Source organism: Streptomyces sp. NPDC088246, from assembly GCF_044741025.1.
In the GTDB taxonomy this organism is placed as follows: Bacteria; Actinomycetota; Actinomycetes; order Streptomycetales; family Streptomycetaceae; genus Streptomyces.
In genome coordinates this window covers 1-55,568 of the sequence record NZ_JBIURV010000010.1, presented here as the reverse complement: position 1 = coordinate 55,568, position 55,568 = coordinate 1, and the positions used below count along the sequence as shown (strand labels likewise).

50 protein-coding genes and 11 pseudogenes are annotated in these 55,568 nt (G+C 68.3%); 22 read left to right on the top strand and 39 right to left on the bottom strand.

The window, feature by feature from the left end:
- Window positions 1–151: 151 nt before the first annotated feature.
- The 3 genes and pseudogenes from ACIPEK_RS16055 to ACIPEK_RS16045 form a co-directional block, all read right to left on the bottom strand.
- Window positions 152–1,173: pseudogene (locus tag ACIPEK_RS16055) on the bottom strand (flavoprotein); the annotation flags it as partial.
- Window positions 1,174–1,499: 326 nt separating this feature from the next.
- Entirely contained in the window at window positions 1,500–2,618 is a 1,119-nt protein-coding gene (arsB, locus tag ACIPEK_RS16050) for an ACR3 family arsenite efflux transporter (protein WP_401995990.1), read from the bottom strand.
- Window positions 2,615–2,929: an ArsR/SmtB family transcription factor gene (locus ACIPEK_RS16045; protein WP_401995987.1), complete on the bottom strand. Its 315-nt coding sequence runs from the start codon at window positions 2,927–2,929 to the stop codon at window positions 2,615–2,617. Before ACIPEK_RS16045 ends, arsB begins: the two co-directional genes overlap by 4 nt.
- 91 nt (window positions 2,930–3,020) lie before the next feature.
- Between ACIPEK_RS16045 and ACIPEK_RS16040 the strand changes: the two genes are divergently transcribed.
- Both ACIPEK_RS16040 and ACIPEK_RS16035 read left to right on the top strand, forming a co-directional pair.
- Window positions 3,021–3,434: an arsenate reductase ArsC gene (locus tag ACIPEK_RS16040; RefSeq protein WP_401995985.1), complete on the top strand. Its 414-nt coding sequence runs from the start codon at window positions 3,021–3,023 to the stop codon at window positions 3,432–3,434.
- Between the two features lie 1,030 nt (window positions 3,435–4,464).
- The gene (locus tag ACIPEK_RS16035; RefSeq protein WP_401995983.1) at window positions 4,465–5,265 is read left to right on the top strand and encodes an SAM-dependent methyltransferase; all 801 of its coding nucleotides are present in this window, start codon (window positions 4,465–4,467) and stop codon (window positions 5,263–5,265) included.
- Between the two features lie 483 nt (window positions 5,266–5,748).
- Here ACIPEK_RS16035 and ACIPEK_RS16030 read toward each other — a convergent pair whose 3' ends face one another.
- Entirely contained in the window at window positions 5,749–6,114 is a 366-nt protein-coding gene (locus ACIPEK_RS16030; RefSeq protein WP_401995981.1) for a hypothetical protein, read from the bottom strand.
- 716 nt (window positions 6,115–6,830) lie between these two features.
- Between ACIPEK_RS16030 and ACIPEK_RS16025 the strand changes: the two genes are divergently transcribed.
- On the top strand, window positions 6,831–7,235 hold the full coding sequence (locus ACIPEK_RS16025) for a nuclear transport factor 2 family protein (RefSeq protein WP_401995980.1): 405 nt from the start codon (window positions 6,831–6,833) through the stop codon (window positions 7,233–7,235).
- A gap of 19 nt (window positions 7,236–7,254) precedes the next feature.
- On the opposite strand, the pseudogene ACIPEK_RS16020 reads toward ACIPEK_RS16025, so the two are convergent.
- Window positions 7,255–7,619, bottom strand: a pseudogene (locus ACIPEK_RS16020) (transposase); the annotation flags it as partial.
- Between ACIPEK_RS16020 and ACIPEK_RS16015 the strand changes: the two are divergent.
- Window positions 7,609–8,127: a TetR/AcrR family transcriptional regulator gene (locus ACIPEK_RS16015; protein WP_401995977.1), complete on the top strand. Its 519-nt coding sequence runs from the start codon at window positions 7,609–7,611 to the stop codon at window positions 8,125–8,127. The pseudogene ACIPEK_RS16020 and the gene ACIPEK_RS16015 sit on opposite strands and share 11 nt — an antisense overlap.
- Window positions 8,128–8,322: 195 nt before the next feature.
- Here ACIPEK_RS16015 and ACIPEK_RS16010 read toward each other — a convergent pair whose 3' ends face one another.
- Complete coding sequence (locus ACIPEK_RS16010) at window positions 8,323–8,589, bottom strand: GlsB/YeaQ/YmgE family stress response membrane protein (protein ID WP_383079862.1); 267 nt, start codon at window positions 8,587–8,589, stop codon at window positions 8,323–8,325.
- Window positions 8,590–8,918: 329 nt separating this feature from the next.
- On the opposite strand from ACIPEK_RS16010, the gene ACIPEK_RS16005 reads away from it, so the two are divergent.
- Window positions 8,919–9,281 (top strand): ArsR/SmtB family transcription factor, encoded by a 363-nt coding sequence (locus tag ACIPEK_RS16005; protein ID WP_401995974.1) that lies wholly within the window; start codon window positions 8,919–8,921, stop codon window positions 9,279–9,281.
- Between the two features lie 521 nt (window positions 9,282–9,802).
- Here ACIPEK_RS16005 and ACIPEK_RS16000 read toward each other — a convergent pair.
- Window positions 9,803–10,675, bottom strand: a complete 873-nt coding sequence (locus ACIPEK_RS16000; RefSeq protein ID WP_401995971.1) for a LytR C-terminal domain-containing protein — start codon at window positions 10,673–10,675, stop codon at window positions 9,803–9,805.
- Between the two features lie 125 nt (window positions 10,676–10,800).
- On the opposite strand from ACIPEK_RS16000, the gene tatA reads away from it, so the two are divergent.
- A complete protein-coding gene (tatA, locus tag ACIPEK_RS15995; protein ID WP_401995968.1) occupies window positions 10,801–11,100 on the top strand; it encodes a Sec-independent protein translocase subunit TatA in 300 nt (99 codons plus the stop codon).
- 19 nt (window positions 11,101–11,119) lie between these two features.
- Here tatA and ACIPEK_RS15990 read toward each other — a convergent pair whose 3' ends face one another.
- Window positions 11,120–11,350: a hypothetical protein gene (locus ACIPEK_RS15990; protein ID WP_401995965.1), complete on the bottom strand. Its 231-nt coding sequence runs from the start codon at window positions 11,348–11,350 to the stop codon at window positions 11,120–11,122.
- Between the two features lie 108 nt (window positions 11,351–11,458).
- Here ACIPEK_RS15990 and ACIPEK_RS15985 point away from each other — a divergent pair, with 108 nt between their 5' ends.
- Window positions 11,459–12,037, top strand: coding sequence for a TerD family protein (locus ACIPEK_RS15985; protein WP_401995962.1), 579 nt, complete (start codon window positions 11,459–11,461; stop codon window positions 12,035–12,037).
- Window positions 12,038–12,685: 648 nt separating this feature from the next.
- Here the strand turns inward: ACIPEK_RS15985 and ACIPEK_RS15980 are convergent.
- Entirely contained in the window at window positions 12,686–13,213 is a 528-nt protein-coding gene (locus ACIPEK_RS15980; RefSeq protein WP_401995959.1) for a sec-independent translocase, read from the bottom strand.
- 94 nt (window positions 13,214–13,307) lie between these two features.
- On the opposite strand from ACIPEK_RS15980, the pseudogene ACIPEK_RS15975 reads away from it, so the two are divergent.
- A pseudogene (locus ACIPEK_RS15975) lies at window positions 13,308–13,427 on the top strand (TerD family protein); the annotation flags it as partial.
- 105 nt (window positions 13,428–13,532) lie between these two features.
- On the opposite strand, the gene ACIPEK_RS15970 reads toward ACIPEK_RS15975, so the two are convergent.
- Window positions 13,533–14,879 carry a hypothetical protein gene (locus tag ACIPEK_RS15970; protein WP_401995956.1) on the bottom strand — a complete coding sequence of 449 codons (1,347 nt, stop codon included), beginning with the start codon at window positions 14,877–14,879 and terminating at the stop codon, window positions 13,533–13,535.
- A 183-nt stretch (window positions 14,880–15,062) separates the two neighbouring features.
- On the opposite strand from ACIPEK_RS15970, the gene ACIPEK_RS15965 reads away from it, so the two are divergent.
- On the top strand, window positions 15,063–15,842 hold the full coding sequence (locus tag ACIPEK_RS15965; protein WP_401995953.1) for a hypothetical protein: 780 nt from the start codon (window positions 15,063–15,065) through the stop codon (window positions 15,840–15,842).
- Window positions 15,843–16,019: 177 nt separating this feature from the next.
- Here the strand turns inward: ACIPEK_RS15965 and ACIPEK_RS15960 are convergent, their stop codons facing one another.
- Both ACIPEK_RS15960 and ACIPEK_RS15955 read right to left on the bottom strand, forming a co-directional pair.
- On the bottom strand, window positions 16,020–16,754 hold the full coding sequence (locus tag ACIPEK_RS15960) for an SRPBCC family protein (protein WP_401995950.1): 735 nt from the start codon (window positions 16,752–16,754) through the stop codon (window positions 16,020–16,022).
- 87 nt (window positions 16,755–16,841) lie between these two features.
- On the bottom strand, window positions 16,842–16,988 hold the full coding sequence (locus ACIPEK_RS15955) for a hypothetical protein (protein ID WP_401995947.1): 147 nt from the start codon (window positions 16,986–16,988) through the stop codon (window positions 16,842–16,844).
- A gap of 3 nt (window positions 16,989–16,991) precedes the next feature.
- Here ACIPEK_RS15955 and ACIPEK_RS15950 point away from each other — a divergent pair, with 3 nt between their 5' ends.
- Window positions 16,992–17,276, top strand: a complete 285-nt coding sequence (locus ACIPEK_RS15950) for a hypothetical protein (protein WP_401995944.1) — start codon at window positions 16,992–16,994, stop codon at window positions 17,274–17,276.
- On the opposite strand, the gene ACIPEK_RS15945 is transcribed toward ACIPEK_RS15950, so the two are convergent.
- The 6 genes and pseudogenes from ACIPEK_RS15945 to ACIPEK_RS15920 all read right to left on the bottom strand — a co-directional run bounded on the left by ACIPEK_RS15945 (window position 17,249) and on the right by ACIPEK_RS15920 (window position 22,414).
- Window positions 17,249–17,554, bottom strand: coding sequence for a hypothetical protein (locus tag ACIPEK_RS15945; RefSeq protein ID WP_401995941.1), 306 nt, complete (start codon window positions 17,552–17,554; stop codon window positions 17,249–17,251). The genes ACIPEK_RS15950 and ACIPEK_RS15945 overlap by 28 nt on opposite strands.
- A 189-nt stretch (window positions 17,555–17,743) precedes the next feature.
- Complete coding sequence (locus tag ACIPEK_RS15940; RefSeq protein ID WP_401995938.1) at window positions 17,744–18,541, bottom strand: SAM-dependent methyltransferase; 798 nt, start codon at window positions 18,539–18,541, stop codon at window positions 17,744–17,746.
- Between the two features lie 57 nt (window positions 18,542–18,598).
- The gene (locus ACIPEK_RS15935) at window positions 18,599–18,832 is read right to left on the bottom strand and encodes a DUF397 domain-containing protein (protein WP_383079851.1); all 234 of its coding nucleotides are present in this window, start codon (window positions 18,830–18,832) and stop codon (window positions 18,599–18,601) included.
- Window positions 18,829–19,698: a DUF5753 domain-containing protein gene (locus ACIPEK_RS15930; RefSeq protein ID WP_401995934.1), complete on the bottom strand. Its 870-nt coding sequence runs from the start codon at window positions 19,696–19,698 to the stop codon at window positions 18,829–18,831. The genes ACIPEK_RS15935 and ACIPEK_RS15930 overlap by 4 nt, the downstream gene beginning before the upstream one ends.
- 541 nt (window positions 19,699–20,239) lie before the next feature.
- A pseudogene (locus ACIPEK_RS15925) lies at window positions 20,240–20,405 on the bottom strand (IS5/IS1182 family transposase); the annotation flags it as partial.
- An 80-nt stretch (window positions 20,406–20,485) separates the two neighbouring features.
- The gene (locus ACIPEK_RS15920) at window positions 20,486–22,414 is read right to left on the bottom strand and encodes an ABC transporter permease (protein WP_401995931.1); all 1,929 of its coding nucleotides are present in this window, start codon (window positions 22,412–22,414) and stop codon (window positions 20,486–20,488) included.
- A 12-nt stretch (window positions 22,415–22,426) separates the two neighbouring features.
- On the opposite strand from ACIPEK_RS15920, the gene ACIPEK_RS15915 reads away from it, so the two are divergent.
- Both ACIPEK_RS15915 and ACIPEK_RS15910 read left to right on the top strand, forming a co-directional pair.
- Entirely contained in the window at window positions 22,427–23,023 is a 597-nt protein-coding gene (locus ACIPEK_RS15915) for a sensor histidine kinase (RefSeq protein ID WP_401995928.1), read from the top strand.
- An 11-nt stretch (window positions 23,024–23,034) separates the two neighbouring features.
- On the top strand, window positions 23,035–23,730 hold the full coding sequence (locus ACIPEK_RS15910; protein ID WP_401996377.1) for a response regulator: 696 nt from the start codon (window positions 23,035–23,037) through the stop codon (window positions 23,728–23,730).
- A gap of 273 nt (window positions 23,731–24,003) precedes the next feature.
- Here ACIPEK_RS15910 and ACIPEK_RS15905 read toward each other — a convergent pair whose 3' ends face one another.
- From ACIPEK_RS15905 to ACIPEK_RS15890, 4 genes are all read right to left on the bottom strand, one after another.
- Window positions 24,004–25,791 carry an ABC transporter ATP-binding protein gene (locus ACIPEK_RS15905; RefSeq protein WP_401995925.1) on the bottom strand — a complete coding sequence of 596 codons (1,788 nt, stop codon included), beginning with the start codon at window positions 25,789–25,791 and terminating at the stop codon, window positions 24,004–24,006.
- Window positions 25,788–27,572 (bottom strand): ABC transporter transmembrane domain-containing protein, encoded by a 1,785-nt coding sequence (locus ACIPEK_RS15900; protein ID WP_401995922.1) that lies wholly within the window; start codon window positions 27,570–27,572, stop codon window positions 25,788–25,790. Before ACIPEK_RS15900 ends, ACIPEK_RS15905 begins: the two co-directional genes overlap by 4 nt.
- Window positions 27,573–27,923: 351 nt before the next feature.
- Complete coding sequence (locus ACIPEK_RS15895) at window positions 27,924–28,277, bottom strand: winged helix-turn-helix domain-containing protein (protein ID WP_401996374.1); 354 nt, start codon at window positions 28,275–28,277, stop codon at window positions 27,924–27,926.
- A gap of 160 nt (window positions 28,278–28,437) precedes the next feature.
- Window positions 28,438–28,800 carry a hypothetical protein gene (locus tag ACIPEK_RS15890; protein ID WP_401995919.1) on the bottom strand — a complete coding sequence of 121 codons (363 nt, stop codon included), beginning with the start codon at window positions 28,798–28,800 and terminating at the stop codon, window positions 28,438–28,440.
- Window positions 28,801–28,901: 101 nt separating this feature from the next.
- Between ACIPEK_RS15890 and sigJ the strand changes: the two genes are divergently transcribed.
- A complete protein-coding gene (sigJ, locus tag ACIPEK_RS15885; protein ID WP_401995916.1) occupies window positions 28,902–29,837 on the top strand; it encodes an RNA polymerase sigma factor SigJ in 936 nt (311 codons plus the stop codon).
- Here sigJ and ACIPEK_RS15880 read toward each other — a convergent pair.
- The gene (locus ACIPEK_RS15880) at window positions 29,817–30,437 is read right to left on the bottom strand and encodes a hypothetical protein (protein WP_401995913.1); all 621 of its coding nucleotides are present in this window, start codon (window positions 30,435–30,437) and stop codon (window positions 29,817–29,819) included. The genes sigJ and ACIPEK_RS15880 overlap by 21 nt on opposite strands.
- Window positions 30,438–30,970: 533 nt before the next feature.
- Between ACIPEK_RS15880 and ACIPEK_RS15875 the strand changes: the two genes are divergently transcribed.
- The 3 genes and pseudogenes from ACIPEK_RS15875 to ACIPEK_RS15865 form a co-directional block, all read left to right on the top strand.
- Window positions 30,971–31,255: a hypothetical protein gene (locus tag ACIPEK_RS15875; RefSeq protein ID WP_401995910.1), complete on the top strand. Its 285-nt coding sequence runs from the start codon at window positions 30,971–30,973 to the stop codon at window positions 31,253–31,255.
- Window positions 31,256–31,466: 211 nt separating this feature from the next.
- Window positions 31,467–32,958, top strand: a pseudogene (locus tag ACIPEK_RS15870) (IMP dehydrogenase).
- Between the two features lie 250 nt (window positions 32,959–33,208).
- A pseudogene (locus ACIPEK_RS15865) lies at window positions 33,209–33,535 on the top strand (transposase); the annotation flags it as partial.
- Between the two features lie 668 nt (window positions 33,536–34,203).
- Here the strand turns inward: ACIPEK_RS15865 and ACIPEK_RS15860 are convergent.
- Window positions 34,204–35,307 carry a sulfite oxidase gene (locus ACIPEK_RS15860; protein WP_401995907.1) on the bottom strand — a complete coding sequence of 368 codons (1,104 nt, stop codon included), beginning with the start codon at window positions 35,305–35,307 and terminating at the stop codon, window positions 34,204–34,206.
- Window positions 35,308–35,491: 184 nt separating this feature from the next.
- Between ACIPEK_RS15860 and ACIPEK_RS15855 the strand changes: the two are divergent.
- Window positions 35,492–36,187, top strand: a pseudogene (locus ACIPEK_RS15855) (leucine zipper domain-containing protein); the annotation flags it as partial.
- Window positions 36,188–36,488: 301 nt separating this feature from the next.
- Window positions 36,489–37,037, top strand: coding sequence for a DUF1062 domain-containing protein (locus ACIPEK_RS15850; protein ID WP_401995904.1), 549 nt, complete (start codon window positions 36,489–36,491; stop codon window positions 37,035–37,037).
- Between the two features lie 143 nt (window positions 37,038–37,180).
- Here the strand turns inward: ACIPEK_RS15850 and ACIPEK_RS15845 are convergent.
- The 7 genes and pseudogenes from ACIPEK_RS15845 to ACIPEK_RS15815 all read right to left on the bottom strand — a co-directional run.
- Window positions 37,181–37,651, bottom strand: a pseudogene (locus tag ACIPEK_RS15845) (GNAT family N-acetyltransferase); the annotation flags it as partial.
- Window positions 37,652–38,179: 528 nt separating this feature from the next.
- Window positions 38,180–38,344 (bottom strand): hypothetical protein, encoded by a 165-nt coding sequence (locus ACIPEK_RS15840; protein WP_401995902.1) that lies wholly within the window; start codon window positions 38,342–38,344, stop codon window positions 38,180–38,182.
- Between the two features lie 222 nt (window positions 38,345–38,566).
- The gene (locus ACIPEK_RS15835; RefSeq protein WP_401995899.1) at window positions 38,567–39,403 is read right to left on the bottom strand and encodes a cytochrome c oxidase assembly protein; all 837 of its coding nucleotides are present in this window, start codon (window positions 39,401–39,403) and stop codon (window positions 38,567–38,569) included.
- Between the two features lie 11 nt (window positions 39,404–39,414).
- The gene (locus ACIPEK_RS15830; RefSeq protein WP_327277517.1) at window positions 39,415–39,969 is read right to left on the bottom strand and encodes a DUF2243 domain-containing protein; all 555 of its coding nucleotides are present in this window, start codon (window positions 39,967–39,969) and stop codon (window positions 39,415–39,417) included.
- Window positions 39,970–41,177: 1,208 nt separating this feature from the next.
- A complete protein-coding gene (locus ACIPEK_RS15825; protein ID WP_401995896.1) occupies window positions 41,178–41,555 on the bottom strand; it encodes a hypothetical protein in 378 nt (125 codons plus the stop codon).
- Between the two features lie 64 nt (window positions 41,556–41,619).
- A complete protein-coding gene (locus ACIPEK_RS15820) occupies window positions 41,620–42,876 on the bottom strand; it encodes a M20 family metallopeptidase (RefSeq protein WP_401995893.1) in 1,257 nt (418 codons plus the stop codon).
- Window positions 42,873–43,628 (bottom strand): trimeric intracellular cation channel family protein, encoded by a 756-nt coding sequence (locus ACIPEK_RS15815; RefSeq protein WP_401995890.1) that lies wholly within the window; start codon window positions 43,626–43,628, stop codon window positions 42,873–42,875. Before ACIPEK_RS15815 ends, ACIPEK_RS15820 begins: the two co-directional genes overlap by 4 nt.
- 233 nt (window positions 43,629–43,861) lie before the next feature.
- Here ACIPEK_RS15815 and ACIPEK_RS15810 point away from each other — a divergent pair, with 233 nt between their 5' ends.
- Window positions 43,862–44,269: a DUF3224 domain-containing protein gene (locus tag ACIPEK_RS15810; RefSeq protein ID WP_401995887.1), complete on the top strand. Its 408-nt coding sequence runs from the start codon at window positions 43,862–43,864 to the stop codon at window positions 44,267–44,269.
- A 9-nt stretch (window positions 44,270–44,278) separates the two neighbouring features.
- Here ACIPEK_RS15810 and ACIPEK_RS15805 read toward each other — a convergent pair.
- Window positions 44,279–44,693, bottom strand: a pseudogene (locus ACIPEK_RS15805) (IS5/IS1182 family transposase); the annotation flags it as partial.
- A 239-nt stretch (window positions 44,694–44,932) separates the two neighbouring features.
- Here ACIPEK_RS15805 and ACIPEK_RS15800 point away from each other — a divergent pair.
- From ACIPEK_RS15800 to ACIPEK_RS15790, 3 genes and pseudogenes are all read left to right on the top strand, one after another.
- Window positions 44,933–45,997, top strand: a complete 1,065-nt coding sequence (locus tag ACIPEK_RS15800) for an AMP-binding protein (RefSeq protein ID WP_401995884.1) — start codon at window positions 44,933–44,935, stop codon at window positions 45,995–45,997.
- Window positions 45,998–46,010: 13 nt separating this feature from the next.
- The gene (locus tag ACIPEK_RS15795; protein ID WP_401995881.1) at window positions 46,011–47,465 is read left to right on the top strand and encodes an AMP-binding protein; all 1,455 of its coding nucleotides are present in this window, start codon (window positions 46,011–46,013) and stop codon (window positions 47,463–47,465) included.
- Window positions 47,420–48,229 (top strand): annotated as a pseudogene (locus ACIPEK_RS15790) (type III PLP-dependent enzyme); the annotation flags it as partial. The gene ACIPEK_RS15795 and the pseudogene ACIPEK_RS15790, both read left to right, overlap by 46 nt.
- A gap of 153 nt (window positions 48,230–48,382) precedes the next feature.
- On the opposite strand, the gene ACIPEK_RS15785 reads toward ACIPEK_RS15790, so the two are convergent.
- From ACIPEK_RS15785 to ACIPEK_RS15755, 7 genes and pseudogenes are all read right to left on the bottom strand, one after another.
- Window positions 48,383–49,669 carry a vanadium-dependent haloperoxidase gene (locus ACIPEK_RS15785; protein WP_401995877.1) on the bottom strand — a complete coding sequence of 429 codons (1,287 nt, stop codon included), beginning with the start codon at window positions 49,667–49,669 and terminating at the stop codon, window positions 48,383–48,385.
- 497 nt (window positions 49,670–50,166) lie between these two features.
- Window positions 50,167–50,412, bottom strand: coding sequence for a hypothetical protein (locus ACIPEK_RS15780; protein ID WP_401995874.1), 246 nt, complete (start codon window positions 50,410–50,412; stop codon window positions 50,167–50,169).
- 218 nt (window positions 50,413–50,630) lie between these two features.
- Window positions 50,631–51,041: pseudogene (locus ACIPEK_RS15775) on the bottom strand (integrase); the annotation flags it as partial.
- A 178-nt stretch (window positions 51,042–51,219) separates the two neighbouring features.
- Entirely contained in the window at window positions 51,220–52,554 is a 1,335-nt protein-coding gene (gene dpgC, locus ACIPEK_RS15770; RefSeq protein WP_401995871.1) for a (3,5-dihydroxyphenyl)acetyl-CoA 1,2-dioxygenase DpgC, read from the bottom strand.
- A gap of 59 nt (window positions 52,555–52,613) precedes the next feature.
- A complete protein-coding gene (dpgB, locus tag ACIPEK_RS15765; RefSeq protein ID WP_401995868.1) occupies window positions 52,614–53,303 on the bottom strand; it encodes an enoyl-CoA-hydratase DpgB in 690 nt (229 codons plus the stop codon).
- Window positions 53,304–53,331: 28 nt separating this feature from the next.
- Window positions 53,332–54,453, bottom strand: coding sequence for a 3,5-dihydroxyphenylacetyl-CoA synthase DpgA (dpgA, locus tag ACIPEK_RS15760; protein ID WP_401995865.1), 1,122 nt, complete (start codon window positions 54,451–54,453; stop codon window positions 53,332–53,334).
- A 54-nt stretch (window positions 54,454–54,507) separates the two neighbouring features.
- The coding region (locus ACIPEK_RS15755) for an alpha/beta fold hydrolase (protein ID WP_401995862.1) at window positions 54,508–55,568 on the bottom strand (1,061 nt) is incomplete at its 5' end.

The following is a 55,568-nucleotide window of genomic DNA, read 5'->3' as shown; positions in this document are numbered from 1 at the left end:
TCGGTGGTAACCAGCACGGTTCAACGACCCACCGGTACCAGGAGTCGGCGATCTACCGGCGCACGATGGCCACGAGTGCGGTACGCGGCCGTGCCCGGAGTGCTTCCCCGGTCGCGGCCACGTCGTTCGGGGCGCAGTTCACGGTTGGCGGTCAGCAGCCGCCGGAGATGGCTGCAGGGGCGCCGATGCTGATCCGGAGTGTGCTCGGGGTGGCGCAGCAGCCTCCGCCATCACCCTCGGACCGGGCGGCGTTCGGGTCGTCGAAGAGTCCCGCGCCGCCGCGGACACCGGTCTCGGGAAGGGACAGTTCGACACGCTCGGCCGCCTCCTTGTCTCCTGCAAGGGCGGCGGCGACGGAGCGGACCTGCTCGTAGCCGGTCATGGCGAGGAAGGTCGGGGCGCGGCCGTAGGACTTCATGCCCACGACGTACACGTCCTGCTCAGGATGGGCCAGTTCCTTGGCGCCGTGGGGGTAGACCATGCCGCAGGAGTGCTGGTTGGGGTCGATGAGCGGGGCCGGTTCCACCGGGGCCTGGAGGCGTTCGTCGAGGCCGAGACGCGGTTCGGACAGGACCTCGGTGTCGGGGCGGAAGCCGGTCAGGACGATGATCTCGTCGACCGGGTCGAGACGGCGGCCGTCCTCGCAACGAGTACGAGGCGGTCGCCGCTCCTCTCGACGGCGGTGGTGCGGAAGCCGGTGACGGCGTCGGCGTGTCCGTCCTCGGTGGCGGCCTTCGCCGCGAGGCCGAGGGCGCCGCGGGCGGGAAGCTGGTCGGCGGTGCCGCCGCCGAAGGTGGAACCGCTGATGCCACGTCGCAGGATCCAGACGGCGTGGGTGCCGGGGGCCACCTTGGCAAGGTCGGCCAAGTGGGCGAGGGCGGTGAAGGCAGAGGCGCCGGAGCCGATGACGGCGGTGCGCCGGCCGGCGTAACGGGCTCGGACGGCGGGGTCCTTGAGGTCGGGCACGTGGTAGGAGATGCGCTCGGCCGCGGCCCGCTCCCCGAGGGCGGGCAGGCCGTCGCCGCCGATCGGGCCGGGGGTGGTCCACGTACCGGAGGCGTCGACGATGGCGCGGGCAGTGATCCGCTCCTCCGTACCGTCGGCGAGTGCGAGATGGACGGTGAAGGGCTGGTCGCCACGGTCGGCATCGACAACACGGTCGCGGCCGAGTCGTCGAGACGCCGGTGACGCGAACCCGTAGCGGATCCTCGATGCCGCTGCCCGCGGGCCCCACCGAGCCTCAATGTGCTCGCAATCCCCCACGGACGGTGCACCGTTGAAGTGCCGTCATCCCTCCCCCGGCCGGGGCCTCGACTGCGGCGCAGACCGGGCACAGCACCGTACGCGCCCCTCCGTCGTCGGGGGTTCCGATCAGAGCGCCCCGCCGCATCGTGCGGGTGGCGATGCGGGCGTGCGTCGCACAGATTCCGGCGCCGCAGCTCCGACAGACACCGACGGTGGGGTTTCGGTTCCGGTTGCACGGCAGTCGAGCCAGTGCGTCAGTCTTCCCTTCCAGAGGTTGCGAGGGCCGTGGCCGAGAATTTCTTGCGCCAGGCCAGCGATACGTAGACGAGTGCGACCAGGACAGGGACTTCGATGAGCGGGCCGACGACCCCGGAGAGGGCCTGGCCGCTGGTGACGCCGAAGGTGGCGATGGCGACCGCGATGGCCAGCTCGAAGTTGTTGCCCGCAGCCGTGAAGGCGAGGGTCGCCGTGCGGCCGTAGTTCAGTCCGATGGCCTTGCCGAGCAGGAACGTTCCGAACCACATGACGGCGAAGTAGGCGAGCAGCGGCAGCGCGATGCGGGCGACATCCAGCGGCTGCGAGGTGATCGTCTTCCCCTGAAGGGCGAAGAGGATGACGATGGTGAAGAGCAGGCCGTAGAGGGCCCAAGGGCCTATTCTGGGCAGGAAGTTGTTTTCGTACTTCTCCAGACCCATCTTCTTCTCACCCATGCGACGAGTGAGGAATCCGGCGAGCAGCGGGACGCCGAGGAAGATGACGACGTTGAGGGCGATCTTCCACATGGAGATGTCGAGGTGCCGGCCGTCGCCGAGGCCGAGCCGGCCGGGCAGCAGGTCGAGGTAGAACCAGCCGAGCACGCCGAACGCAACGACCTGGAAGACCGAGTTGAGCGCGACGAGTACGGCGGCGGCTTCGCGGTCACCGCAGGCGAGATCGTTCCAGATGACGACCATGGCGATGCAGCGGGCCAGGCCGACAATGATCAAGCCGGTGCGGTACTCGGCCAGGTCGGGCAGGAAGATCCAGGCCAGCACGAACATGACTGCCGGGCCAACGATCCAGTTGATGACCAGAGAGGACACCATGAGCCTGCGGTCGCCGGAGACGGCGTCGAGCCTGTCGTAGCGGACCTTGGCCAGGACCGGATACATCATGACCAGCAGGCCGAGCGCGATCGGCAGAGAGATGCCGCCGACCTCGGCCTCGGCGAGCGCGTCGTCGAGGCCGGGGATCAGCCGGCCCAGCCCCAGGCCGAGGGCCATCGCCATGAGTATCCACACGGCGAGAAAGCGGTCGAGTGTGGAGAGCTTTGCGACGACCGAGTCTTCCCCGGGCTCCGTGCGTGGGGTGGTGGCCGGTTCGGTGCTGGTCACGGGCAGGCCCTCTTCGTGTCGGCGGCCCGGGTGGCACGGGCGGCAGTGGCGAGGTCGGCGAACGAGCCCGCCACGGCTTCGATGACGTCGGGGCGGAGCTTGTAGTACGTGAAGCGTCCACAGGGCTCCGTCTCCACCACCCCGGCCTCGCGCAGGACGCGCAGGTGGTTGGAGAGGTTCGTCTGCTTGGCACCGGTCTCCTCGACCAGGTGTGTGGTGCAGAGCGTCTCATGGGCGAGCAGGGTCACGATCCGAAGCCTGAGCGGGTCGGCCAGAACCCGAATCAGGTCAGTGTCGACTGACGTCATCATGTACTGATACTTTCACATCAGCGACGGCTGACGCCACCGCGCGCTGATATCACCAGTGCCTGCTTCCGCTGTGAGACAAGAGAGATCTCTGATGCCCGACAAGCCCTCTGTGCTGTTCGTCTGTGTCCACAACGCCGGCCGTTCCCAGATGGCCGCCGCCTGGTTGACCCACCTGGCCGGGGACCGCGTCGAGGTCCGCTCGGCGGGATCGAACCCCGGCGACGCCGTGAACCCGGCCGCCGTCGAGGCGATGGCCGAGATCGGCATCGACATCTCCGCCGAGACCCCGAGGATCCTCACCGTCGGCACGGTCAAGGAGTCGGACGTCTGCATCACCATGGGCTGCGGCGACGCCTGCCCTGTCTTCCCCGGCAAGCGCTACCTGGACTGGAAGCTCGACGACCCGGCAGGTCAGGCCGTCGCAGCAGTCCGCCCCATCCGCGACGAGATCAAGACGCTCGTCGAGGGCCTGATCAAGGAGATCGCCCCGAAGACGACGGCATGAGTGCGGAGGTCCGCAATGTGCGCGTCCCAGGCTCCGGTCCGGCGGGGCAAACAGCCGCGCTCTGCGCGGCCCGCGCGGACCTCGAGCCGCTGGTGTTCGGTGGTGCGATCTTCGTCGGGGGTTCCCTGATCGCGACGACCGACGCCGAGAGCCTCCCCGGCTTCCCCGGCTTCCCCGAGGGCGAACACCCCCGGCCCAAGAAACGAAATCTTCCCTGTCGAGAGCGACCCGTTCGATCGCCCGGCAGGCGGGGCGGGCGGCTTCGCGGGGAATGAACGTCAGCGCGTTGAGCGCCTGTAGGCGTACCCGTGCGTCATCCACCGCGCTGTCGGCGCCCTTGGTCAACTTGGTCCGCAGCCGGACGGTCGCTGACGTCGACTGGCCTTCGACGACACCCGAGTTCCAGGGGAGGGCCAGGCCGGCGACGACGGCGTCGCGGTCGAATGCCTTCGGCGAGGGTGTGGCGGCTGGCCCTGTCTGTCGGCGTCGAGCCGGTCCGGCAGGCGCTCGCCCTGACGCTCGGTGAGTATGGCTGCGAAGGCCCGAACGTGCTTGGCCGGGGCGTCGAGTTCGGGGCAGTTGACCCTGACGCATTTCAGGTGGAGTTGTTGGGTACCGGAGAGGGTTTCCGGACGGCCGGAGGATCCATCCGGCGACAGCCCGGGCGAGGGAGGCCGGGCAGTCGGGCCGCGGCGAGCGAACAAAGATGTTGCCGGCTGCGCGCGGTGCGGCCGGCGGCCTCGGCGAAGCACAGGACGGCTGTGGGACTGGCGCAGGCGGCGTGCTGCTGGGACCAGTACGCCGAGGACGTCGGCCGCGGAGCGGGACCAACGCTCTGAACCCGGCGTGTCGGCGTCCCCTGTACTGCGTGTGTACTGCGTGCCGCACCGCCCGGCCCACCATGGAACGCGCTAGTGCAGAACGCTCGCCGAGCGATTTCCGCTGATCGGCAGTAAGGGGCGGATCACGGCGGTACCGTGGCCGAACCCGAGTCCGACCTGGCCGTTTCGGCTGCACGAGGTGACAAACGATGAACGATTACGCACTGTCCCCACCACATCCCACGAGCGCACACCCCGCTCGCGTTTACAACGTCTGGCTGGGCGGCAGGGATCACTATCCGGTGGATCAGGAGGCAGCCGAGCTCGCTGCCCTGGCGAACCCGACAATTGTGCCGTCGGTCCGGGCGAACCGGGCCTTCCTGGGCCGCGCCGTACGTCACCTCGCGGCGGCCGGAGTTCGCCAGTTCCTCGACATCGGTACGGGCATTCCCGCCGCAGAGAACACCCACGAGGTGGCCCAGCGGGCCACTCCCGAATCGCGTGTCGTCTACGTCGACAACGACCCGATCGTCCTCTCCCACGCTCGGGCGCTGCTGATCAGCGGCCCCGAGGGGCAGACCGACTATGTGCAGGCCGATGCGCGGGACGTGGACACGATTCTCGACGCCGCCTCCCGCACCCTGGATCTGGATCAGCCGGTCGGCCTCATGCTGGTGGCGATACTGCAGTACATCAAGGACGCCGAGGACCCGTGGGACGTCACCCGTCGGCTGCTGGACCGCCTTGCCCCGGGCAGTCACCTCGTCCTGTCCCATCCGGCCGTCGACGTCACCGCCCCCGAGGTCGCCGAATCCATGCGGATCTACAACGAGCGCGCAGCCAGCCACGCCTCCGCCACCCCCCGCACCCACCAAGAGGTTCAACGATTCTGCGATGGCCTGGCAATCCTGGAACCGGGCGTTGTCACCCTGACCCGTTGGCGTCCCGGACCGTCCGACACTCCGGATGACACCCTGCCCATGTGGTGTGCCGTCGCCCGCAAGGCTTAAGTGAGCGTTTTCTCCCGGTGTTTCATCCCGTGGATGGCGTTTCGTCCTAGGTGTCGGGTCGCGCCAGGGCACCACTGTCTCGTGTGAGTTGGTGGTGATCCGCCGGCGGTCGGGCAGGGCCGGTCACCCCGTGTCGGGCTGCTTGTTCGCGGGGTTTCGCAGCCTGGAGCAGCAGGGCCCGGGCAGCATCGTGAAGAAAGGTTCGGGAGACCCCGTGCACGGTGTGCGGCTTGTGGGACCGACGCCCGATCAGCGCCTTGATCCGCGACAACGTCCAGGTCGATCCGGCCACCCGTGGGCGATTGCACCCTTGTCCAGCTCGGCCTCAAGGACCGCGAACAACTCGTCCCTCAGCAGCGGCAGCGAGATAGGGCCCTTCGAGGCCAATGCCTGCACCGGTGATCGCCAGACCCCGGGCCACTTCGCAGCCTGAAGGGGGCGACGCCCGCGCCGGCGCGGTGCAGTTGCCCAGCCTCTCAGTACTCAGGGGCCTTGTATCCCGACGTAAGAGACCCTGCCGTCAAGGCCGTTGACGTGGTGATATCGCACCTGTAGTTGGTCGGTTTGCCATGACTTTTCGAACGCAGTGATCGCGACCGGCTCTTGGACATATTCCAAAGCCGTGATGACGGTGCAGTCATCATTCGTGCCGCCGTTCGGGTCGTCGGCAACGGTGATCTGAGTACCCTCAGGAACATCCATGAGAAGGCGGCTCCGCGCCTCATCATTGTTCACAGGGCTCCCAGACTTCTTGAGGTTATATGCCTGCGAGTATGACGTCGGCACGGCACCGCATATATCCGCTGGAGTATTTCCTGTCGCGTTGTTGCCGTGAAGAACGATGGCCATTTTCACCCCCTCGCGTCTGGTTGCGAATTACCCGCCCCATTGGCGAATGCAGGCCATTCGATTGCTCGACGCTGCGAGCCGAGTTGACCCAGCCCGCCGGCATCAAATTACGGAATCATTGAATGGCATCTGTTCCTCGACGCCTTTTAGTCCGTGGCCTTCCATGAAGTTTCAGTCTGCCTCCTCGGCGACTGACTGCAACTCGTTGGCCAGATCGCCGGAAGAGCCTGGTGATGTTAAAATTCTGATTGTTGACAGGCCGGTGGCGCTCGCATGCACCGTCCCCAGCCATACCCCTTCCTCGTACGCCGCCGAGGTCGGTTGATCGGCATCGGGTCACGCCGGTATTCCTGCTGAGCTGAACACTGAGGGCGTGCAGATCTTCAACCTCGACCTTTCGTGACGGGCCGTCAGGCGAACCGACGGCCGTCACGAAAGATCGAGGCTAAGCAGCGCAGAAGGTACCGCTCGGCCCCATGCCGGGGAAGCTTTCTCACCCCACCTGAACGTGTCGCCGGACTGGGCACTAAGCATTTCCACTCATCACGAGTTGTCCGATCTTGATCCGCAGATGCCCTAAAGCCGAGTCGCTACGTTGGGCGGTCTACGCTGTCACCGTTGCCCATTACATTCAACGGCCCAGCTTTCTGGGAGGAAGCCTCGAAGCGTTGCCAGCTCCCCGGATCGCTCCGGCCGCCTGCAGAAGGGACAATGCGATGGATTCTGATATCCGGACCAGGGCCGCACTCGAGGAGCACTGGCGGGCATCGGAGCGTGGGGATACCGAAGCCGAGCACGCCGTCTACGCTGCGGACGCGATCCTCGACTACCCCCAGTCAGGTGAACGATTCCGGGGCCGCGAGACGATTTCGGCGCAACGCGGCGGGCACCCTGCCAGTCGGCACTTCACCGTCCACCGGATCGTTGGCAGCGGGGATCTGTGGGTGAGCGAGTGTGTCATCACGTACGACGGAGCGCCCACCCACTCAGTGAGCATTATGGAATTCGCCCACGGACATGTGGTGCACGAGACGCAGTACTTCGCGGACGCCTTCGGTGCACCCGAATGGCGGACAGCACTCGCGGAGCCGATGCCGGGCAGGAATATCGCCAGGGCCTGACCCGGGGCTAACTTGATCTCTAACCTGTGCAGCGCAGACGCGGGGTCGTCGACTTCTTCGTTCGTCGCTTTGCAGGATCCGGTTTGCCGACTGTGTGCAGCACGTCGTGGCGTGGGGTTAGCCGGGTGTTCCTGCGACCCGGCGGGCGTCCTGGGCCGGGGCGGAAGGACTTCGGTGCCCCGGCAGGACAGGCGGTCTTCGGCGCAGGTGCCGAAAGTCGCGGCGGACTCGGGCGGGAGTGAGCCGGTCGGGCGGGCTCGGTCTCTCCCACGGCCGGCACAGATCAGCCGCCATTGGTCGGGACAGCCGGAGTTGGGTGAAGGCGGCGAGGATCAGCCGGGTCCACCGGTCGGCTGCTTCGGGGGTACGGATCTTGCGCGAGGTCGCCCAGGAGGCGGGCATCTCCCTCGGGCAGCTGCAGCACTACTTCGCCTCCCGCGAGGCGATGCTCTCCTTCGCCATGGACTTCGCGTCCGAGCAGACCACGCTGCGCGTCGGCCGGCGTGTCCAGGAGCTCGGCGACCGGCCGCACCCCCGCGACGTGTTCCGAGTGATGCTCACGGAGATGCTCCCCTTGCACGCCGACGCCCGCGCGACGAGCCGGATGAGCGCCGCCTACGTCCTGGAGGCGCTGCACGACGAGAACATCCACGCGCGGGCACGCGGCGGCATGGTCCAAGGACGCGCTCTCGTCGAGCAGTTGGTCCGCCAGGCGATCACCGATGGGTACATCCACCCCGACCGTGACCCGGTGACCGAGACCAATCTCCTCCTCGCTCTCACCGGCTTCGCCGCCCTCATCGAACTGGATGCGATCGAGCCCCGGGACGTGCTCACCGCTATCGATCAGTACCTGGACAGGCTGTTCGCCGGAGGCAATCGGAGCGCGTGACACGAGAGCGGGAATGCAGCCGATCCCATGCAAATCAACTCACGCTCGTCCTCGGTCAGCAGCAACTCGGCCTTCGGCCGTCCCGCCCTCGCCATCCGCCCAAAATGCCGAACCGCCCACTGCTTTCGCAGCGAAATCCCGACTCAGGGCACTAGCCAGGAATGGGAGAAGTTCCGACAGCGTTCCGAGCCTCCGTCAGTCCCGTGAGTTACCGAAGAGGAGGCGGTAGCCGATGAGCAGGACGAGGGAGCCGCCGATCGCCGCTCCCCACGTGGTCAGGTCGAAGAAGTGATTCTCCACGGGACGGTCGAGAAAACGGGCCGAGAGCCAGCCGCCGACGAAGGCGCCCGCAATGCCTATGAGGGTGGTACCGATCAGGCCTCCGGGATCGCGCCCGGGGAGCAGGACCTTGGCGATGACTCCGGCGACAAGCCCGAGGATGATCCAGCCGATGATGCCCACGTTCGTTGTTCCCTTCGTCGGGCCGTGCCGGGGCGGAGGCAGTCCCCCAGTCGGCAGTAGTGCGTTGCTTGGTTGCGCAACTGTACAGATGATGGTGAAGACGCGGCGCGGGCGGCGCTGGTTGCGCCGGGAACGCCTTGCGTCTGGGGTGCGGTAGGCAGACAGGCCGAGGTTTCCAGGGTTGTTCGGGCCCGTGGCGTCGGCGATGCCGGCGGAGCGAGCCGGGTCCTCGGTGGCGGCGGCCGGCGTCGCTCGGGAGCTTCGCAGGGCGGCCTGGACTGGGGAGGTTCGCAAGCGGCCCCGCGGAAATGGGAGGGACGACGACTACAGTGGCGACAGGCGTCGACAGCTTCGAGGACCCGCCTGCCGAGGTACTCGCGGAGGCGGCCGCAGCCTTCGGGCTGCTGGCGTCCTCGGCACGGCTGCACATCATGTGGACATTGGCCCGGGGCGAGAGTGATGTGACTGGACTCGCGGAGCGGGTGGGAGGCGCGCTGCCCGCTGTCAGTCAGCACCTGGCGAAGCTGAAGCTCGCGGGGCTTGTGCGGTCCCACCGCGAGGGCCGGCGGATGGTCTACTTCGTGGACGACCCCGGTATCGTGACCGTGGTTCGGCTCATGGTCGGCCAGATGACCGCGCGCGCCGACGCCGCGTCCGCGTCGGTACAAGCGCTCCGCAGGACCGGCGCCTGACACCTCCGCGGTTGAGGGGCCGGACCTTGTGGTGCACGGCCGACCGACGGCTCCATCGTCGGGCAGAACCCCTGCAGTCGGCGGGGCGTCGCAAGAACTGACCTCGTTTCAGGTGCTGCGCGCGCTGGACAGCGGCCCGCACGGGCTGACGGACGTGGAAGTTCGGCTTCATCGCTCCGCGCGAGGAACTCGCCCCTTCCACCGCCGCTGCCCTGCGCGTCCTCGCCGCCTTCGACGAGACCAAGCGACGGCATGATTTCGCGAACCGCCGGTGGGAGAAACTGCCCGACGACCGGGACCTGACGATTGAGGCGGCCGCCTGGCATCTGCACGACCTGGCCGCGCAGTTACCCACCCGCCGGCCGGGGATGCACACGAAGAGCGAACTGCTGGCGCTGGGCTACAACACCGGTTCGGGCAACATGCTGGCATTCGCCCGCGGCGCACCCAGGCAGTCAGGCGCAGTCCTACCTGGACCGGCTGCATGCCAACTGGGCCAAGGCCGGGAAGGCGATTTCCGCTCAGCCGTAGGAGAGGTTGGTGCACAGGTCGTCGTCGGCGGAGCGGGCACCGTGGGCCACTTCGGAGGGTACGGTGGCCGGCCCATCGGAGGCGGTGGCCGCGGGGCTGTCCGCGTAGTCCCGGCCGAGGATCACGTTGATGCCCGCCGTGGTCGTCGCCCGGAGATCCGCGGCGGGGAAGAGGCGGGCGACGGTCTTCGCCCGGTCCTTCTGCCCGGGACCGTACTCGATCACCGTGGTGCTGTGGTCCTGGTTGGCGGCGGTGGCTGTACTGGTGACGGTGAAGTCGTGGCCCTTGAGGGTCCGCGCCGCATCGGCGGCGAGCCCGGTGACGGTGGTGCCGTTGTGGACGGCGACGTCGATACCGCCCCCGGAGACCGCTTCGTCGGCACTCGCCGAGGGAGAGGCCGAGGCCGTCTCGTCGCCGTTCTTGCCGCTGGCGTCCTTGCCGTCGATGGTCCGGTCGGCCTTCAGCGCCGCCCACAGGGCGTCGACGTCCGGCTCTACGATCGTGACCCGCGCTCCCTGGTACTGCCAGGGAGCGGTCACGAACTTGGCGTTGTGCAGCTCGATGTTCTTCATCGACATCACGAAGGACAGCGTGCGCGCGTCCGAGCCGATGACCAGGACGTTCGTGCCCTTCGAAGAGGAGGCATCCGGTCGGTCGCCGGAGATACCGTCCGAGCTGAAGGTTTCGATGTTGCCGCTCAGCCGGAGGTAGACCCACCCCGCTCCCGCCGTCACCAGTAGGAGCAACGACACAGCTGTCACGAGCACCCTCCGCACCCGGTTGCGCTTGCGCCGCCGGGTGCGTACGGCGGATCGAGCGCCGCTGTGACGCGGGGGTGCCATCTGCTGGCGGGTGCCTGCCATGTGTCGTGCGCCCTCATCCGTCCGACCGATGCAGAGGGGACGACTCGCCTCACCTCAAAGTTGTACAGTTGCGCAATGTAGCAAGCCTTCCAGTGGGAGCCACCCCAAGGTGCGCACCCCGGCTGATGAGACGAAAGGCGGAGCTGGAAATGTTGCGTAACGGTCTGGAGCCTTGGCATCTGCTGATTGTGGCGATCGTCGTCATCGTGCTGTTCGGCTCGAAGAGACTGCCGGACACCGCCCGGGCGGTGGGCAAGTCGCTGCGCATCCTCAAGAGCGAGACCAAGGCCATGAAGGAGGACGGAGCGACGCGCGCCGCCTCCGACCCCGACCCAGCAGCACACGTCACACCTTCGGCGATCCAGACCGCGGCCGAGCCGAATCCGGCCCGGCCGGCCACGGAAAGCACCAACACCGCCCGCTGAACCGCACGGGGCGGCGCCGTCAGGGGCTGGCGCCGTCGAAGCCGTACCTCAGCGGCTCACTCCGCACCCCGGGATCCCGACGGTAGACATAAAGCGCCTCCACCTGCACGCCGCCCGGCGGGGCCTCCAACTGGCAGGGGTACGTCACCTGCAGCACCGAGGGCCGGCCGGTGACCCGCATGCACAGCCCGTCCGCGGGGCCGCCGTTGAGTATCGCGCTCTCCGAGCCCGTCAAGTCATTCGCATCCATGCGCATAGTTTAATTATTGCGCAAGTTTTGAACTATTGTGAAACTCGCCACTCCGGGGCTCTGCCACGCAACCCCGACGCGGCTCGATTTCGGGGAGAAACAGCACACATGGGCGTCAGCCTCACCAAGGGTCAGAACGTCGTCCTCAACCGGGACGGCACCCCACTTGCGGACGTCACCGTCGGGCTGGGCTGGGACGCCCGGCCGGTCGGCGCCACGGACTTCGACCTCGACGCGTCCGCGATCATCTGCGGCCCTGAGATGAAGGCCATCTCCGACGAGCACTTCGTCTTCTACAACAACCTCACCAGCCCCGACGGCGCCGTTCGGCACACGGGCGACAACACGACCGGTGAAGGCGACGGGGACGACGAACAGATCCTCATCGACCTCGACAGGCTGGACGAGAAGGTGGGGCAGGTCGTCTTCACGGTCTCCATCCACGACGCGGAGCGGCGCGGCCAAAGCTTCGGGCAGGTCAGCGAAGCCTTCATCCGCGTTGTGGACAACCTCACCGGCCGCGAGATGTGCCGCTACGAACTCTCCTACGACGCCGCCGGCGAGACCGCGATGGTCTTCGGGGCCCTGTACCGCAGAGGCGGGGAGTGGAAGTTCCGCGCCATCGGCCAAGGCGACGCACAGGGACTGGCAGGTATCGCCACCGACTACGGCGTAGGGATCGCCTGAGCGGCGCGATGCCGAGAAAAGGCGCGCAGGTGAGGGCTGGGCAGTCACGCGGCCCGGGGCCGGAACGACCGGAGGTCCTCACGAACCGCGCCGGTCAGGGACACCGACCCAGAGGACCCGGGACCACCAAACTATCGGCCGCCGACTGAATTGCGGTCACGGACACTTCAGCCCAGCACCGCCACAGGCCACAGGCCACAGGCCACCCAATAGGGGTGGTTCCCATTCCCGTTGCCGATCACTGGCTTGTGCCATGTTCCTTCGCATCACGGATGGAGCAGCATGGCTCCCGTTCCCGTTGGCCGAGTGGCTCCCGTTCGCCCTGCCTAAAACAGTATGGGACCTGTTTGCCGCCGACAGCTCCTCCTCGTACCTGACGGCGAGGATGTGCCAACGGGTCGGCACCTGGGCAGTGGCGGACAACTTGAGATCGCCTACACGCGAATTCCTCCTGGCTGAACCGAACCGTGGCCCGGTTCACCGCCTTGCGCTGCTTCACCCTCGACGGCACCGACCACAGGGAGCAGGGAGCAGGGAGCAGGGAGCAGGGAAGCGTGATCCGTCTCTGCGCCATCCGGTGAAACCGCCACGCCGACGACCGGCGCCGACGCGCGGTCGTCGACCGGACATTCGTTGCTTGATCTGGCGCTATGTCGCATCGGCGTCGAACGGCGTGTGCGCGGGCGCCGTCGTCTTGCCGTCCTTCTTGAAGGACACGGGGCCCGGCGTTTCGGCCTGCAGGACGGGCCCCGTCGAAGAGCTCTCCGGCACTTCGCCATCAGCTGTGTCGCGAATGGCGTCAGCGACCTCCGTCAACTCCTGCCCAGGGTCGAGAGCGTTGCGGATCTCGTCAAGTCCGAGGCCGTCGCCGTTCAGGACGTGCTTGCGCACCAGCGTCTTGGGGTGGAGATCCTCGAACTCGAAGTCCTGGAACTCCGGACCGAGTTCGGACCGGACTTCCTGCTTCGCATTCTCGGTGAACTCCCGAAACTTACGGATGAAGCCCGTCACGTTCTGGATGAGATCCGGCAGCTTGTCCGGGCCGAAGAGAAGAGCAGCAAGAAAGGCGAGTGTGATCAGTTCGAGCGGGCCCACATCAGAGAACACTGTGCCACTCCTTGAGCTGTCGCCGCTCGGACGCTCTGCGCGCCGATCGACCGCCTGGTCAGTTTTCATTGATCTAGATATTGCGCAATGGATGAACCATTGGAGTCGGTCCGGCATCGAGCCGGCGACGGCACAGACGCGACCAGGAAAATGGAGGACGACCGTGGGCGTCGGCCTGTCCAAGGGTGACAACGTATCGTTGAGCAAGGAAGCGCCCGGCCTGACCGCCGTGACGGTCGGTCTCGGCTGGGACGTGCGCACCACCACCGGCGCGGACTATGACCAAGCTTCACGCCCACGAACGCGTTCCGGACGAACCCGATCGAGGCAACGATGCCCACTCCGCCGATGGCCGCTGCGTCATCCTCTCCTACGGCCGGCTGGCGGATCACCAGTCTCCACCGCCGAAGTCGCCTCCGCCCTCGAAGCCGCCACCTTCGAAACCCCCTCCGAAGTCGCCAGGGTTGAAGTCGGCGCCGGTGAACTCACCGCCTTCGGGGGTGCTGTCGACGGGCGCGGTGTCGGCGAAGGCGGAGGGCGCGCTGAGGACCGAGCCCAGCATCGTGCCCACGAGCAGGCCGCCGAGCATGCTGCCCGTGCCGCCGAAGTAGCCGCCCGCCCAAGGTGCGTATGCGGGTCCGGCATTCCAGTAGGGCTGGGAACCGTGGGCGGTCTGCACCTGACGGGCCATCGGCTCCTGCCCGGCTGCCAGGAGGGCGGCATCAGCCTCACACGCCGGTACGCTGCGCGGCATGCCGCCGGGCGGGGCCCACATCGCATCAATGGCCGACGGGCCGTGGCGAGGATCGAAGAAGCAGGGAGCACGGCGCTCCGGCACCGGGGCGCCGGCCCGGCGTGCGGCCAGGGTGGCGAGCGCGAACCGGCCCTCTTCGAGGGCTGTGGTCACCGGCTGGACGTCCTGCGGCCTGTCGGCCATGGCCATCAGCTCTTTGGCTTTGTCGTACGTGTCCAGTGCGTGGGTGTAGTCCTGCCGCATCGCGTCGTCGACCCCGGGCTCCGACGGGTGGAAGTCGAGTCGGTCCAGTTCCTCGCCGAAGGCGGTGATGTCCTCGTCGACGACGACGCGCAGGGCGTCCAGCTCGGCGCCCTCGCGCTTCTTCTTCGAGCGGCGGTACAAGGCGTACCCACCGCCGCCGGCCGCCGCGACCGCACCGACAGTGAGCAGCACTGCCGCGCCGCCGCCCCCTTCATCGTCCTCGGAGCCGCTCCAGGTGGCCGGGGCCTGCCCCTTGGCCTGCTCGGTGGCCTGGTCGACGAAAGCGGTCAGGAGTCCTTCGGTGTCCCGGGAGTGGGAGCGCTTGACAGCGCCGGTGAGGTTGCCGACCGCGTTGCGGGACATCACCGAAGAGTCCGCGTTCGCGTTGAAACCGTCGCCGAGGCGGACGGCGTACACGCCTGCGATGCCGACCTGGGTGCGCAGGTCCCGCATCAGGGTCCCGGGAGGGAACTCGGCGGCCTCTGGCAGCACCGCGACGAAGACCGGCTTGCCCGCGTCCTCGATCTTCTTCGCGAGGTCTTCGGCGTCGGCCTCGGAGAGCTGGTCCCGGGCGCGCGGATCAACATACACGGCACTCTTCGTCAGGGCCTCGGCCACGCTGTCGAGGCCCGCCGCCGCAGCATGCGCGGGGACGGCCGCGAACATCGCGCAGACCGTCAGAGCCAGGACGGCCAGAACCGGGCCGAGCCGTGGCAGCGCCCGACGGACGACAGGCATGACGGTTCCTCCTCCTGTGATGGATTGCAACCCTCTTGGTTGCTCAGTTGCGTAATATAGCAAGTCTCGTGGAGGGGGTGCCCGTTCGATCCCAGCGGCCGTACTGGCATGCTTTAGGGATTGCGCAATCCGGGAACCATCGCGAGGGCGCACTGAGCGCATTCCACCGACCAAGGAAGACTCGTGGACCGTCCGGATCACCTACGGGCAGAAGACCTGCCCGCATTCGAGCGCATCCTGGATCACGCACTGAAATCCCCCGCGATCCAGGAGGAGAGGCACCGCACTCCCCGAGCTCTCAACAACGAACAACTGCGGACCCGTGCACTCGGCGCGCGCACCGCCATCGCCGCCTCGGCCGCTTCCGAATACCGCACATACCGTCAGCTGCTCGCCGCCTCGGCCTCGTCGGGCGCGGCGCGTCGTCGTGCACGGCGGGAGTCCGACGGCGCTGCGGCCAACACGAGCAACACGCTGCATGCGGTGGCCGTTCTGGTACCGGGGCTGTCCGCCACGGCTGCCGTGGTCTTCGGCTTGATCGGCTTCGCCTTCCGGGCTGTTGACATGCACTCGCATCTCGCTGACGTCATGCTCCTCGCCGGTCTGGCTGCGGCAGGGGTCGCGGCAGTGACTGTGCTGGCCGGTCTCGTCTGGATGCTGGTGGCAGCGGCACGCAATCGCTCGACGACGGCTGGTACGGATCCCGAGGTGGACCACGCGCGCGGCGCGTGGCAGGAGGCACTGCTCGAACGCGGGATCCTGCCCTTCCTGTCCAACTCGCTCCAGGCCGCGAGCCCTGCGGACTCCGGCCGTCCGGATGCGACGGCCACGTCACGTGCGACAGGCGGCTCAAAGGTGGTTCCGGAGCCGCGCAGAGGGCCGGGTTTCAGCGCTCCCGACTTTTCGAGTCCAGACTTCTCAGGTCCGGACTTCACTGGCCCTGAGCTGCCCGGAGCGGACTGATTACACCGGGACGAAGCCGGGCCCGCCGCTCATCGTGCGGCGCTCCTCCCGGGAGGATCCCGGCCGCCTTCACGGGCCGCGCGGGAAGATCCCGGCCGCCCCTCGCGTCTTCTGCACGCCTGGCGAAGCATAGGGATGGGGCTCCCCTTGCCGGGGCCGCACCCCGTCGGGGACGTGTCAGCCCTTCCTCGAGCGGCGGGCTTCGGCCGTGGCCTTCAGCTCCTTCAGCCACTCCTCAAGACCTCCTCCGAGGTGCTTGATGGAGGTGGGCACGTCCGCTTCGACCTGGGCACCGGTCCAGGTCTCCTCGGTCTGCACGAGGACACCGCCCCAGGCCTTGGTGAAGGTCCAGACGTGGACGCCCCTGTCGATGCGCAGCCCCTTGCCGATCGCGGGCCCCGTCCAGCGGATGCACGTGCCGTACTTGAGCTGCTGGACGGTCGAGGTGATGGTCAGGGTGGTGGCGGGCGTCGTGGAGGTGGGAGGCACCGGGGTGGTCCACCGGAACCGCGAACCCTCCCTCAGCGGACCCGCGTCCAGGCGTTTCATGCTGGTGACGGGCGGCTGCCACGACGGCCAGCGCTCCACGTCGGTCTGCAGATTCCAGATGGTGCGCAGCGGCGCGTGGATGACGGCCGCGGTCCGGTACCGGATCTTGGCAGCGGGATCGACGCCATTCCCTCGGCAGGTCAGCGAAGCACCCGCGCGGTCGATGTGGTCGGCTCTGCCGGCCTGACCGGGCGCGGCGGTTTGGCTGGGCGCTGCGGTTTGGCTGGGCGCGGCAGCCTGGCTGGGTGCGGCAGCGCCGAGGATGAGTGCGGCGGCCAGCGGGATCGCCGGCAGGGCGGCACACATGCGGCGGGCGGTTCGTGAGGTGGCGGGTCGGACCTGCTGGTTCAGCGTGTCGAGCATGGTTCTCCTCCTTGTTCAGTGACTGGTCTGGCGGCCGTGGCATTACTACGCACCCCGGCGGGCAAATTCGGCGCAAGAGCTGGGAATTCACTCCCTGCCGGCCTTGAGGCGTTCGTTCCGGGCGTTGATCTCCTCCCACGTATCCGGGAGGAGGATGGCCCTGCCCGCGGTGACGCTGTGCTGGGCGAAGCCGACGTAAGGGCGTTGGCGGGCTTCGTAACGAGCGAACGCCATGGCGTGATCGTCGCCCGAGCGTTCCAGTTCCTCTGCCAGGTAGTAGGCGCCGGTGAGGGCCGGCGAGGTGCTCGGCCGGAGAGCAGGGCCGCGCAGTGGGCGGCGTCGCCGACCAGCGCGGTCCGGCCGGTGTGCCAGGCGGGCATGTGGATCTGGCTGACCGAGTCGAAGCAGCAGTCCTCGGCCGCCTGGACCGCGTCGAGCAGCTGCGGCACCTGCCAGCCGGTGACTCCGGCGAAGGCGTCCTCGAGGATCTTCTTCTACGCGGCCAGGTCGTGGTGGTCGTAGTCGAGTGGATCGGACCGGAACATGAGAACGCCGATCACCTCGTCGTTGAACGTCCAGGTGGCCGCCATGCGGCCAGGGGTGTTGCAGGTCGGGTTGATTCCGTCCTGTCCGAGCTCGCGGGGGAGGTCGACCAGCGCCACGTAGCAGCCGAGATGGCGGATGTAGCCGGATTCGGGGCCGAAGGCCAGCCTGCGTACCGCCGAATCGATCGCGATGGCGTCGCCCCGGATGTCGATGGGCGATCCGGTGACGCGCAGGAACGCCGCGCGTTCGACCAACCGGGCTCCTGCTGAACAGTGATCTTGGTCGACACGGTTCCAGCAGGAGCCCCATCTCTGCTTCAGCCTGCTTGACACATCAGGCCCAGCCCTAAAACCACACGGCATTGGTACGAGCAGGGGGCGGTCTGAGCGCCTACGAGGGTAGATTCGCCGACAGCGCGTGACTCGTCCTCACTCCACGTCCAATTACTTCTGCGCGACTGCCACGTACAGGGGTACGGGTTCGGGCCGCTCCAGCTGGTCCGGTGCCGGGCACCACTTCGTGGCCAGTTCAACACCGGGCTCGATAAGTCTCAGGCCGGTGAAGAAAGCGGCGAACTCTTCACGCGAGCGCACCTGCGCCGGGGTACCACTCCTGCGGTAGATATCGACGATTCCTTCCCATGCCTCGGGTTCAAAATCCCCAGTCACATGAGAGAGCACGAGATAGCTACCAGCGGGAAGAGGGTCGAGCAGTTGGCGGACCAGATCGTAGGGCTTGTACTCGTCCGAGACGAAGTGCAGCAGGGCGACCATGGAAAGCGCGACCGGCTCCTTGAAGGAGAAGGTCTCTCGCGCGCTGTCTATGATTCTCTGCGGCTCCCTGACGTCGGCCTGGATGTAAGAGGTGTGTCCATCAGGAGTGCTATGCAAGAGCGCCTCCGCATGGCGAAGGACTATCGGGTCATTGTCCGCATACACAACCCGTGTGTCCGGTGCGACTGCTTGGACGACTTGGTGCAGGTTCGGTTCGGTAGGAATTCCGGTTCCAACATCGAGGAACTGACGGATTCCCCTCTCCGCCAGCATTCGTGAGGCCCGGTGCATGAACTTCCGGTTGACCCGGGCAAGTTCGGCCACCCCGGGGAAGAAGGCCTTGACCTTCTCACCCGCTTCCCAGTCGACGGGGTAGCTGTCCTTGCCACCCAGATACCAGTCGTACATGCGGGCCGGGTGCGGCCTGCTGGTGTCGATGGGAGCTAACCCCTGCTTCACTTCAGCCACTAGCTGGTCTCCTTCAGCATGATGGTGTGCGGATATCCCGATGCTTGGTGTGGATCGTCATGACAAGAGAAAGTCCGCCTGGCCAGACTTTGCGCCGGCGACGAAGGCCTTCATCTCTTCGGCCGAATAGATCAGCGCGGGCCCGTCCGGCTCCCTGGACTGGCGCAGGGCTACGCGGCCGCCAAGGAGTTGCTTGGTTTCTACGCATTGCCCGCCGTTGCTCCCGCTCCAGGGCTTCTGCCACTGTTCCGTGCCGAGTTCAGTGGCTGCGTGCGTGACGTGGTGATTCATGAAGTCAGCTCCTTGCGGACGTCACCGATGAAGCTCTTGGTGTCGCCTACTGGCAGTGCGTACGCGCTCATTTGATCGAGGGCCTCGCGATAAAGGGCCGCCTCATCTGGGTCCTCCGTGTAGTGAGCGCGACTCAGACTGTCCGTGCAGACAATGTCGGGTAGTTCTGGAATCTGAAAGCGGAAGACAGTGAACGGTCCGAAGCCGCCAGGATGAAGGCCGGCGTTGAATGTGCACACCTGAAGAGTCACGTTCTGGAGTTCTGCCATCTTCAACAGGTGGTCCAGTTGGTTGGCCATGACCTCGGCGTCGCCGACGTGCCGGCGTAGGCACGTCTCGTCAATGACGGCCCACAATTGAGGAGGAGCAGGCTTCGGGCGGTTGAGCAGGTCTTGGCGCGCGGTGCGGAGGCTGACCCGGCGCTCGAGAACATCAGTCGTCGGGCGGGGCAGGCCAACCTTCAACACTGCGCGTGCGTAGTCCTCGGTCTGCAACAGGCCGGGGACGACCTGGGGCTCATAGAGGCGGATTTGCGTAGCCGAGTCTTCGAGAGAGACGTAGACGCCGAACCAGTTCGGCAACGCGTCTCGAAAACCCTGCCACCAGCCGGGGTCGCTCGCCTTGTCAAGGAGGCCGAGAAATTCGTCGATCTCCGCCTGTCCTGCCCCGTAGACCTCCAGGAGGGTCTTGGCGTTGGCGAACTTCAGCGATGTCTCGGCCTTTTCCATCCTTGTGACCGTCGTCTGAGCGATACGCAGACAGTTGGCCGCCTGAGCCGCTGTCAGGCCTGCGGCGTCCCGTAGCGCGGCCAGTCGTCGGCCCAAGACGATCTGCAGCACGGTCGGGGCGGACTTCGGTTCGGTCACGTCAGATCCCTCTCCCGTCGGATGGCTGGCAGTTCGGTGCAGTGTGCCACGGCCCCCGGTATGGCAACAGACTGCAGGTCCAACTATGCAGGTTGCAGAGTGGGGCTTGCCAACGGCTTGTCGGGTAAGCGCAGTTGGGTGACCAAGCTCATTCCGTCTGGATGCACGCCCCCTCAGGAAGGTCCGAGATGCCCGCCCCGTCGGTGCCGATGCCGCCCCGCTCCCCGACGGGTAGGTCCTGTCCCAACTCACTCGCACAGGCGGGCAGCTCGTCCTCTCCGCCGAGGGCCGCCGACTCGACACCCCGGTGGCGGGTCTACTGGAAGCGCAGCCACCGCTCCGTCGACGCCACCGGCCGGTTCATCCAGTCCCGCGGAGCGAGCCGAGCGCGATATGACGTCTTCGGCGGGCTGGTCGCGGCGTGGACGATGCATGTGAGCCCGGTGGGAAGCCGCCTGCCACGAAGCTGATCAACTGACCCAGTCCTCTGCCGACGCGGAGGTATGCATGGCGTCAACCAGCCCCATGGCTGAGAAGGCAAGTGCGTTCGTTCCACCACCCCACCGCTTGCCGGCCTGGATCGGGGCGGGCACGCCCTTGCGGGCGAGCTCACCGGTGAAGCCCAACTCCCGGAGCAGAGCGCGGGACGCGTTGCTGTCATAGCTTCGGTCGAGGTTGACGTTCACGTCGTCTGGCAGTGACCCGACCTGGTAAGCGGCCTGACGGCTGGCGCGTCGTCGGCCTCCCCGGAGACTTGATCAGGCCTTGCTTCGGGTCGGAGCGGAGATCACTCGTTGTGCAGCACCTCGGCGATGGTGAGCCGTGCCGCCGAGCGAGCCGGGATCAGCGCGCCAAGGACGGCGATCACGACGCCCGCCAGGGTCAGGGCGGCCAGTTGCGGCGCATGCCAGACGTCCTTCATGGACTCCGGGAAGCTGAGCACTCCGGCATGGTCCACGAGCAGCCGGTGTGCGACTGTCCCGAGGGGGATGCCGATCAGGCCGCCGACCGCGCCCAGCCCCGCCACGGACGTCACTGTCATCACCACGACCTGGCGCGGCGTCATCCCGATCGATTTGAGCATGGCCAGGTCGCGGCGCCGCTCCCTGGTGTTCAGCAGGACGGTGTTGAAGACGCCGAGCGCCGCGACGACGGTCAGCAGCAGCGTAAACACCGACGAGAAGCCGACGACGGTAGTGGTGGCGGCATCCGGCGAGTCGCTCCTCAGCGACGGATAGAGGCCCGGGTCAGCCTCCTCGATCCCCCTGACGTAGGCCTGGGCGTCGGCATGGGGGGCGAGCTGGATCGTGTAGTCAACGGCGCTCGTGTCCGGGGCGAGTTCGGCCGCGGTCTGCCAGTTGGAGTCCATGGCCTGGGCGTTGCCCGACATGACTTCGCCGACGACGGTGACGTCGGCCTGCCTGCCGTTCAGATACATGGTCGTCCGGTCACCGACCGCGAGCCCGTGCTGTTTCAGGAACGACGGCCCGACGGCGACCTCACCCGCTCCGCTCGGCCAGTGCCCCTCGACGATCTGCTCAGCCTCGGCCGGAGCGTCCCCGCGGTAGAAGTTGACGAATACGGTGTTCGTGGTCCCCGCGAGGTGCACCTTGGTGAGGGCGCGAGCGGTCACCCGCTCCGCTCCGGGAAGGGATCGCAGCCGTGCTTCGATCTCGCTGTCATCCAGCTTCGGCACGTGTCGGCCTTGTGCGGGCCTCCCCACCTGTACGTCGACCAGCGCGACCCCGCTGTTCTTGCCCGCCTTCCCTGCCGCCACCATGCTGCTGGCCAGGCCGGTCGTCAGAGTCACGGTGGTGACCCCGATGATGACGGCCGACATCGTCATCATGGCGCGGCCCGGGCGGGTGAACGGCTGGCCCAGGCCCAGGCTTACGGAGCGCGGCAGCCGGGTGCCGCTGAGCTTGCGTTGGACGCGCAGCCCGCGCCCGGTCCGCGGCGCGCTGCCCGCGCTGATCGCCTCTGCCGCGGAAAGCCGGTGTGCGCGCAGCGCGGGGATCAGCGCGGCGGCGGCGACGAGGGTGGGCATGGCCAGCAGGCAGGCGACGGGCACCCAGGGGCTGGTGGCAATGGTGGCGGTGCCGGTTTCGATTCCGGAAAACGCAACGTTGAGGATGGGTTGCTCCAGCAGGGTGCCGAGCGCCGTGCCTAGGACGCAGCCCACGACCGCGGGAGCGGAGATCATCGCGAGGTAGACCGCGACCACCTGGTTCGGCGTGAAGCCAAGGGCCTTGAGCACGCCGATGTGCCGGTATCCGGAGACGACCGCCCCGCTGACCACGTTGCCGACGATCAAAGCCGAGACCAGGAGGCCGAGCACGCCGAACATCGTCATAAAAGGGATGTAGGAATCGGCCGATGCGGAGAAGGCCTGCTTGAGGGTGAGGTAGGACTGGGCATCGGTCAGCGAGTCCGCTGGTTGTCCGGCGGTGACCGTTGCCAGGTCGGCGCGAATCTGCCCGTCCGTCGAGGCCGACGTGAAGCGGTAGAGCATCTGGAAGCCTGGCGGGTGCAGGGCGGTCATCTGCTCGGGTGATACCCAGGCGCCGGCGGACTTGCTCATGCTGGTGGCGAGCACAGGAAGGCGATCGAGGACCGGGGCTGGCTTCTCGAGCGGGAGCGGGAGAACGCGGCCCGGACCGCCGTCGACGCCGAGCGCGCCCGGATCGCCCAGGAACTGCACGACATCGTCAGTCACAACGTGAGTCTGATGGTGGTCCAGGCGGGTGCCGCGCGCGAGGTGCTGACCACCATGCCTGACGCGGCTGCCGAGGCCCTGGTGGCGGTCGAGGGCGCCGGCCGGGACGCGATGACCGAGCTGCGGCATCTGCTCGGCCTGCTCGCTCCGTCGCAGAGCGGCGAGGACGAGGCCGACCTGACCCCGCAGCCGAGCCTCGGCCGACTCAGTTCGCTGATCGACCGGATCGCGTTCGCCGGATTGCCCGTGGAGGTTCGGATCTCCGGGAAGCCGCACTCGCTCCCGGCCGGGATCGACACGACCGCGTATCGGATCGTGCAAGAGGCGCTGACCAATGCGCTCAAGTATGGCGACGGGGGGAAGGCTGAGGTGACCGTACGGTACGCGGACAACCATCTGCGAGTGGAGGTGCTGAACAGTGGGCCCAGTGTGCTGTCCGGTGGAGGATCCGCGTCCAGGCCGTCGGGAATGGACCGAAGGGACGGAGCCGGGCGCGGGCTGCTGGGGCTCAGGGAGCGGGTCGCCGTGTACGGCGGCGATCTGGACGCCCGACGGCGACTCGGCGGCGGGTACCGGGTACGAGCGCGTATCCCGCTGGACCGGGCGTGACGGCCCCCACGGTGGAGCCACCCCCGCGCGTGCTCATTGCCGACGACCAGGAGCTGATCCGTACCGGGTTCCGCCTGATCCTCACCTCACGAGGGATCGATGTGGTGGGCGCCGCGGCCGACGGGGCCGAGGCCGTGGCGTTGGCCCGCAGCCTGCGGCCCGACGTCGTGCTGATGGACATCAGGATGCCGAACCTGGACGGCCTGGAGGCGGCCCGGCTCATCCTCGCGGAGAACCCGGACTGCCGGGTGATCATGCTGACCACCTTCGACCTCGACCAGTACGTGTACTCCGCGCTGGCCCTTGGAGCGAGCGGTTTCCTTCTCAAGGACGTCACCGCCGCACACCTCGCCGCCGCCGTCCGTCTCGTCGACACCGGCGATGCCCTCCTCGCCCCCACGATCACGCGCCGCCTGGTGGAGCGTTTCGCCCCCGGCGAACCCAGGCTCAGCGTGGGCGGTGACGCCGCAGCGCCAGCGATCCACCGCGACCTCACCCAGCTCACTCCCCGCGAGCTGGAGGTTCTTACCCTGATGGGTCGGGGCCTCTCCAACACCGAACTCGCCCAGGAGCTCACCCTCAGCGAAGCCACCGTCAAAACCCACGTCGCCCGTATCTTCGCCAAACTCGCCCTGCGCGACCGCGCACAGGCTGTCGTCCTCGCCTACGAGACCGGACTCGTATCTCCCGGTGAACACCGCGAATAGCGCCGGCCGGGGTACCGGTGGTGCCCGTCACGTTCGACACGAAACTGATGCGGGGCGCCTGCCTCGGCACAGCCGCGACGGCGGAGACGAACCGTTCCACCTGGGCACCGGTACACCAGTACCGGTTCGAGTTCGATGTCGCAGCGCATACAGGCGAGTGAGTACTTGCTCCCTGCGCCGCCCTGGCTCTTCTCGTTCACCGGCACTGCGGCGTCCCCCTTGATCTTGTGGATCCGGATGCAATACGGGTGGTGCGCGGGGAGCGTGCCGGGATCAGCCGGCCCGGCCCTCGTCCACGGTGTCGCCCCTGCCGTGCCAGGAGCGCCACAGGGCCGCGTACGGTCCACCGGCCGCGACCAGTTCGTCGTGCGAGCCCAGCTCGACGATGCGTCCGCTCTCCACGACGGCGACGCGGTCGGCGTCGTGCGCGGTCTGCAGACGGTGGGCAATGGCGATCACGGTGCGGTCGGCCCGTACGGCGGCCATCGCCCGCTCGGCGTCTCGTGCGGTCGTCGGGTCCAGCAGCGAGGTGGCCTCGTCGAGGATCAGTGTGTGCGGATCGGCCAGCTCCACCCGGGCCAGGGAGAGTTGCTGGGCCTGTGCGGGGTCCAGTTCCTCCCCGCCCGAGCCGACCTGGGTGTCGAGTCCGTCGGGCAGGTCCTTGACCCAGTCGGCCCCGACCACGGCGAGCGCGTCCAGCAGCCGATCGTCATCGGCCTCGGGCGCCGCCATGGTCAGGTTGTCGCGGAGGCTTCCGATGAAGACGTGGTGTTCCTGGGTGACGAGCACGATCCGGTTGCCCAGCGCGTCGGCGGCGGCGAGGTCGGCGACCGGCACGCCACCGACCGCGACGCTGCCCGTGCGCGGGGTGTCCGCGCCGGACAGGAGCTTGCCGAGCGTGGTCTTGCCCGCACCGGACGGGCCCACCAGGGCAAGCCGCTCCCCCGGGCGGACGGTGAGGTCCACGTCCGTGAGCACGTCGTTCCCGTCCACATAGGAGTAGTGGACGGCGCGTACCTCGATGCGGTCGTCGGTGGGGGCGGGCAGGCCGCTGCGCTGCTCGCCGGCAACCATGCCGATCCCCTTGATCCGGGCGAAGGCCGCACCGCTGCGCTGCAGTTGCTCCATCCACATCAGTACGCGGTCGAGCGGGTCGACCAGCTGCCACATGTAGAGGCTGCCGGTGACCACCACACCGAGGGCGATGGAACCGTCGAGGTAGGCGTATCCGCCGACCAGCAGTGTCACGGCGAGGGGCAGGGAGTGCGCGAACTCGGTGACGGGGAAAAGCACGGTTCGCAGGTGCAGGGTGCGGCGGACAGCGCCGTACGCCCGGTCGACGGCCCGGTCGGCGTCCAGGACGCGGCGCCGGCGCAGGCCGAACGCCTCCACGGTGCGGGCGCCCTCGGCGGTGACGGCGACGATCTCGGCCACCTCGGAGGCGGCCTCGCCCTCGGCGAGGTAGGCGGTCCTGGCCCTGGCGAGGTACCAGCGGGTGACCAGCAGGACGAAGGGCATGCCGACCAGGGCCCACAGCCCCAGCAGGGGGTGCAGCACGAAGACTGCGGCGAAGATGAACAGCAATTGCATCGCGGCGATGAACACGTCCGGGACGGCATTGCGCAGTGTGGTGGCGACGGTACCGACGTCCATCGTCGAACGGGTCATCAGGTCGCCGGTGCTGACCTGCTCGACGACCCGGGCCGGCAGGGCGAGCGACCGGTCCACGACCTCCTCCCGGAGTCGTGCGAGTGCGCGCTCGCCGAACCTGTGGGAGTGGCTGAGGGCGAAGCGTGTGAGCACCAGCTGGGCGATCGCGCAGACGAGTACGCCGAGGGCCAGCTGGTCGACGGCGGACGTGGTGGCGATACCGGTCTCGACCCGGGTGACGATCCGGCCCAGCAGCCACGGCCCCCCGAGGCCGGCCACGGCGGCGAGGCCGGCGAGCAGGACGACGACCGCCATGGACCGCCAGTCGGCCTTGATCAGCGCGAGGCCGGCCCGGCGTACGGTCGCGGGGTCCGCGACCGGAAGCCGCCAGGGCTCGTTGGGGCGGCTCATCGGCTGCTTCCTTCCTGGAGAGCTGTCCCCTGCGCGGTCGGGTCGGTCTCGTCGCTGTCCCGGAGCACGAGGTCCCGGTAGCCCGGCTGGGAGACGAGCAGTTCTCCGTGGGTGCCGACGGCGACGACCTCGCCGCCCACCAGGTAGGAGACCTGGTCGGCCCGGTCGAGTATGAGGGGTGAGGTGCTGACCGCCAGGGTGGTGCGGCCACGACGGGTCGTCAGGACGCGCTGGGCGACGGTGGCCTCGGTGTGTGCGTCGAGCGCCGAGGTCGGTTCGACGAGCAGCAGCACTTCGGGGTCGGTCAGGAGGGCCCGGACCAAGCGCAGGCGCTGGCGCTGTCCTCCGGAGACATTGCGGGCCCGGGCCTCCAGTCGGGCGTCGAGGCCGTCGGGCAGGGCGTCGACGATGTCCTCGGCCACGGCCGTCCGCAGGGCCCCGTCCAGCTCGTCGGCCGTGTGGTCGTCGCGGACGGAGACCGTCGAGCGCACCGTTCCGGCGAAGAGGTGGGCGTCGTTGTCGGCGACCAGAACGCGGCGGCGCACCTCGCTCAGTTCGACGTCGGAGAGCCGTGCGTCGCCCCAGGTCGCGTCAGAGTCGGTGTAGCGGCCGAGCCGGTCGACGACCGCCCGTGCCTCGTCGAGGCGGGCGCAGACGAGGGCGGACATCAGGCCGGGTTCCAGCGTCAGCCCGGAGCGCGGATCGTGCAGGGCAGCGGGGCCGGCGGGCGCGGCCACCGGGCTCGAACCGTTCTCGACCTCGGGCTTCAGGGCCAGGATGTTGATCACCCGTCGGGCGGCGACGAGGCCGCGGGGCAGGTCGTCCGCTCCTTCGATGAAGAACGTCACGGGGACGAGGAGCGCGGCGACGTAGCCGTACACGGCGACCATCTCGCCGACCGAGATCGTGCCGCTGGCCGCCATCCTGGCGCTGATCCAGGTGACGATGGCGAGGAAGATCACCGGCAGGCAGGCGCCGATCGCCTGTACCCAGCTGGTGAACGAGGCGACCCGGTAACCGTCCGCCAGCAGGGCCTGCGACCGGTCCCGGTACCGCTTGCCGAAAATGGCCTTGCCGCCGATGCCGCACAGCACGCCGAGCCCCGAGACGATGTCGCCGGCGCGGGCCGTCAGTTCGCCCTGCTGTTCCCGGTAGGTGCTCTCGGCTCCGTGCAGCTTCCCGAGGAGGGGGCCGACCGCGAGGGCGAGCAGCGGGAGGCCCAGCAGGACCACGCCGGCGAGGACGGCCGAGATGGTGAACAGCAGGACGGCAGTGGCCGAGTACGCGATGACCGCGCCGACTCCGGGGCCCGTGATGGTCAGCGTCTGGGCGATCCGGCCCATGTCGCCGGCCTGCAGGTGGGTGAGCTCGCCGACGGAGACCTTGCGCGGCAGTGTGGCGCCGAGGTCGGTGACCTGCCGGACGACGACCTGGACCGTCCGGTAGGCCGCATCCGTGCGGATGAGGGTCATGGTGCGGTGCCGCAGGATTCCGAGACAGGCGATGGCCGCCCCGGCCACCATGATGATCAGGACCCAGAAGAGCAGCGTGTCCGTGTCCCGCTGTTTCAGTCCGTCGTCGATGGCCTTGGCCATGAAGTAGGGCGGCAGCATCAGCGCGCACATCCACAGGGTTCCCCACAGGGAGCCGAGCAGGATCCGACCGCGCTGCATCACGACCAGCCACCACAGATAGCGGGCCGGGCTGCGGACGTCCGGCGTGCCGGGGTCGGTGTAGGGAACCTTGCGCTCGTGGGTGGGCAGGTCTGATCCTTCGGTCATCTCGGCCGTCCTTGTGCAGGGTGGTTCATCGACGTGGGCCTTGTCTTCGGACCGCCGCGGAACGGGCGGGGTCACGGCACAACTGAGTCGGGCTGCGAAGGGCACGACGGGGACAGCCTCAACGGCCGAAGGTGTTGCGTCCGGAGGTTCTGGGAGCACTGATGTCGTAGGCGGCACCGCTTCCGGCCCAGATCCACCAGGTTTCGAGCCGGTGTAGTCGTTGAGAGACGTAAAGACGCCGGTTCCTCGCGTACTCCTCTCCATCCCGCTCGCCGGACCCGTGCCATCTGGCAGTACTGGCACGTCCCGGCTTTGTCAGGGCCGCTCCCACCCTCCCCGGCATCACCCGGATCAGGCTGCCCTCGGCTCCATCCCTCTGCTACGACAGAACGGCGGTGAAGGTCTCTCACCTCCACACGAATCACCGCGCCTCACGGCGCAACTCGAAGACGATCCAGGCGCCGAGCCCCGCCGCGGTGCTTTTACCCGCGGCCCCACCTCCTTCTTCCACAACTCCACCGCATGTTCGTCCCGTTCCAGAGCCCTGCGAGCCGGAGCCCGCCATGACCAGCCATGCCTTTTCAGCAGCCGTCGCACAGTCGCCACCAACATACTCACGCGGAAACGGCGGGCGATCACCGCCTGGGCCCGACCCAAGGTCCACCGCCGGTCTCCGAAGCCATGGACGGCCGGACTCCTGCCCATTTCCTCCTCCAGCACGGCGAATTGGGCATCCGAGATCCTTGGCACCTTCACCGGCCCAACGGAACGCAGCGCCTCCGGACCGGCGAGCGGGCCACCTGCCGACGCGGCCTGATCCGCCAGACAGGCCCCAGCTGATCCCGGTATGCCCCCGTATCGGACTTCAGCGCCGCGTCAGCGCCAGCACGCTCAGTCCGAACATCAGGACGCCCAGAGGGAGATGGACCGACGGTATGTGCGCGATGCCGAGCACAACCTGGACCGAGGCGAGAACAAGGAAGCCGGACGCGTACCGGACGGGCCGGGGTGAGCCACCGCCCGGCTTCCACGCCAGCACCGCCGCGAGCACATACAGCATCGACGCCCCGTACATCACGCGGGCTCCGACACTGTGCAGCGTCTCTCCGTAGGACGAGGTCAGCAGCAGTCCGGCGGAGACCGCTTGAAGGAAGATGGTCAGGGTCTGCAGGGTGATCGCGATCTGCAGAAACGAGAAGCGGCGCTGTGCTGTCGCCTGGGCTGCCATGCCACGGTCTCCTTTTCCGCCCGGGGGCAGTAGATCGATAAGGTCTCACCAGCCCGACGACGCGGGCCTGCGAAAGGTAAGGCGAGGAGGCGGTCGGAAGCATGGGGACGGCTGGGACGAGCACCGATGAGATAGCCGCTGAGCGGCGCCAACTGATCAATGTCGCCTACCGGTTGCTCGGTTCACTGACCGAGTCCGAGGACGCCGTACAGGAGGCCTACGCGCGCTGGTACGCGCTGCCACGAAGTCGGCAGGACGAGGTCGTATCCCCCGGCGCCTGGCTGACGACGGTGACCGGCCGCATCTGCCTGGACGTGCTCGGCTCGGCGCGGGCCCGGCGTGAACGCTATGTCGGCACGTGGTTGCCCGATCCGCTGCCCGACCACGCCGGGTGGGACCACGGCCATGGCACCGACCCCGCCGACCAGATGGTCCTGGACGAATCGGTGACCATGGCCTTCCTCGTCGTCCTGGAGTCGATGACACCCGCCGAGCGGGTGGCGTTCGTCCTGCACGATGTCTTCCGGTACCCCTTCGCCGAGATCGCCGGCATCCTCGGCCGGACCCCTGCTGCCTGCAAGCAGCTCGCGGCCTCCGCCCGGCGGCGGGTACGCGTCGCGCGGGATCCTGTGACGGCGGCCGGGCAGGCCGACGCGGTGCGGCATGTCAAAGAGGCATGGGAGACCAAGGACATCGCGGCCCTCGTCGACGTCCTCGACCCGGCCGCCGTGATGACCGCCGACGGCGGCGGCATGGTCGGTACCGTCCTACGCCCGATCGAAGGCGGTGCGCGCATCGCCCAGTACATGGTCGCCATCGCCGACAAGGCTCCGGGGCTCGAGCTCCTGGAGCGGTCGGTCAACGGTGTGCCGGGCCTGGTGGCCCAGCGCGCCGGCGCCGTCGTGACCGTAGCCTCGTTCGATGTCGCCGACGGCCGGGTCACCCGGATCTGGGCGGTCCGCAATCCGGAGAAGCTGCGGCCGTGGGTGCGGGACGGCCAGGACTTGTCCGGCCGATCACGTCACGGAGCCGGATGAGGGGTCGGTCCGTGCCGGTTTGCTCGGCGGCTGGAGAGGTGCCAACTGCACCCTGCCGGTGAACCGGCCACCCACTTGACCGGCGAGCCAGTGGACGCGGGCGGTCTGTTCGCCGTTCCGGTCTCGAACGTGCACGTGGACGGTGCGACCCTGCGACGGCTCCTCCTGATAGAGGTCCCGGGAATTCACCGTCAGCGTGAGGTACGCGTACTTCTGCGAGATCTCCTCCAGTCCCGCTTCAGGAACCGCAGGCCATGCGTCCAGATCCCACCGAACAGCCGCGAGGTCCGGCCCCAGAGCGGCGATGAAGGGCTCGGCGCGGTCCAACGGACGGCACCAGTCGAATACGTGGATCGGCAGACAGTCTGCAGGGTCGTCGCCGGCCTCCGACGAGCCGTGCTCCTTGCCGGTCGACGCCCACCATTCGAGGTCGGGCAGTACGTGACGAACTTGCGCGAGGACATCCGACGACCTGATGACGGCTTCGAAGTCGACCTCGCCCTGACCGAAATCTGCGATGTCCAACAAAGTACGCACTGCACGCATCGCTACGGCCAGATCCTCGGTCGTGAGGATGGCAGCAGCCGCAGAGTTGCTCATCCCGGAACCATAGGACAGCAGATGGTCTGCTTGCGCCTCGGACCTGACTCACGCTTGTCAGGACCGGAGCCATATGGCGAGCGACGCTGCGGTGACGGTGCCGAGGAAGACGTAGCCACGCCTGTCGTACGGGGTGGGTGCGCCACGAGACCTCACTGGAGTCGAGTGAGGCGAGACCTTCACCGCTGGGTTGCCGCAGCAACTTGGCTGAAGCTGGGAGCGGAACCTGTTCGTCGTCTCGCGCATCGACTACGCGACGCGGCGCGTCCGCGGGCTCCCGGACGGAGTGGTGCGGGAGTTCGAGATGCAGACGATGCCCGCCGAACTACGGCAGAACACCGTCCACGAGGGCGAGTTCGGGCTGGAGGCGCTCGCGGTGTTCGTCTTCCGCAGCGGGCTGATGCCTGGCGCCGACTCCGGGAAGCGCTACCGGCACGCGGCCTGGCGCCGGATGCAGGACCACGCGGACGCCACCACGCCGCGGCTGCCTGCGACGAGATGGCGCCGGCACGACCTGCGTCACACCTACGCCCTTGCCCCGGTGGCTCTTCCCGGGCATGGTCCCGGGCAAGGCCATCTCGGCCCACGGCATGACCCAGAAACTGGGCCGCCACGGCATCCCGGTTCGCACCGCCCGCAACGCGGCGCTCGCCGCCCTCGCTGCTGACCTCCCCAGCCCGATCCTCGCCGACGTGACCGGGACGCACCACCACACCGCGATCCACTGGGTCGCCTACGCTCGACGCGACTGGGCCGAGTACCTCGCGGCCCCGGCCGAGGACCTGAAGCAACCACCCGGGGGTGGCGGCTGCCGTTGACGGCCACGATTCGCGCAGCGGCTGAGTCAATCGATAAGGTGCCAGGTCAACGACCGCACCCCGTTCGATCCACGGGCCGGTCAGGCCTCTGCCGCAGTTGGTGGCATCTCCACGGCTGCCGTGCTGATCTCTGCCTGCCCGGGCCCTGGGAACCGGGGGCGGTCCTCACGGCGGGGCAGTCAGGCCCCGGCCGACGCGTCAGGAGGAACGAGTGGCACAGATCATCGCCGAGGTTTCACGGACGTTCAACGAGTTTCTGCTCTTGCCGAACCGGACTCGGACCGACTGCTCGGCTGCGACGGTTGACCTGCGCACGCCCCTGGTGCGGCACTTCGTAGGCGAAGCGCCGACGATCGAGTTGCTGCAGTCCCCGTTCACGTCCGCGATCATGCAGGCCGTCAGCACACCCGATCGCGCTGGCGCGCAACGGTGGTCTCAGCTTCTTGCACCACAACCAGCCGATCCAGGACCAGGCCACGGCGGTGCGCCAGGTGAAGAACTTCAAGGCCGGATTCGTCACCAGCGACACCAACGTCCGCCCTGACGACAGCCTGAGTCTCCTGGTCGATGTCATGAGCCGTACCGGTCACAGCACCGCCGCGGTTACTCACGACGGGACTGCCACCGGCCGCCTGCTCGGCCTGGTGACGTCCCGTGACTTCCACCCTCAGCGCCATGACCTGGACGGGCCGGTCAGTGGCCGGATGACCGCTGCCGCCGACCTGGCCCAGGCCGGACCCGACGTCACGCTTTCCGAGGCCAACGCGCGGCTGTGGGACGAAAGGCTGGACTGCCTCCCGGTGCTGGACACCGAGGGTCACCTGCAGCATCTGGTGTTCCGTTCCGACTACACGGACAGCAAGCGCTTCCCGAACCAGGTCGTGGACGCTGCCAAGCGTCTGCGCGTGGGCGCGGGTATCAACACCCACGACTATCAGGAGCGTGTTCCGGCCCTGCTGGAGGCGGGCGTGGACGCGTTGTGTTTCGACTCGTCCGACGGCTACAGCGACTGGCAGGCGCAGGCTCTGACCTGGGTGAAGAAGCACTATCCGGAGATCCCGGTCGGCGGCGGCAACGTGGTCGACGGCGAGGCGTTCACGTTTCTCGCCGAGGCGGGAGCGGACTTCGTCAAGGTCGGGGTGGGCGGCGGCTCCATCTGCATCACTCGGGACCAGAAGGGCATCGGCCGCGGCCAGGCCAGCGCTGTGCTGGACGTGGCAGCGTCCCGGGATGCCTTCCGCGAACGCACCGGCGAGTACGTGCCGATCTGCTCCGACGGCGGACTGGTGCACGACTACCACGTGGCCCTGGCGCTGGCGATGGGAGCCGACTTCGTCATGATGGGGCGTTACTTCGCGCGCTTCGACCAGGCGGCCGGCGCGAAGCTGCCCACCCGTGACGGGTTCGTGAAGGAGTACTGGGGTGAGGGCTCGAACCGGGCCCGCAACTGGCAGCGCTACGGCCAGGGAGGCCAGGGGCTGGTCTTCGAGGAAGGCGTGGACGGCTACGTCCCCTACGCAGGCGACCTCAACGAGGGGCTCGCCCTGACCATTGCCAAGCTCAAGACCACGATGGTCTCCTGCGGCTCCACTACCCTCCCGGAGTTCCGGTCCACGGCCCGGCTGACCCTCGTTTCAGACCAGAGCTTCCAGGAGAGCCACGCCAACGTCACCCTGCGGGAGACCCCGGCAACGGTCTCCTGACAGGTTGTCGAGTCCGACGAGAGGACAACTGGTCGGAGGGGGAATAGTGCATGGTCGAAATAACCCCCTCCCGCCAGTGATCCAGGCGATCGTCCGCGGCAGCCACGACCGTCAACCCGGCGAACCTATGCGGTCACGGCTCATCCAGAGGGCGTTAAGTCCCGTTCCTGATGATGTGGCGTCGCCCGTTCGTGGGTGATGGGACAGTTCCGCCCTCGCGTTATGTCGTGTGCATGATGGGGTTGCGGGCATGGAACGGATGCCGTACTCGACTGACTTGTCCGACGGGCAATGGGCGTTGATCGAGCCGCTGGTCACCGCGTGGAAGCAGGAGCGGGTGGCGCGGTCGGCGACCGGGGACCCGGGCTCCTGTGACCTGCGCGAGGTCGTGAACGCGCTGCTCTACCAGAACCGGACGGGTTGTCAGTGGCGGCTCCTGCCGCACGACCTCCCAGCCTGGTCGGCGGTGTTCTATTACTTCACCCTGTGGCGCGAGGACGGCCTTGACCAGCGGATCCAGGAGATCCTGCGATGCCAGGTGCGGGAGCGTGCCAAACGATTAGGGGACCCGTCTCTTCCCGGGTAGCCGCTCGGCTGCCGCCGGTGGGGCAACGCCGCGAGCCGCCGGGGCCGTCGAGGATGACTCGGCGGTGGGAAACAGGTCGAACAGACCGCTGCAGATCAGTCGGAGCGCGTGGGCACCGGTTCCGGCGGTCCACGCGTAGGTCAGCTCGGGACGGCCTTCGAACACCGGCCAGCCCAGACGTGCGCTGTTGGGGTGCAGGTACAGCGGCACATCGTGTCCGGCGAGCGCTTCCCAGAAGACCAGAAGATGCGGAATGGGGGTTCGTCGAGGTAGTGACCCAGGGTGTGACCGTTGACCAGAACGCCGGACAGGCGCGACCAATGTCGAATAGCTGGTGCAGCCGTAGACGCAACTTCTGGTGCAACAGATGGTGCCGTCATTCGGGCAGCGGTGAGGTGCCCAGCGGTCTGTGTCAATCACTGAATCGTTCGACTGAGAGGGCGATAAGGGCCGGTTCCTCAGACTTGGCGCCGATCTGCCCCTCCTGATGGCGGGCTACCGCCTGCGGAATTCGCGTGGACGACCTCATTGGCGGGCTTCGACCCGTGACTCCCCACCTCGCTGGAGGGAGTTCTGTCCGGTAGGTCCCCCTGTGAGCCTCCGGAGTGATCGCGTAAATTGGGTCGAGCTGGCTCTTATCGCCCTCTGAAGCGTCCGGGTCAGGGACGGCATGTGACGTGCAGGCGAGCCGCGGCGTTGTTGGCGTACCCCCTGGGGTTCCAGACGGTCGCCGGGGACTCTGGCTGCACAGCCGCCGTGGAGTCCCAGGCGCGCGCGATGAGCTCGGTCTCGCCCGGGGGCAGGGTAAACGTGGTGCGCCAGTGCTGCCACGTCCAGGGGTTCTCCGGCGGGTCCAGGTCGGCGTGGGCCCAGGTGACGCCGTGGTCGGCGGAGACATCCACCCGTTCCACCGTTCTGTCGTCCCCGGCGAAGGCGAAGCCGGCGACCTCGGTCGGCCCGGACGGCAGCTGGGCGTCCTTGCCGGGCTGCAGGATGGCGCAGTGGATGGCGATCGGGCCGAGGGTGATGCCGTCTGCCTGCTTGGCCTGGTGAGGGTCGGCTTCGGCGGGCAGGATGCTGTATTCGATCTGGAAGTAGTTGTCGGACGGTTCGACCTGAGCGGTAATGCGCTTGAGCCACTTGACGCTGCGGGCGCCGATCCACCCGGGGACGACCACGCGCAGCGGCGCGCCGTGCGCGGTGGGCAGTGCCTGATCGTTCATGGCCCAGGCCAGCAGCACCTCGCTGGAGGTTGCCTTCGCCACCGGTATCGAGCCGCCGAAGGGCTGCGGTGGCTCGGCCTGCCGTGACACGTCAGCACCGGTGAAGGCGATGTGGGCCGCCTCCGGCTGCACTCCGGCCTCCGCCAGCACATCCGCCAGGCTCGCCCCGCTCCAGCACGCGGTGGAGATGGCTCCGGGGCCCCAGGAGACCTGGCCGGGTATGTCGCGGACCTCGATGAGGTCCGCGCGGCGGTTGCCCGCGCATTGCAGTGTTGCCACCACGCTCCGCTCGGGGAAGCGGCGCCGCAGTTCGTCCATCGACAGCTCAAGTGGGCGTTCGACCAAACCGTCCACTCGCAGCCGCCAGCTCTCCGGGTCGATGCGGGGGATCGGCGCGTGGTTGCGGCCGTAGAAGCTGTCCAGGGGGGTGATCTGACTTGCGAGGGCGTCGGGAGGCGACTCGGCGTTGTACGGCTCGGCCTGATGTACGAGCACATTGTTCCATTTACCCCATATGACCATATAGCTACTGTTCATCATGTTCGGTGCTTACGCCAAGCCGACCACAAGGAGCGCAGGCTGGAGGCCATGGCCAGTTGTTCTGTCCACAGAGGTCCACAGAGGCTGGTGGCAGTGATCACGGCTGGGTGATCTTGAATGAGTGAGGGCCTTCCGGGTCCGGTGTGGATTGCGACATCTCCACCGGACGATTCAGAAGGCCCTCATGCCCCGCCGCAATGCACCCCTGACCCAGACCGGACGGCTGCGTCTGGCCCACTGCGTGATCGAGGACGGCTGGCCTTTGCGCCGTGCTGCCGAACGCTTCCAGGTCTCGCCCACCACAGCTCAGCGGTGGGCCGGCCGCTACCGCGAACCGGGCGAGGCCGGGATGGCCGACCGCTCCTCCCGCCCGCACCACAGCCCGGGCCGAACGCCGACCCATACCGAGCGGCGGATCACCAAGGTCCGCGTCCTGCGACGCTGACGCCCGCCCGCATCGCCTACCTGCTCGGGCTGAACCCGGCCACCGTGCACCGCGTTCTGACCCGCTACAAGCCGGCCCGTTTGTCCCACCCGGACCGCGCCACCGGCCGTAGCATTCGTCGCTACGAACGACCTCTTGCACGTCGGCATCAAGAAACTCGGCAACATCCCCGACGGCGGTGGTCACAGAGGCCTCGGCCGGGCCGCCGGCCGCAAGTACCGCCGCGACGACCGTGAACGCTTCGCGGACGCCAGAGCGGTGAAAGCATACGCTGGCGCGGCTCCCGTCAGCCGGGCCTCAGGCCGCAGCCACATCGTCGTGGCTCGAACAGTCAAGAACCAGCGGTTGGCTGCCGCCGGGTACATGTGGGCCTTCGCCGCCCTTCGCACCGAGACCCCACGTGCCCGCTACGACCGACGCCGAGCAGGCGGAGAACGCCACACAACCGCGCTCAGAAACTTGTTCAACAAGTTGCTCGGCTGCCTCTACCACTGTCTTCAGAACCGTGCGCACTACGACCCCGATCGCGCTCGCAGTACCTCGGGGGTGAGGCGCTCGAAAACCAGTGGAGCAGCGCCGCTGTGCGCCATTACCGTGCTGCCGAGCCAAGTCGTCTAGTCAAGGACCTGCCGTTGTACACCCTGTGAGACCTCCCGAGCGCTGATTCGTCGCGCGTCGCGCATGTGCGCCGCGCTCCTTTCTGCTGCGGACTTCTCACTGAGACCGGTGTACTTCTGTGCTCAAAAACTGGGTGGTCGTGCCCACCTGCCTGCCGCTCGTTCTCCGCCGTTGCCACGCGTGCGCGTCCGAGCTCTTCCGGGCAAGCGGTAAATTTCGCGTCAATGCAAACCACAAGCTCATCGACGCCTGGCTCCTCGCGCTCTGTACCGCTTGCGGGGAAACTGCAAAGCTCACGGTCCTGGAGCGGAAAAACGTGCGCTCCGTACGACCTGAGCTGCTGGACCGGCTGCATGACAACGACCCTGGCCTGACAGCTGAGCTGCTCCAGGATCCGGTCGTGCGGCGCCGTAATCGCATTGCCCTCCACTGGGACAACGCTTGGCGCCTCGACACCGGCGGATCGGATCACCTGGACCGCGAGGTGATCGACGTCTCGGTCCGCTTTGTGGCGCGGATCCCTGTCCGGCCTGTGCGACTGATCGCTGAAGGTTGCGGTCTTTCACGGGCCGAGGTCGAGAGACTGGTCACGGAGGGGAAACTCGTTTCGGGAGTCCGGCTGGCCGGCAAGCTCTCCGGCGACTTCACCTTCACGCTCAAGCGCTGAGCCCTCCCCGGGACCAGGGGTCTGTCCGGCAAGATCCGCCGGACAGACCCGCGCTGGTTGTGCTGTCCGCCGGGGTCAGACAAGGGGACGGTGTGTCCGTCAGGGCAGGTCACCGTGGCGGCGGTGTCGATGGCGACTCTGCAGGATGCTGCGTTGCGTGCCGAGTGGTCCAGCTCCAGGCGGTGGAAGCCGATCTCATGCAGGGCCCAGGCGGTGAGCGTGGCGAGGGCACCGGAGGCCACGACGGCGCCGCGGGCGGCCGGGAGCACCCAGTACGCGACGTTGGCGATGCCGTCGTCGAAGTCCAGGCCGCGCAGGGCGATCCGGCCGAGCGCCTCACCGCCGTCGCGGGTGACCGCCCAGTGGCCACCCTTTTCTCGTTGCCAGTCCCGGCGATAGGCGTCGAACCACTCCCGGACCTGCGTCTCGGTCAAGGGCCGTCGTGTGTGCCAGCGACGGATCTCGTCGTCACGGTAAGCGGAGAGGAATCCTGGCACGTCGCCTCCTTCCCAGGGGCGTGGCAGCAGACCGCCGAAGGCGGTGAGCACAGGTTGAGGGGAACTGGCGAGCGAGCCGGAGGAAATGACGGGCAGCGTCGAGAGAGCGCGAGTCATGGGGCCGTGATCGGTCGAAGGTGACCCCACACGTCGAGGTCGCAGACTCAGTTCTTCCAGCGATCGGCCGGACAAGTCCCAGCGCCGGCTTGATCCACCAGCGCCATGAGATGTCTTGCACTGGGGTGCACGGGCCGTTGATGGGGGGACTCTTGAGTTTGTCAGCGGCGGTGACGCTGCATTCGCTTGCGATGGGGCCCGGATCCGAGGATGTCGACGTCGATGCCGACGGCTTCGTCTCCGCGCGGAGGCAGTCGCAGCCGCCGCGCCTCCGACGCGGGAAGGCGCCGAGGGCACGGCCGCCGACGGCTGGTCGGCCGGTGGGCCTCCCTGCCTGGCAGGCCGCGGAGATCTGGCCGACCAGGACGGCGAACGGCATGTCGAGCGCGGCATCCGCTGCTCTGCGTGCGAGCTCTGGCAACGAGCGGAGATCGCCGAGTTCGGCAGGGCCGGCCAGCAGGGCGTCCATGGCGGCGAATGCCGCAGGTCCGCCAGCTCCGTCTCCCGGCCGGTGAAACTCACCACCGCTTAGCGAGCGTTGAGCAGACGACTCGGCAGTTCGCACAGGAAGGCGGGGTCCGGCGTCGGCGCCGGACGCCAATTCTGCAGCAGGTACAGCGGCACCCCGTCACCGAAGACGTGGATGTCGGCGCCGATCACTCCGTAGGCGAAGCCTCCCTCCGCCCGCACCACCTGTCCGAGGCCGCCGGACCTCCTTGACGGGTCCGATGCCGGCGGAGCAGCATTCACTCGGCGTCGTCCGCGCCCGAGTGGTAGTGAACATTCACACTGCTACCCGGTCCCAGGGCACCGAAGGCCGTGCCGCCGGGCCGCCGGGCTGGGGGCTGCTTCATCTGGCCGTTACCAGGGGCCGGGTGACCACGGACGCCCGTGGGATCGGTGCGACGGGCCGGGTCAGCCGGCGACTGTCCTGACCACGCCACTGGGCACCGGCCGATCAGCATCCTGGCGCCGGTGGCGGGCGGGCCGCCAAGTGGTGACGAGGGCTGCGGCGAGGAGGAGTTCGGCGATGTCGCCGCCGTAGTACATGATCTCCGCGCCGCCTCGGACCTGGTCGACGGGTGCGTGAACGTTGATGAGGAAGCCGCCGTAGATCAGCTGGGAAATCGTGGCATGCGCTGCGACGGCGATCCCGAGGACGACGAGCCGGGTGGGGACGCCGGGCCGGGTCGGGGCGGGGTCGGGGCCCGCGATGATCCAGGCGAACAGGCAGCCGGACAAGAGGAAGTGGGCGTGCATCAGCCAGTGCAGTACGGGCTGGTTCATGGTCGCGTTGTACAGCGGAGTGAAGTACAAGAGCGCGAGGGTGCCGGTGCTCAGGACCAGGGCGGTGACCGGGTGGGCGAGCACTCCGGCCGGGCGGCTGTGCAGAACGCCCATCAGCGCGCGGGCGCGGCCGGCCGGCAGGGTGCGCAGCAGCAGGGTGACCGGCGCGCCGAGCACCAGGGCCAGGGGGGCGTACATGCCGATGAGCATGTGCTGGGCCATGTGCCCACGGAAGTCGCCGTGGGCGAAGGGGGCCAGCGGTGGCAGCATTGCTCCGGCGAGCAGGGCGCATCCGGTCAGGAAACCCGCCGTCCGTCGGCGTCCCCAGCCCTGGACGGGATTGCGGCGCCGGGCCCGGCCTGCGAGGAGAAGGTAGGCGGCGGCGAGCAGGATGACTGCGGCTGGGGGCAGCAGCGTCTCCCCCAGACCGCTGCCTGCGCCATGGTCGTGCGTGTGGTGATGCATGTCGACGTCCATCAGGCGTGCCGGGCGGGCCGCTCGGAGGCGTCGGGGTCGAAGGGTCGGCCGCTGCGCTGGAGCAGGTAGCCGCCGATGAGCAGGAGGAGGCCCAGGAGCAGGAAGCCCATGTCCCACCAGATCTGGTGGGGGCCGCCGTGGACGTGGTGGATGCCGAGGATCTGATGGTCCAGGAGACCCTCGACGATGTTGAACAGGCCCCACCCGACCAGGATCCACCCCCACAGCACCCGGGAGGTCCACACCCGGCGACGCTGGTGAGTGACCCTGGAGTACAGGATGCCCAGGCCCAGGATGACCGCGACCCAGCAGATGGCGTGAAAGATGCCGTCCCACACGGTGTTCATCTCCAGACCGGAGACGGTGTTCGCGGGGTAGTACTTCACGCCGATGCGGTCGTGGTTGGTGCTGGTGAGCATGTGGTGCCATTGGAGGAGCTGGTGGAGCAGGATGCCATCGACGAATCCGCCGAGGCCCACCCCCAGCACGATTCCCGGCAACTGAATGCTCCTGGGCAGCGTGCCCTCTCGTGTCTGACCGGTGGTGGTGGCCATCGCCTGTCCCGTCTGATCTGTCCTTCGGATATGTGAGCCTGAACCAGTACGTCTTCCCGCCCTGATCCGCCCATCACGAACGGGCGTCCTTTTGGCCGAATGACACCGCCATTCGAGGAACGGCGCGCTCGGCCGTGCTTGTGGGCGAGGCCGGCGGTGCCGAGCATCCGATCCCGGCCGCGGCCCGTGAGCGTCGCCCAGGCCCTGGTCGAGGTCGTCGGCATGGTCGCCCACGTCCGGCTCGTCCCGCACTTGGTGCCCGGGAGTTGCCCGCGAACGGGCCGCCATCCAGTGAGTGTCATCGGGCAGCTTCGCCGTGCGCTCGGGATGGGCGGCGCCGACCCGCTTGGCCGCGAGGTCGGAGTCGAGCTGGGCGACGTCGTGGACGTCGCGCTCCTTGATGGCCGTCTCGGCTCCGAGCCAGTACACCAGGGTCGTCAGGGTGCGGATGTCCTTGCGGTACGCGGGGTCCTGCTGGTCGCCGCGCAGCCGGGCGAGGTCCTCGGTCAGCGTTGGGACCGCGCCGGTCAAGGACACGTCGGGGTGCTTGCGGCGGCGCAGGCGGGCCAGTACCGGCGACCAGTCGCGCCGCATCCCGAAGAGCGGCTCCTGCCCGCGGCCGGCGTGGAGCGCGGACACCGCGTCCTGGTCGTCTTCCCCCGGCGGGGGTTCAGCGACCGGGATCAGCTGGGCCTGGCCGGGAGAGCCGTGCGGAAGGTCGATGACCAGTGGGTGGCCCGGACTGTGGCCGGCCCCGCGTCGCCCAGGTGCCGGTGGAGGCGGCAGGTGCGGCACCGGCCACCGCGCAGCGGCAGGTCGTCCGCAGGCAGCGGACGCACCGGCCCACGGGGGCAGCTCGCGCCGGTGGCGGCACGGGCTGCGGAGGAAGCCCCGCTTTTCGCCAGTCATCCAGGCGTGGCAGTCGCGGCACTGCCGCGGACCGGGCGGCGGCAGCAGGGCGGTGATGTAGGTGGTGGTGGGCTGGTTGACGGTGGAGAACCGCATCGGCTCCGACGCCTCGGCAAGCAGTCCGGCCCGCAACAGGACCAGGCGGACCGCGTCCCCGTCGGTCGGCAGGTCCCGCAGCATCGGCCCGGGCCGCCGCTCGGCGCCCTTCGCCTCCCGGACGGTCAGCGCGAGGCGGACAATCTCGGCGACCTTGCGGCGCCGGCCTGCGGTCAAGCCGTGCTCGGCCACCATCACCTCGATCACCGGCCGGGCTTCCTCCCACCCGACGACCGGCCGGCCGACGATCGCGCTGACGTGGCGTCGGTCAGCACCCTGGGCACGGTGAACAGCGGGAGCCGGCCGCGTACCTGCGCCTCCAGGACTGGTGGCCCGGCGGGAGCGGCGCGCTGCTGCTTGAGCTTGATCCGCCGCTCCTCCGCAACACGTCGGCCGGTTGCGCCGGCCCGTCGTAGCGGCCGGGCCGATGCCGACCTGTCGTTGTACGTGCCGTCGGCCATGAGCCGGACCTGCCGCGGCGGCGCTTCCTCCAGGCCCAGGGCCCACTCGGCGTCGTCCTCGGTCCGGATCGCCTGCAGCGTGCCTGGACTGGTACGGCACCACCTTCCGGGCCGCAACACCGGCACCGGCTCCGACAGGTGGCGACCGCCTCCGCCACGGCTCGCCGGAGATGCCGGGTTTGTGTCAGCTGCCGAACCAGGCGAGGGCGGCCACCGTCATGGCGCTGACGCCGGTGTCCAGGGTGGGCTGGATGACGGGGGCGAAGGTCGGGCTGTGGTTGACCGGGACGTCCTGGGCGATGGTGCCGTTCTTGGCGGCCTCGGCGTACAGGTCGGCGTCGATGCCTCCGATGCCCCAGTAGGTGAACGGCGCGCCGAACGCTTGGGGGATCTCGCTCATGTCCTCGCTGGCGGTCTGCAGGTCTATGGTGTGTGCGTCGTCGCCGAAGTGGGCGGCGAACGCCTCGGCAACGCGCCGGGTAGCTTCCTCGTCGTTGACGGTGGGCGGGAAGGCGGCCGTCTTCTCGATCTCGGGTGCCTTCGGCGACCCGGAGGCCTCGCACTCGGTCCGGACGATGCGTTCGATCGCCTTCAGGACCTGGCTGCGCGTGGCACCGTCGTAGGTACGGACGTTGAGCTGGATGACGGCGCTGTCGGGGATGACGTTGGGGCCGCTGCCCGCATGGATGCTGCCCACGGTGACGACGGCGGGGGTGGTGGCGGCGAGTTCCCGGGAGACGATGGTCTGCAGGCGCACGACGATCATGGCGGCCATCACCACGGGGTCGACCGCGGCCTGGGGCATGGAGCCGTGCGCGCCCCGGCCGTGGACGGTGATGCGCAGGCTGTCCGCGGCCGACAGGAAGGCCCCCGGACGGGTGCCGACGTAGCCGGCCGGATAGGGCAGGACGTGCTGGGCGAGCACCACATCGGGCCGGGGCGCCCTTGCTGTGAGCCCGTCGTCGATCATGGCGTGGGCGCCGTCGCCGTTCTCCTCCGAGGGCTGGAAGAGCGCCACGAAGGTACCGCGCCAGGCGTCCTTGGCCTGAGCCATCAGCCGTGCGCAGCCGATCAGGGCGGTCACGTGCACATCGTGCCCGCAGGCGTGCATGACCGGCTGCTCGGTGCCGTCCGGACCGGTCAGGGTCACGGTGGAGGCGTAGGACAGACCGGTCTGCTCGCGTACCGGGAGGGCGTCCATGTCCGCGCGGGCCATGACGGTGGGTCCATCGCCGTTGGCCAGCACACCGATCACGCCGGTGCCGCCGATGCCGTCGGTGACCTCATAGCCGAAGTCCCGCAGGGCGTCGGACGCCTTCTTCGCCGTGCGGTGCTCCCGTAGGCCGAGTTCGGGATGCCTGTGCAGATCCTGGTAGAGGTCCTCGAGATCTGAGCGGATTTCGGCGAGGCCGGACAGCACGGCACGGCTACGGTCGGTCACGACGGCTCCTTGCGCGGGTGGGACTGCTCTTCTTTCCCGTTTCGCGTGGCGGGACCGGTGTGGCGCCGCAGCGTCGCGGCCACCTGGGACCGGGGCCGCCAGTCCAGGCTGTTGGGCAGGTTCCAGCCGAACCGCACGGCGGTGAGCCGGAAGGCCAGGGCCAGGGCGATGCCCAGGCCGACGCCGATCCCCGGCACGCCGAGGTACACGCAGATCACCGCGACTCCGGCGACCGCAACGGCGACGGTGGCGTACAGACCGTTACCGCCGAAGACAGCCGGCACCCGGCCGAGGACGACATCGCGCAGGGCGCCGCCGCCGACGGCGGTCACGGTGCCCAGCAGGACGGCCGGCAGCCGGCCCAGGCCGACGGCCAGCGTCTTGTTCACACCGGTGATCGCCCAGAAGCCGATGACCGCGGCGTCGAGCGCGGTGAACAGCCGGCTCCAGGACTCCTCACTGATCTTGATGAGAAAAACCACCACGGCACCGGCGACGGCGATCGGCAGGTAGGCGTAGTCGGTCAGCGCGACAGGGGTGCCGTGCTGCAGCAGCACGTCCCTGATCATGCCTCCGCCCAAACCGGAGATGATGCCCACCACCAGGAACCCAAACAGGTCCAGGCCCGCCTTACGGGCCACGGCACCACCCAGCAGCGCGCACGAGAAGACTCCGGCAAGGTCGAGATACCGGGTCGCGACCGTGATACCGGCGGGAATCAGGGAAGCCGACGTCACCCACACGGTGGACACGATGACGAGCCTAGTGACTCAGCCTCTCCGCAGCACCTGGGCCAGGCACAGAGCGTGACACCAGTACCGACACGCGGCTCGCACTGCCACCCGTGGCCGAGACTCGCGCCTCCGATCGACGGACGGCCGGCTCGGCAGGAATGCCAAAATGCCTGGCTTCAGGGCCGCTAAGGAATCCGGTCCAGCTCAGTCTGGTCGGCACCGCTGTCAGTGGTGCCGAATACGATCCGGGGATGCGAGCTTCAGGAACATTCAAAGTGGCCGGCTTCACCTCAGTCCCGGTGCCGGGCCCGGCGATCGAGACCGCAATGCCCGTCGGTCTCGCCACGATGGACAAGCAGTACGAAGGCGAGGTCGTCGGGCGCTCCGCAACCTTGTTCACCGCGGCATTCGACCAGTCAACTGGCACGGGCACCTATGTCGCGATGGAGTCCTTCGAGGGGGCGCTACATGGCCGGTCGGGTGCCTTCAACTTTGCGCACTCCGCAACGGCCTCGGGCGAGGGCAGACAGGACGAGTTCTTCGTCATTGTCCCGGGCAGCGGAACGGGCGAGCTGGTCGGGATCACCGGGGCTGGAGGCATCGCCGTCGACCAGGACGGCACGCACCGGATCTGGTTCGACTACGGCCTCGGTCAATAGCTCAGCAGCTCACGCCCTGAGCCAGAGCCGGATCGAAGCGACGGTGACGGTGCCGTGGAAGACGTAGGCGCGCTTGTCGAACCTCGTGGTCACGGCCCGGAAGTTCTTGAAAGCGTTGATCGTCCGCTCCGCTTCGTTCCTGCGCTTGTAGATCATCTTGTCGAACCCGGTGGGCCTCCCTCCGCGGCTGCCGCGCCCTTTTGCGGTGGGCCCGTAGGTCCTTGGGTTCGGGGATGGTGTGCCTGATCTGGCGTCGGCGCAGGTAGCTGCGGTTGCGGCAGGAGGAATACGCCTTGTCGTCGCCGAGGTGATCCGGCCGGGTGCGGGGGCGTGCGCCGTCGAGCCGGCGGACGCGGATGCGTTCCATGACCGGGATGAGCTGTGGGGCATCGCCCCACTGGCCCGAAGTGATCAGCACGGCCAGGGCGACACCGAAACGGCCCGCCGGAGAATCCGACGCGCCGTCATGCAAAATCGTGGCTGCGTCCTGACAGAGCCTCGGTGCGCCGACGCCGCCCTGCCGGTCCCTGTGCTGGCAGTCGACGCCGCCGCGCTGCCCCGGGACCTCGCGGGCGACGTGCCGGTGGCCGGGCCCGGCCCGGAGGACATCTGCTACATCCCTACATCCTGTTCACCTCCGGGTCGACCGGCACCCCGAAAGGCGTGCCGGTCCAGCACCGCAGCATAGCGGCCTACCTGGAGCACGTGATCAGCCGTGACGGCATCGGCGTCGGCGACCGGCTCTCCCAGACCTTCGATCTCACCTTCGACCTCTCTGTCTTCGACCTGTTCGCGGCCTGGGGCGCCGGGGCGACACTCGTCGTGCCCGGCCAGGCCGACCTCATGGCCCCCACCCGGTTCGTGGCCCGGGAACGCATCACCCACCGGTTCTCCGTCCCCTCCGTGATCTCGCTCGCCCGGCGGCTGCGCGGGCTGACCCCCGGCAGCATGCCCACGCTGCGCTGGAGCCTGTTCTGCGGCGAGCCACTGACCATGGCTCAGGCCACGGCGTGGCGGGCCGCCGCCCCCGGCAGCGTGCTGGAGAACCTCTACGGACCTACTGAGCTCACCCTGAGCTGCACGCAATACCGGCTGCCGAACGACCCGGCCCGGCTCCCCCCGGCGAGCGGCACCGTACCGATCGGGGAGCTCTGCCCCGGCCTGGAGCAGCTCGTCGTCGACGGGGAAGGCCGCCCCGCCGACGAGGGCGAGCTGTGCGTGCGTGGCGTCCAGCGCTTCCCGGGCTACCTCGACCCCGCCGACAACGGCGGACGCTTCCTCCGGTACGAGGCCGGGGACGCCCGGGCCGACTTCTCCGGCTCCCCCGGACAGCCGGACGCCCGGCTCTGGTACCGCACGGGGGACCGGGTCCGCAGGGGCGAGGGCGGCCTCATCCACCTGGGGCGGCTCGACCACCAGGTCAAGGTGCGCGGCTACCGCCTCGAACTCGGCGAGGTGGAGAGCGAACTGCGCGCTCACCCCCGGGTCGGCGACGCGATCGCGCTGGCCCTTCCCGGCCCCGGCGGCGACACCCAGCTGGTGGCCGTCTGCACGGGGCAGGGCATCGACCCGGCGGACGTACTCGCCGCGCTGCGAGCCCGCCTGCCCGAGTACATGATCCCCAGCGCGCTGACCGTCCTGGCGGACCTGCCGCTCAACGCCAACGGGAAGGTCGACCGCCAGGCCCTGCGGGACACACTCGCAACCACCACCACCCACGCAAGGTGAACGAGGAACGCGCTTGAACAGCCAGGCCACGAGCCACACCATCCATGCCCTGCTGGACGCCGCCACCGCCGAGGCACCCGAAGCCGCGGCGGTCCGGGACGCCACCGGCCGCTGGACCTACCGCGAACTCGACGCCGCGAGCCGGGGGTTCGCCGACTGGCTGCGCGCCCGGGGCGTCGGCCGCGGGGACCGCGTCGTGGTCCAGTTGCCGACCAGCCGGGAACTGGCCGCCATGTTCTACGGCACCTCACGGACCGGCGCCGTCTTCATACCGCTGAACCCGGCCATGAAGGAGTTCCACCTCACGTCGGTCATCGGCGACGCGGAACCCGTACTCGTCGTCGGCGACGCCTCGGGGGTGGCCGTGCTGCGAAGGATCAGCCCTGTTCCCGTGCACGACCTGGCCGAGCTCTGGCCCGAGATCAGCGAGGGGTACGAACACCCCGGCCGGCCGTACGGAACCGCGGAGCCAGAACCGCGACCGGAACCGGAACCACGACCGGATCCCGTGCGCGCCGAGGACCTGGCCGTACTGATCTACACATCCGGAAGCAGGGCGGCTCCGAAGGCGGTGATGTGCCCGCACGCGCAGGTGACCTTCGCCTCCCGGGCCCTGACCGAAGCGCTCGGCTACCGGCCGGACGATGTCGTCTTCTGCCGCTTCCCGATGTCCTGGGACTACGGCCTCTACAAGGTGCTCATGACCTGCGTCGCGCGCTGCGAGATCGTCCTGGCCGACGGTGAGTCCGACTTCGTTCTCCTCCGGCGCATGCGCGAGACCGGAGTGACCGTCGTCCCGATCGTCCCGTCACTCGCCACGATGATCACCCGGCTGGCCGGCCGGGACACCGAACCCGTGCCCCCGGTACGGATGTTCACCAACACCGGCGCCGCACTGCCCCAGACCACCATCGAAGCCCTGCGCAAGCACTTCCCCGGCACACGCGTGGTACGGCAGTACGGCCAGACCGAGGCAAAGCGCATCACGGTCATGCCCCCCGAGGAGGACACGGAGCGTCCCGATTCCGTCGGCCTGCCGCTGCCGGGCACCCGAGTGCTGATCCTGGACGCCCAAGGCGAGCCCGTGCCCACCGGAGAGGTCGGGGAGATCGTCGCTGCGGGCCCTCACGTGATGTCCGGCTACTGGCGCAACACCGAGGACACCGCCAGGTCCTTCCGCCGCGACAAGCACACCGGCGAGCCACTGCTGCGCACCGGCGACTACGGGCGGCTCGACGACGACGGTCACCTCTACTTCGAGGGCCGCCACGACGACATGTTCAAACACAAGGGCTTTCGCATGAGCACCATCGAGATCGAGATCGCGGCCATGGACATCCCCGGCGTCCGGGCCGCGGCCGTACTGCCGCCCGGCGACGGACACGGTCTCGCGCTGTTCGTCGAGAGCGATCTCGGCCCCCGCGAAATCACAGCGCCACGGCCAGCGCGGCCAGCGGCGTCAGGATGACGGGCAAGCCCAGCCAGTTCGGCATCGACAGCGAGACCATCGCGGACCTGGCGCCCCGGCTGCGCTCGGTACCGGGCACCTCCGTCGCCGGTCTGCACCTCTTCTCCCAGAGCAACGCCGCCGACGAGGAAGCACTGATCGGCGAGTTCCGGCACACCATCGATACGGCCGCGCGTATCGAGCGGGAGCTCGGGCTGCCCCTGCGGCTGCTCGACATCGGCGGCGGATTCTCGGTTCCGTACGGGCAGCACGGGGAACGGGCGGTCTACCCCAAGTTGCGCTCGGAGCTGGAAGCCGCCCTCGATACGCGCTTCCCGCACTGGCGGCAGGGCGCCCCTCGGCTGGCCGTCGAATCGGGCCGCTATCTGGTGGGCGACTGCGGCACCCTGCTGGCCTCGGTCAGCAACGTCAAGGCCAGCCGCGGGCGGACGTTCGTCATCCTCGACGCGGGAATCAACACCTTCGGCGGAATGTCGGGCCTCGGACGGATCCTGCCGGTGTCGGTACGGGTCGCGTCCGGCGAAGCCGAGACGCAGCGCGCGACGCTGGCCGGCCCGCTGTGCACCCCCGGCGACCTCCTCGGGCGGGAGATCGAGGTCCCGGCCGGCCTGCGCCCCGGCGACCTGGTCGCCATCCCCAACACCGGGGCCTACGGCCCGACCGCCAGTCTGCTCATGTTCCTGGGCAGGCCCGCTCCGGACGAAGCGGTGGTCCGGGGCGACGAAGTGCTCTCCGTCTCCCGCATCGAGCACGTACGGACCTACCGAAAGGTGGCACACCCCCATGAAATCCGGCGCCCCCGTGACGTCCGGCGTGGCCATAGCACAATGTTCGGGCCAGCTGTACCCGATACGCTGGGTACAGCTGGCTCTTGGCCAGAGCCATGCGGCGCGTTGACGCTGCACGGGTGCGGGCAGTCAGATGTGTTGCGCCACGAAATCGGCGACCTGCGTGCCGAGTTGCTGGCCTGCCCGGTTGTCGATGGAGGTGTGCTGGCCGGACCATATCCGGCTGAGCCACGCTTCGGTCGCGGCGCGTTGGAAGCCGGCGAAGGTTCGGGTGACGCCCTTCGACGTCACCACGAGGTGGTGCTGCGCGCCGTAGAACCTGGTGAGCGTCGTTGCCGCCGCCTGGCTGAGAGCGCCGTGGGCGGCGGGGTAGGACGGATCCGGGGCGGTCGGCAGCAGGGGGGTCCAGTTGGGATCGCCAACGATGCGCGGGTTGTAGTGCGTACCACCGAGCCGGAGGGCGGTCACGGGCCGCCATACGCGGTAGGTGTACTTGGCGTCGTACATCGCGATCGCGGTGTCGGCGAGGGACAGGTTGAGCTGGGCGAAGACCTTCACCGCGTTCTCCAGGCTTGCGTGCTGGGAGGTGACGAGTCCCTGCGCGATCTGATTCCAGACGTTCCAGACGGGCGCTGCCGCCCAGAACTTCCCGGCCGCGGTCTGATCGGGGGTGCGGGTGGTACTGGTCTTGCTCCCCAGGCTCTTGACCTCATTCAAGGCTGTGGCGTATTCGGCAGTGCTGACGGCCGGCGGCGGCACCGGGCGGAACTGGCTTCCTTTGGCCAGCACGAACGGCTTGACCGAGCCCCAGTTGGTGAACACCGGTGTGGGGAAGTCGGGCGGTGTGGGCCGGTAGCCGCCGGCCACGTTGCGGGGACTGAACGGCGGCGGCTTGGTCGAGGACCCATCATGGGATCGCAGGCTGATCAGCCGGCGGGCGACCTCGGCTCCTACGCCAATGCCCGCCTGCTTTCCGGGGCCGTTGGGAATCGCGGACAACTGGCTGCTCAGCCGCCGGTCCACGCTTGCGCGCTTGGCCGGGTACAGGGCCACCAGCACATCGTGGGCTGCTTGGTCCGCTGCGGCGTCTGCACGGGCGCCTCGCGGCGCCGACACCGAGAACAAGTAGGCAGGGCCGGCCCGGGTGACCGATACCACCGCGTCGTACTCGGCGGCCTGAAGGAGCGCGAAGCTGCGCGTGGGGTGGATGGTGGGCGGTTGGGCCTTCGGATCGCTCAGGACGGTGATGAGCTCACGGTTCCACTCCACGACCGACATCCCAGAGAGCCGGGCGGCAGCGCGCAGGGTCGGGGAGTGAGCAGGTGTGGTGGCGGTGGGCCCGAGGGCCAGGCCAGTGAGTCCGGCTGTCAGCGCAGTTCCGGTCAGTGCAGCGAGTATCTTGTGCTTTCCGTCCATATGCTGTGGCTCCCTGTGGTGGGCGGTGGGCTGGGGCAACCGGTGGCCATACACTTCGACCACGTGGGCCGCTTCGGGCCAGGCGGTCAACGGGCACCACTGGGCGAGAGGGGAGTCCGCAGCGTGTGCCGCAAAGAAGTACTCCGGACGCTTGCTCCGGAGTTCGACCAGGACGTGAAGCCAGTTCCGTCTGCCTGAGTCCCGTGCTGGGGCGGTCGTTGGAGTATCGCGACCGGACTCACCGGGGTACCGGCCCTTGAGTCGGCGCGCGTCACCCGCACCCATGTTTCGAGGGGTCGACCGGGTGCGAGTGGTCCTGCAACCTGATCACCTCTTTGCGTCATCAAGGTCGCTTGCCAGATACAGCCTGCGGGTTCCCGAAGCACGCCGCAACTCCGGCCTGTGGTCATCTGCCTACAGTCGGCTGCGCCGGTTGCTGTCGGTGCCCGACGAGCCCCGCCTTTCGCACCGGTACGACGACGAGGTCAAAGCGCCGCCTACGGCCGCTTCCACTCGGGCACGAGCCAGCGGCCGGTTGCCCGGAGAGCGCGCAGCGGAGAAACGCTTGGGTCGGAGACGGGCATGGTTGGTCCGTAGGCCCTTCGCAGAAGCTTGCCTCCGGCGTGGTGGCCGTAGACGAAGCAGATGACCACCCCGGCAGAGGCCGCGGCCACCGCGGCCACGATTGTGCTGAGCAGGCTGACGATGCGGCGGTCTCCCTGCTTGCCATCGCGTGTCGCCACGTCGAAGCGGCGTGAACGACACCGACTCACACAGTTTCGGCGTTTCCGCAGGTCAGGGACTCCCGAGACCACGGGGGGTCAGCAAAAGGTCAGCATCGTGACCGGATGTCCCTGGGCCTCGGCGCGGCAGCGCCCCGTCGCGGCCTCAGGCGGCCAGGTGCATGTCCAGGAGCTTGGCGGCCCTGCCGATCGATCCGGGCATGAGGTTACGGTAGATCTTGAACGTGACGTCGATGGTCTTGTGCATTGCCGCAGCCGGGGCGGCAGTCGTACTGCCTCGGGGCAGTTGCCTCGGGGGCGGGTTCGCAGAGCGCGTTGTCGCGTTTGAACGCGCAGATCAGGAACGCATCAGGGTTGTCGAAGAGCACGATGCCGTCCTGGGCGAGGAGCTTAGCGGCCTTCTTTGCGAACGTCTTGGGGACGATGCGGCCCTCGAAACGCGGGGTCTGCGCGGCAGCGGTGAGGGCCCGGCGGGCGGCGGGCCCGGAGATCTTCTCTCCGGCGGCGACGCGGTCGCGGAGACGGGCGGCGGTGTCGGCGGCTGCCAGGGCAGTTTCGACGTCCAGGACGCTGTGGATGCCGCGACGACTGCGGGCGCCGTAGCCGCTGGAGGTGCGGGCGTCCAGGACCCCGTCCTTCACCGCGCATCAACGTGAGGTTGGAAAGGGCTCACTGATGCCCGGGTCACGATCGCTCCCTCCCCTGGAGCCCGGGCGGAACGGCCGGGCACCGGATCCATGGATCACTTTGTACCGGCACTCGCGTCGCCGGCCTCGTTGTACCGCCCCCGAAGTCGCTGCGCTCGGCTCACTCCGCCACCGCGCCCGCTGCGAACTTGCCGACCTTGCCGAGGACGTCCTCGCTGTAGAGGCGCAGTGCCTGCTGCAGCGCGAATTCCGCCATGTACGCGCGAAACGTGTCCGGCGGTTCCTCTGCCAGGTTCAGCATCCGGCGGTTGGTCACGACCGCGGTATTGTCCAGCCTGTCGATTCCGTTCCGCAGCGCCGAATCCAGCTCCACGGGATCGACCACCTCGTCGAACAGCAACCCACCGTCAGGCTCGTTGGCCCACACCTTGCGTCCCCAAAGGACGATCTGACGGGACCCCCGGCTCCCGATCGCCCTGGCCAGCCGGAAATTAGACGCGCCCGGCACGATGCCCTCCTGGGCGGCGGGCAGGCTGAAGAATGCATCCGTGCCGGCGACCACCCGGTCGAACACCAGAAGCAGTTGCGCCCCGCCACCGATCGCGAAAGTGTCGACTCCGGCCAGCCACGGTTTCTCGATGGCGGGGCTGCGCCAGGACGCATCGTGGGGCACTACGATGCCGCGCACCAACTTGTTGATGTAGCCCATCTCCCGACGCATCAGAAAGTCGATGAACGAGATCTGGCCCGCGTGCAACCGCTTGAGGTTGATGCCCGCACTGAACACCCGGCGACCCGCGTACCGGGGATGCGACATCGGCCCGCCACGGAACACGCCCACGCGCACGGCCGGGTCCAGCAGCGCCAGATCGACCGCGGTCTCCACATCCTCGACCTGCTGGTTGTCCTCGGCGTTGAGACAATCGTCGCGACAGAGGGTGAGCTCTGCCGCCGGGCCGGTTCGTTCCAGTCGGACGGAGTGCAGAGTGATCGACCCGGTGCGCTGGAAATCCGGGAGCAGGCGCAGCGCGCGCTCGGTCGGCTGAAGCATCGAGTCCATGAGGTGGGTCCCGGCGGAGACCGACCCCAGTACTTCCCGCAGGAACAGGCCCTGATCGATCTCCAGTCCCTCCTTGTGGGCCTGGATACGGTTCAGCTCCGCGGCCATCTGATCGGCACTCGGCAGCACACCGGGGAACCTGACTTCGGCGGCCCGCACCAGTTCGTGCAGTCGGAGCCGGATCGCCCCGCCCTCGGTGAGGTCGTCGTACACGGCGTCGACGTGTCTGCGGAGGAAGGTGTGCCGGGCTTGTCGTACGGCGAGCTTGACGCGTGCGGCCCTCTCCTGTTGCTCCGGGGCGCGCTCAACGGGTTCCGGGAGCGATGCGAGCTGCTCCTCGGCACGGGCCGCGAGTCCGGTGAGAGCGCGAACGGCCACGTCAAGGTCGTCTGCGCCGGTCCGGGTACGACGATCGAGGATGGTGTCTGGGGTCATGTCACAACCTTCCTGTCAGACGCGAATACTGGGTGTCCGGTCCGTTCCGGCTTTCCCGGTCAGCTCTCGGACGCATGGCCACTCCGACGTAGCACTCGGTCGCAGGCAGCGAGGTGCCGGCCGAGCGCCTCTTCGAACGTCGTGGTGGTCGCCTCCAGAAGCAGCTGTCGCCGGACGGCCACGTCCGCGCCTTGGCGCGGTGTGATCGCGAGCGCGACGGCGACAGCGGCCTCCAGGTCGTCCGCGATTTCGTCGATCAGTCCCAGCTCCAGCGCGGTGGTGGTCTGCACCGGCGTGTCGAAAAGGGTGGCCCGCCTGATCCGGGCGACCCCGACCTGGTTCGCCAGTCGGTAGAGGGCCATGCCCGGCCACGCCGCGCCCGGGCCGGATCCCGACGGCAGTCGCAGAAGCACGTCGGGCGTGCCCAGCCTGCAGTCGGTGGTCAGCAGCATCTCCAGCGCGGTACCGCCGCAGTCGCCGTGCACGACAGCGACGGTGGTCGCGGACAGCCGCTCGATCCGTCGCAGTGTGCGTTCCCATTTGTTGACGAGGGCTATATCCACATCGCCGACGGGCGTGGAGGCCGGTGTGCTACCGGTCAGGTGCAGCACGGCGACGCTGTCCGGCCCGCCTTCCTCGACCTGGTCGGCGAAGGCCTGCACGCGGGCGATCAGTTCACGCGACAGCGGCTGCGTCCCGTCGATCCGAAGCTGCGGACAGATGCCGGTGATGTCGTCAGTGGCGGTCATGGTGATGTGCTCCTTCTGATCGGCGGAACTACCAGCGGATGAGGGCTGTCTCGATGGTGGAGCCAGGGCCCATCGTCATGAGGACTCCGTACTCACCGCGGCGTGCCAGCCCCTCGCTGCACAACCGGTCGTAGGAGAACAGAAAGGAACCGCTGGAGAGGTTCCCGTAGTCACGCAGCACGCCGGTGGTGTGCCGGACATCGTGCGGGGTCAGGCCGAGATTGATCCGCACGGAGTCGATGACCTTCTTGCCCCCCGAGTGGACCGTCCAGTGCGCGATGTCGCTGCGCCTCAGGCCCGTGCCGGACAACAGCCGGTCGATGACGAGTTCGGCGTGTGCACCGACCACGTAGGGGACATCCGGGTCGAGGAAGAAGCTGAACCGGCTCTGCTCGTCGTCCCAGTCGTAGCGCATCGCATCGATCGCTTCGGGGATGATACAACTGGTGAACTTCAAGACCTCGGGGCCCGGGCGCTGTTCCGGGTCCTCGGCAATGACCGCGATCGCGCCCGCCCCGTCCCCGAACAAGCTGTTCACCACCGAGCTGCGCATGGTGCCGTCGAACACATAGGCCGCAGAACACGATTCCACACACACCATGAGCGCGAGCTGACCCGGGTGCGCCCGAGCCCAGCCGTCTACAGCGTTCAGACCGTTGAGGCCGGCGTTGCACCCCATTCCCACCACGTCCAGCCTGCTGCAGTGCCCGTCGATATCCAGCTCGTGAATCAGCAGGGCGCTGAATCCCGGGGTGAGAAATCCCGTAGAGGTCACACAGCACAGGTAGCCGATGTCGGACAGGTCGGCATTCATGTTCTTGAGGCAGTCCTCGACGGCGCGCGCGCCCACCTCGATTCCCTGCTTCTTGTGCTTGGCCAGCAGAGCGCCCTGCTCCTCGAACAGTCGCCCTCCGGTGGGACTTTCCGGTGGCAGGGTGAGGAACCGGCGCTCGATGGCGCTGTTCAGGAAGACCGACCGCACACGTGGGTCGTCGATCTCGAAGATGTCCAGCAGCTCGCGCTGGGAATAGGAGGTGGGCGGGACAGCGGTACCGATGCCCACCAGCCGTGCACGGGACCGGTCCGAGAGCGTGGTGTCCGGTGCGGAGCGCAGGGCACCGGGGTGCGGCAATTGGGCCAGCGGGGTCATCGGTACATCCACCCCCAGGTGCGAAGCTTGCTTCTCGTCCGCCTGGTGAAGCGACTATGAGACAACATCGTTGACCTTCCTGGAAATGAGGGACCCGATCTCCGGGCTCGCCTCCGACTTCATGATCTCTTGGTGGTCGAAGCCCACTTGGTGGCTCTCGAGGTCCTTCGCAAGGCCGTCACGCCACAAATGCGATGCGGGGGCAGCGCCTCCAGTCTCGGCGTCGAGGAACAGCACCGGGACCCGGGACGGCTGCGGTATGTGCTCGGTCATGGCGCGGTGGTTCGCCCTGGTGATCAGGACCAGGTTCTCGATGACTTGATCCGGAAGTGTCGAGAGTGGACTCTCGATCTCTGTCAAAGCTCGCCGCAACTCATGACCGCCGGGAAGCTCGGCTGCGTTCGCCGACGGTAGTGCCAGGCCGTCCAGGGCCGTGCGGACGAGTTCCGCCGCAGTTGGTTCGCCGGCCGGATCCGGACCGTGGTAGGAGTCGAGCAGCACGAGCAGCGATGGATCTACTCCGCTCGCCTCCATCTCGACCGCCAACTGCTGGGCGACGGTGCCTCCGAATGACCAGCCCACCAGTACACATGGGCCATCGCCCCGGATCTCCCTGATCCGTGCGAGGTGGATGGCCGCGAGTTCCTTGACCGCCAGCGCTTCGACGTCATGGCTGGACAGTCTCGGGTCCTGCAGGCCATGCACCGGATGCCCGGCCGGGAGATGACGCACCAACGAAGACCAGCACCAGCTCAGCCCGTTCGCCGCGGGCAGCAGGAAGATCGGCGGCAGGTCGCCCTCGGCCCGGTAGGTGAGTACACCGAACAGTTCGCCGTCAGCTTCTTGGAACAGCGTGTCGTGAAGGTCGGCGATGGTGGGGTGTTGGAAGAGGGTGTGGATGGTGGTGTGGGTGTTGAGGGTTGTGTTGATGCGGTTGGTGAGGCGTATGGCGAGGAGGGAGTGGCCGCCGAGGTCGAAGAAGTTGTCGTCGATGGTGATGGTGGTGAGGTTGAGGGTTTCGGTGAAGAGGGTGGCGAGGGTTTGTTCGTGGGGGGTGCGGGGTGGGCGGCCGGTGGTGGTGGGTTGGGGTGTGGGGAGTTGGGTGTGGTCGAGTT

What these genes read in the sequence shown, in the direction of transcription:
- ACIPEK_RS16045 (WP_401995987.1), bottom strand. Translation starts at nt 2,929, where the DNA reads ATGATGACGTCAGTCGACACTGACCTGATTCGGGTTCTGGCCGACCCG.
- ACIPEK_RS16040 (WP_401995985.1), top strand. Translation starts at nt 3,021, where the DNA reads ATGCCCGACAAGCCCTCTGTGCTGTTCGTCTGTGTCCACAACGCCGGC.
- ACIPEK_RS16035 (WP_401995983.1), top strand. Translation starts at nt 4,465, where the DNA reads ATGAACGATTACGCACTGTCCCCACCACATCCCACGAGCGCACACCCC.
- ACIPEK_RS16030 (WP_401995981.1), bottom strand. Translation starts at nt 6,114, where the DNA reads ATGGCCATCGTTCTTCACGGCAACAACGCGACAGGAAATACTCCAGCG.
- ACIPEK_RS16025 (WP_401995980.1), top strand. Translation starts at nt 6,831, where the DNA reads ATGGATTCTGATATCCGGACCAGGGCCGCACTCGAGGAGCACTGGCGG.
- ACIPEK_RS16000 (WP_401995971.1), bottom strand. Translation starts at nt 10,675, where the DNA reads ATGGCAGGCACCCGCCAGCAGATGGCACCCCCGCGTCACAGCGGCGCT.
- tatA (WP_401995968.1), top strand. Translation starts at nt 10,801, where the DNA reads ATGAGACGAAAGGCGGAGCTGGAAATGTTGCGTAACGGTCTGGAGCCT.
- ACIPEK_RS15990 (WP_401995965.1), bottom strand. Translation starts at nt 11,350, where the DNA reads ATGGATGCGAATGACTTGACGGGCTCGGAGAGCGCGATACTCAACGGC.
- ACIPEK_RS15985 (WP_401995962.1), top strand. Translation starts at nt 11,459, where the DNA reads ATGGGCGTCAGCCTCACCAAGGGTCAGAACGTCGTCCTCAACCGGGAC.
- ACIPEK_RS15980 (WP_401995959.1), bottom strand. Translation starts at nt 13,213, where the DNA reads ATGAAAACTGACCAGGCGGTCGATCGGCGCGCAGAGCGTCCGAGCGGC.
- ACIPEK_RS15970 (WP_401995956.1), bottom strand. Translation starts at nt 14,879, where the DNA reads ATGCCTGTCGTCCGTCGGGCGCTGCCACGGCTCGGCCCGGTTCTGGCC.
- ACIPEK_RS15960 (WP_401995950.1), bottom strand. Translation starts at nt 16,754, where the DNA reads ATGCTCGACACGCTGAACCAGCAGGTCCGACCCGCCACCTCACGAACC.
- ACIPEK_RS15955 (WP_401995947.1), bottom strand. Translation starts at nt 16,988, where the DNA reads ATGGCGTTCGCTCGTTACGAAGCCCGCCAACGCCCTTACGTCGGCTTC.
- ACIPEK_RS15935 (WP_383079851.1), bottom strand. Translation starts at nt 18,832, where the DNA reads ATGAATCACCACGTCACGCACGCAGCCACTGAACTCGGCACGGAACAG.
- ACIPEK_RS15915 (WP_401995928.1), top strand. Translation starts at nt 22,427, where the DNA reads ATGGTGGTCCAGGCGGGTGCCGCGCGCGAGGTGCTGACCACCATGCCT.
- ACIPEK_RS15905 (WP_401995925.1), bottom strand. Translation starts at nt 25,791, where the DNA reads ATGAGCCGCCCCAACGAGCCCTGGCGGCTTCCGGTCGCGGACCCCGCG.
- ACIPEK_RS15900 (WP_401995922.1), bottom strand. Translation starts at nt 27,572, where the DNA reads ATGACCGAAGGATCAGACCTGCCCACCCACGAGCGCAAGGTTCCCTAC.
- ACIPEK_RS15895 (WP_401996374.1), bottom strand. Translation starts at nt 28,277, where the DNA reads ATGGGCAGGAGTCCGGCCGTCCATGGCTTCGGAGACCGGCGGTGGACC.
- ACIPEK_RS15890 (WP_401995919.1), bottom strand. Translation starts at nt 28,800, where the DNA reads ATGGCAGCCCAGGCGACAGCACAGCGCCGCTTCTCGTTTCTGCAGATC.
- sigJ (WP_401995916.1), top strand. Translation starts at nt 28,902, where the DNA reads ATGGGGACGGCTGGGACGAGCACCGATGAGATAGCCGCTGAGCGGCGC.
- ACIPEK_RS15880 (WP_401995913.1), bottom strand. Translation starts at nt 30,437, where the DNA reads ATGAGCAACTCTGCGGCTGCTGCCATCCTCACGACCGAGGATCTGGCC.
- ACIPEK_RS15860 (WP_401995907.1), bottom strand. Translation starts at nt 35,307, where the DNA reads ATGATGAACAGTAGCTATATGGTCATATGGGGTAAATGGAACAATGTG.
- ACIPEK_RS15835 (WP_401995899.1), bottom strand. Translation starts at nt 39,403, where the DNA reads ATGCATCACCACACGCACGACCATGGCGCAGGCAGCGGTCTGGGGGAG.
- ACIPEK_RS15830 (WP_327277517.1), bottom strand. Translation starts at nt 39,969, where the DNA reads ATGGCCACCACCACCGGTCAGACACGAGAGGGCACGCTGCCCAGGAGC.
- ACIPEK_RS15810 (WP_401995887.1), top strand. Translation starts at nt 43,862, where the DNA reads ATGCGAGCTTCAGGAACATTCAAAGTGGCCGGCTTCACCTCAGTCCCG.
- ACIPEK_RS15785 (WP_401995877.1), bottom strand. Translation starts at nt 49,669, where the DNA reads ATGGACGGAAAGCACAAGATACTCGCTGCACTGACCGGAACTGCGCTG.
- dpgC (WP_401995871.1), bottom strand. Translation starts at nt 52,554, where the DNA reads ATGACCCCAGACACCATCCTCGATCGTCGTACCCGGACCGGCGCAGAC.
- dpgB (WP_401995868.1), bottom strand. Translation starts at nt 53,303, where the DNA reads ATGACCGCCACTGACGACATCACCGGCATCTGTCCGCAGCTTCGGATC.
- dpgA (WP_401995865.1), bottom strand. Translation starts at nt 54,453, where the DNA reads ATGACCCCGCTGGCCCAATTGCCGCACCCCGGTGCCCTGCGCTCCGCA.